Source organism: Pseudohaliea sp., from assembly GCF_040217025.1.
Taxonomy (GTDB): domain Bacteria; phylum Pseudomonadota; class Gammaproteobacteria; order Pseudomonadales; family Halieaceae; genus Pseudohaliea.
Map to the genome: position 1 here is coordinate 1 of NZ_JAVJOA010000008.1, position 57,671 is coordinate 57,671.

Sequence of the window (57,671 nt, forward strand, 5' to 3'; positions counted from 1 at the left end):
GTCGCGGAAAAGCATGACCGTCGTTGATGCAAACGTCATCCTCCGTTACTTGTTGGATGATCACAAAAGCCTGTCTACCAAGGCGCGAAAGATTATCGATCCGGCGGTAGGCGGAGAGCGTGATCTATTTGTCCCGCAAGCGGTCCTCGCGGAGTGCGTTTACGTTCTGGAAAAGCTCTACAAAGTCCCGCGTCTGGAAATCGCTGACAGTCTTGATGCGCTGTTGGCTTTCAAGGGCATTGAGACTCATGACGCAGCCGCATCGCGAATGGCGCTGCAGTGGTACAGCGGCAGTCGCGTAGACTTCGTGGATGCCCTGGTTCTCGCGACTGCTCACGCGCAGGGCGTTGGATACGCAAGCTTCGACAAGGATCTGGGAAAACTTGAGCGGCGCCTGAGTTAGCCCCCTCGCCAACTTGGCTGACTGTGTCGCCCAAAATCGGCGCGATGGCCTCTACTTTAAACTATGGACAAAACGGGTCAGTGGTACCGGAGGCCTGACCCGACCCACTCTTGTGACGCGTTGCGAGCAGTTGTAGGCCAATCGTACTTAAGGATGATTGTGCCTGCTGGCGGTATGGCATAGCTTGAGATCCCTGCGTTGGTCACCTCGGAGCCTTGGAATGGCACTAGCAAAAATCGCAGGCCAACCCTCCCACGGGGTTGATCCGCGGCGAATCGATACTCTTATGGCGCGCGAGGTCGATCAGTTCCGCCGCGAGCATCGCACATCAGCCGAGCTGCATGAAAAGACAAAAGATTTCTTTGTCCACGGCGTCCCGCTGCACTGGATGAGCCAGTGGCCCGGCCCTAATCCGGTATTCGTGGAGAGAGCCAGCGGTACCTCCCTCGTCGATGTCGATGGCAACACCTATGTCGATTTTTGCCTCGGAGACTCAGGCGCATTCTTCGGACATGCCAACCCGCAGGTGTCCGCGGCCATCGCTGAATATGTGCAGCGGAACGGGTCGACGATGATGCTGCCGACGGAGGATGCGCTTTATGTCGGTGAAGAGCTGTCCAGGCGATTCGGGTTGCCAGTGTGGCAGTACGCTACCTCTGCGACGGACGCGAATCGTTTTGCTATTCGCATTGCCCGCATGGTGACTGGTCGAGACAAGATCCTTGTATTCAATGGCAAGTATCATGGGTCCGTAGACGAGACCCAGGTAGAGCTTGAGGACGGTGAGATGGTGCCGCAGCATGGTATCCATCCGAATGCGACGAGGTTTGGTGAAACGACCGTTTGCATCGAATTTAACGATGTTTCTGCGCTGGAGGCGGCTCTTTCAGCGGGAGATATTGCCTGCATACTTGCAGAACCAGTGATGACAAACATCGGAATGGTGCCTGTAGACGACGGGTTTCACGAATCGATGAGGGATCTGAGTAGAAAGTACGGGACCCTGATCGTAATCGATGAAACCCACACGATCTGTTTTGGTCCTGGCGGGTATACGGCAACCCACGGTCTTGAGCCGGATTTTCTCGTTGTCGGAAAAGTTCTGGCCGGCGGAATACCGAGCGCCGTTTACGGGATGTCAAAGGCGATCGCTAATCAGCTCGAGGTGCTCACTGGTGCCCCGGGAATCAATCACTATGGCTTTGGCGGTACGCTTACAGGAAATGCGCTCACGGTTCGGGCGATGCGAGCTACCCTTGAACATGTGGCTACCGATAAGAATTTCGAGCGCGTGTTTCATCTAGCAGAGCAGCTGCGGGTCGGTATCGACAATCAGATTAGGACGAGCAGACTCCCCTGGCACGTGTTGCGGTTCGGGGCGAGGGTGGAGTACCTGTTCCGCCCCGCGCCTGCCAGGAATGGTTCCGAGGCTGCGGCTGCTCGTGACGACTTCATTGAGTCTTATATACACCTCCATGCCCTCAACCGCGGCGTGTTGCTGACGCCATTCCACAATATGGCATTGGTATCTCCGGCCACCTCCGGCGCGGATGTCGAACGCTACTTGGAAGTCTTTGCCGCTTGTCTTGACGAGCTGGCGGCCTGAACTTAGGGAGGGAACTGCTATGCCCCCAGGAGAGACCGGTTTCGTATGGCATGAGCTCTACATGTGGCATAACACGGATGGCCACACCCTGTTCCTGCCATCTGGAATATCGCTGGAGCCCTACCGCCACGTCGAGAATCCTGACGCCAAGCGGCGAGTCAAGAATCTCCTGGACGTTTCGGGCCTGAGTGCAAAGCTGGCGCAGATTTCGCCACGCAAGGCATCCACTCCTGATCTGGCGCGCGCACACGAGGAGGCGCATGTCGCCGATGTCAGGTCGAAGAATGAGCAGGGCCGACGGGATGCGGGCAACCTCGCGCCGCTCGGGGAGGGCAGTTTCGAGATCGCGCGCCTCAGTGCCGGCGGTCTGCTATCGGCTCTTGATGAGCTGCATGCGGGCAAGATCAGCAACGCGTACTGTCTTGTACGGCCCCCGGGGCACCATGCCTGCGCAGCTCTTTCGATGGGCTTCTGCATCTTCAATAACGGAGCTGTCGCTGCCCGCTACGCGCAGTCCGTCCTGGGTTACGAAAAAATTGCCATCGTGGACTGGGATGTCCACCACGGTAACGGCACGCAGGAGATATTCTGGGAAGATCCTTCCGTTCTTACCGTCTCGATCCACCAGGATCGCTGTTTTCCGCCGGACTCGGGTCACCTGCATGAACTCGGGGAGGGCGACGGCCGGGGCTACAACCTGAACATCCCGCTGCCTGCCGGCTCCGGCCGCGGGGCGTATCTCGCTGCCGTTGAGCGCGTGGTCGTCCCGGCACTCGAGCGTTTCCGACCCGATCTGATTTTCGTCGCTTGCGGGTACGATGCCGGCGCCTTTGACCCGATGGCACGGCAAATGCTATCCAGCGAGGCTTTTCGAGCCATGACAGCGGCTATCAAGCAGACCGCGGCGCGTCTGTGTGACGGCCGTTTGCTTGTGTATCACGAGGGCGGATACCACGCAGAAACGGTGCCTTATTTCGCACTACGGGTCCTGGAGGAGCTGGCAGGTGTTGAAACGGGCGTTGAGGATCCCTTCCTGCTTGCCGCGGAAGCGCTTGGAGGACAGGAGCTGAGACCTCATCAATCGGAGATAATCGAACTGGCGAGAGATAACCTGCAAGCGATGGCTTGTTGAGGGGCCGCAATGGATAAGACAGGTAAGACCGTAATCAGTGGCGGGGAAATTATTCTTCAGGATGGCTCGGACGCCACACCCGAGGCTCTGGTCATAGAGAACGGGCGAATTCTAGCTGCGGGCTCGGCGAAGGATATGACAAGCCTCGCTGGGCGCGGTGCCCGCCGTTACGACCTGGAAGGTGCGACGTTGATGCCAGGCATCGTCGATAGCCATCCTCACTTCCTGCACTTTGCTGCTTTTGAGGTTGCCTGCGTCAACATCCTTGATGCGACCGACCACGATGAAATCGTCGATCGTATCGCAGCTAAAGCGCAGGAAACGCCGGAAGGACAGTGGATAATCACAACCCCTATTGGCGAACCCCACTACTTCATTCGCCGCTGGTACCAGGATTTGAAGGAGCGCCGAATGCCGGACCGCAAGGTTCTGGACCGTGCAACAACGAAGCATCCTGTGCTGATCCAGGCCTGGGCGCCGAGAACGCCGAACATCGTGGCGTTCAACTCGATGGGCCTGAGGGAGGCTGGCATTTCTGCCATAACTCCCGACCAGGTCTGCGCTGTGCGGATCGAAAAGGACGACGACGGCGTGCCTACCGGAGTTCTTCGCGGCCCCGTCGTGAATTACTACACGGAAGACCCGTTCTGGTTGCAGATCCTGTCCAAACTGCCGCCACCTCCTGAATGGCTATGGGAGCAGGGCGCCCTTGCAGGGCAGGAACTGGCGGCGAGGCTGGGCGTGACTGCCTGCTATGAAGCCCACGGCATGGACCCGGAGCATATCCTCGCTTATAAGGGGGTGCGCGACAGCGGTCGTTCCACGATGCGCGTGTTGACGGCCATGGAGATCGTAAATGGCCTTTTCGATCCGCACTGGCAGCCGACCGATGATGAGGTCATCGAGAGGCTGGCCCTCGCGGCGTCCATGCAGAGCCTTGACGATGACTTCTTCCGTCACGAGGGAGCGACCCTGGCGAGGGGCGGCCCCTGCTGGCCGGGTTTCCTGCGGATTCACGACGAGATGAGGAACCCGGTCGGAGAGCTTACTCGCGGCAAGACCTTCGTTACTAAGGAAATCGAGCAACTGGTCATTGAGTACTGCCTGAAAAACAACCTTCGCCTGAATATGGTGCAGGGCGGGTATCGTGATCAGGATGACTTTTTTGACTCCCTCTCCGCTTTTGAAGCTGACTACGACATCCCCTCGCGGCGGTGGATATCGCAGCACAATATCCTCATTACCGAAGCCCATTGCGAAAAGCTCGCCAGCCTGAATATGGATATCACCACCAGTATCAGTTTCGTATGGGGCAAGGGAGATATTTACGGTGAGCGTATTGGGCAGAATGCGTGGCGTGACCTGGTGCCCCTCAAGCGAATGGTAGATTCAGGAGCTACAGTCGCCTGTGGGAGCGACTGGGGTCCGAAGAATATCTTCCATCACATCGCGCTCGCCGAAACGCACCAGTTCGCGGGCAGCGGCCATTGTAACGATACGCCTGACCACAAGCTCAGTCGAAGCGAGTCACTGGCAACCTGGACCACAGGCCCTGCCAAGGTGATGCAGTGGCAGGGAATCGGGTCGCTGGCTGAGGGTAACGTCGCTGATCTTGCCATTGTCGACCGAAACCCTTTAACGGCGCCCAACGAGGAGCTTGAGGGCACCCAAGTGTTAAAGACCGTGGTCGGCGGCAAGACCGTTTACGAAACATCGGCACTCGAGAAATGGGAACAGCTGTAACACAATAGGGTGAGGGGCCCCATCGTCAGGGACTTTCATGGCTACACTCCCGATGCCCCCTACACCTACGGCTACTACCCGGGCACGCTGCCTGCGGTGATGCTGGAGAGGGTCCTTGGGCGCCCCGTGCGGCCGCGGGGTGCTTTTCGCTATATAGACCTTGGAAGCGGCTTCGGAGTAACTAGCAGTCTCGTTGCTGCCCTCTACCCTGGTTCCGAGGTGGTCCAGCTCGATCTTAACCCTGCCCATGCTGCCGGCATGAGAAAGTTCAATACTGCAGCCGGTGTCGATAATGCACAGGTCCTTGAGCGGGATCTGGCCTCACTGAAGACGGGGGAACTCGGGGAGTTTGATTACATCGTCTGCCAGGGGCTGCTGAGCTGGATCGGCGATGAGGTCCGAGAGGCGGTACTTTCCTTCATCGCAGATTCTCTGAAACCGCATGGAGTGGCCTATTTCAGTTACCTAACCCCCCGGATGGACGTAAAGCTGATAGCGTTCAGGGAAACACTCTATCGCTCTTTCTGCAGTGCATCTGGTCCCTCGGTTGTTCGCCTGGAAGCAGCACTCGAAGAATGCTGGCAAATGCTGCACGATCGGCGCTGGCCCGGGCTGAGTCGGCACGATGCTTTCGAAATGCTGTCTCATTTCACCACACGCTCACCCAACTACATATTACATGAGTTTTTGAATGACCACTGGTCTCCGATTTCTCCGGACTGGTTGCAGCGCAGACTGAAAACGAAAGGCTTTGGTTCTTTATGGCGTCATGAGGCTGGTGGTGCGGAATCAGGATACTGTGTGGAACTCTTCGTAAGGGGCAAGCTTGACGAGCTCTCACGCCGGCAGGCGAAAAAGTATACTCACTTACTCGAATGCGAGCCCGGTAAGCGACTAGTGCTCCATACGTTTCCGCAGGAACCCGCGCTGTTAGCTACCGCTTCGAGGGAGGGGGTTGTTTATCTAGCTGAGGGTTTCGATCCAGCTGAATCAACCGCGCACCTGGAAAGATATAATCGCGCCATTATCGATTCGAAGCTCTCCGACGAACGAAGTTTTCGCCCGCTTGCGATCCATGGTTGCGGACAGGGGCTTCGCTTGACCCCTGTGCAGCAGGAAGTACTTCGAGCATTGGCGACCGACCGGGGCAGCAGTGAGCCGCTCGATAACCGGCTCAGGCGAAGAGGTCTTTCAGCTGTCGAGTCACGCCGAGTTGCCTCCTCATCGGTGCCTTTCGTTGGCTCGCCGGAGTTCAGCGCGCTCGCGTTCCTGTCGGAACGGATTCCCCTCGGTATTGGCTAGCAGCCCGCTCATACTTTCGGTCGATTGATCGCTACTCCTGCGTGGATAGACTCAAGTCGTGTTCAAACCACTCAGGAGAAAGCATCGTGGGTAACTCAAACAACAGCACGTTCCCTCGTCGGCTCCCAGGGCTTGTCTCTTTTGGCCTCACTGTTCCCACCGTTCTGCTGGTCTCGCATGCTCTGGCCCAGGCAGAGGAATCGGCTAGGCCGTCAGCATCAGGCCGCTTCGCCCTGGAGGAAGTCATCGTCAGCGCGAGGCGCCGGGAGGAGTCGATGCAGGATACCCCGATTTCGATGAGCGCTTATGGTCGTGACGACATTGACAACATGGTGGTAGGGGACATCCGGGATCTTGCGAAGTTTTCGCCGAATGTTCAGCTCGATGCTGCCTCGGCGATCGGCGGCAGCGGAAGCTCTTCGACGATCTTCATTCGTGGTGTCGGCCAGACCGATTTTCTCATTACGACGGACCCCGGTGTCGGGATGTACCTTGACGGCGTGTACATCGCCAGGTCCGTTGGCGGGGTGCTCGATCTCCTCGATGTCGAAAGAGTCGAAGTTCTGCGCGGTCCGCAAGGCACGCTTTTCGGGCGGAATACGATTGGCGGGGCGGTGAACATCACCACCGGTCGCCCCTCCGGAGAACTCGCCGGCTCTGTTCGTGTCCGTGGCGGCAACCGGGACCGTCGGGATCTGCAAGGTTTTCTGGATGTGCCCATTCTGGAGGACGAACTGAACGGTCGGATCTCTGTGTCTTCTAAAACGATCGACGGCTACGCAGAGCAAACATTGACCGGAAGAGAGCTGGGGAATGAGGACAAGCTTATCTTTCGGGGCTCGCTCGACTGGACGCCGCGGGATGATTTCAACCTCTTCCTCTCTGCTGATTACACTGACGTCGAGGAAAGCGGGGCAGCCATTTTCACGCCGGAGATCAATGGGGGAGCGGACCTGGCTGGCTTGTACAACGCATTTGTCGCGGCTCCCCAGGGCCTGGCCTACGACAGTTCATGGCTGGCGACAGAAAAATACGCCACCAATGGCACGGGCCCGGCGATAAGCGAAGTGGAGGTTCTGGGTCTGACCGCGGTCGCCGAGTGGAGTCTGTCGGATACGGTTGTCCTCAAGTCGATAACCGGCTATCGGGAGATGGATGCCCTTTTCGGCAGAGATGCAGACGGCTCGCCGTTGCAGTATGTGGAGACTCTGCAAACGCAGGATCAGGAACAGCTGAGCCAGGAGTTTCATCTCTCGGGCAGCTCCTTCAACGCAGCTCTCGACTGGATGGTGGGCATCTATTACTTCGATGAGAACGCCACAGACTTCAACGAAGTCAGGATTGCTGTCGGACTTTACGACGCGCTGGAGGCGCTCCCCACATCCCTCGACAACCTCGCGATGGGAAATTTCGGCGCACCCCCGACCCCTGGAGTACCCGGTGGGCCTGGCAATCCCGTCAACGATGGCCTGGATATCGATATCGATGCCTATAACGAGGTTAACAACGAGAGTTATGCGGCGTTCGGGCAGGCCGACTATCACCTGAGCCAGGAGCTGTCGGTCTCTCTGGGAGTGAGATACACAAAGGACGACAAGGAATTTATCGTTGAACACCTGCGCAACAATGCCGGAACGTTCGTGGCAGGCCCGGCTACCGTTGATTCGAGCTGGGACGACGTGAATTTCAGGGTTGGCGCCCAGTATCGCCCATCGGACACTGCGCTGTTGTATGCGTCAGTCGCCACGGGCTTCAAAAGCGGCGGTTTCAATGGCAGGCCGCTCGATGGTTTCGCGGTTCAGTCCTTCGATCCGGAGACGGTGACTGCCTACGAAGCGGGCTTCAAGAGTGAATTTCTCGAAAGAACCTTGCGGCTGAACGGCGCGGTGTACTTCAATGATTACGAAGATATCCAGCTAACGATCCTTACGGCGACGCCGGAAGGCAATTTCACGTTCATCACGGAAAATGCTGCCCAGGCAGAGATCTTCGGCTTTGAGCTGGAAACGGTCTGGGTGCCGATACCGTCCTTTCAACTCAACATAGCGCTCGGTTACACCGACGCAGAGTATGTGGATCTTGATCCCGGGGCAACGATAACGACGGACACGCGCTTTCCGAAGACGCCCGAGTGGACAGCAGCCCTGGGTGCCCAGTACCTGTTCGACCTGGGCGATCTTGGGTACCTCCGGGTACGAGCCGATGCGGCTTACCGGGACGATTATTTCAACGACGCGGAGAATGCACCGGAGATTGCGCAGGAGGCATTCACAGTCCTCGACGCGGTTGCTGCGTTCGAGGGCAGAAGCGGCGACTGGGCCCTCGGTGTCTACGGGAAAAACCTTACCGACGAGTACTACATACAGGCCGGTGATTCGGATCTTGGTGCCCTTGGGTACTCGGAGGGCTATGTCGGCCCCCGTCGCGAGTACGGGGTCTTCGTGGACTATAGCTTCTAGGTGACCGGCGAGGGGGGGGTATTGCGATGGAATTTTCAGACAAAGTCGTCCTTGTTACCGGTACCGGGCAGGGTATTGGCCGGGCGATTGCAGAACGATTCTCAGCCCTTGGCGCCAAGGTATTCACGGTCAGCAGGACTGCCTCCAGTGGGCAGCAGACCGTCGACCTGATTCGCCAGGCTGGTGGGGAGGCAGTATTTCATCAGGCGGATCTGCAGCACCGTGAATACGTCGAACAGTCCGTAAAAGCCGCAGTAGCGGAGTACGGTGCCCTCGACGTTGTGGTTCATAACGCGGCCGTCTTTCCTTTCGTCGGTATCGAGGAGCTGTCCGAGGAAGACCTGGAACAGACCCTTGCGGTGAACCTGAAGGCGGCTTTCTGGTTTGCGCAGGTATCGATCCCCTTTCTTCGGCAGTCAGAATACGGAAGACTTCTGTTCACCTCATCGGTTACCGGGCCGCGCGTCTCCATGCCCGGCCTTTCGCATTACGCGGCTTCCAAGGCAGGGCTGAATGGCTTCATCCGTTCGGCTGCCCTCGAATTTGCAAAGTTCGGCGTAACCGTGAATGGCGTCGAACCTGGCCTCATAAAGACACCGGCGATGGCGAACCTTGGTGATGAATCCAACACGGAGAGAATGCGCGCCAACATACCGCTGAAGCGACTGGGAGAGCCAGGTGAGATTGCCGCGGCCATGACCTACCTCGCGACAAGAGAAGCGGGTTTCGTCACTGGCCAAACGATCGTGGTGGACGGGGGGGCGCTGCTGCCGGAAAATCCAGAGGCTCTCGAATGGTAGCTTTACGCTCGGTCACTCCAGCAAAGCGGGCAGCTCGCTCTTGCCGAGATAAAGCTTGGATAACAGGTCGGTTCGGGACCTCACGCCTACCTTGTCGAAGATCTGTGAGATGTGTGTCTTCACAGTAGGTAGAGAGATGTTGAGCTCTGCGCTGACGGCCTTGTTTGTCGCGCCCTTGCGCAAGAGGTGGACGACTTCTATCTGCCTTGGAGAAAGGTTGTACCTGCCGCTGAGGAGTTCGGTCTCGCTATCCTTTTTTGGCAGGATGTACTGCGTCAAGGCGTACTGAATGTAGTCATGGATTGACTCCACCGTAGACCGCTCCTCCGCTGTGAACGGCCCGTACTCCCGGGACCTCAGCAGTGATATGCCCGCCACGATCTGCGGTCCCTCCCGCAAAAACAGCTCCATTTCATAATACACCCCCTGAGGGATCATGAACTCACGAAAGTAGCTGTCGTTGGCTGGGTCCCAGCGGCGTGACACGTCCTCGCCGGTAATCACGATCTTGTCGGTCTGCGCAAAATTCTTGGGGTGGAAGGGGTCTATGTCGGCGAATTCGCAGGTATACCGGGGAATCGTGTCGTCCAGCATGTTCCGGAGCGTGTGGCCGTAGGAACTCCGATCGCTGGCCACGAAATAAAAGCAGCTGGCAGTTGTCTTCACGACTCGCTCACAAAGACCGAGTGTTTTCTGCTTGAACTGACCGACGTAGCCTGCTTCTGTCATAGTTCCGCTCCACCCTTCACCCTGAGAGATAGCACAACCGACGCGTGATGTCATATGTCCAGTTGTTTGCGTTGCCAATAGAGCTGAGCCGCAGAGGCGGTTTCAGGGACAATGTCCCGCTGCGGCGGCTGCTCGCATGGCGCCGCTTAGCAGGAGCGTATCGACACCGGTTGCGATAAAGTCCGCACCGGCCGATATACTCTTCTTTATCAGGGTCTGATTGAGCGTAAGTATTCCCGCCAGCTTGCCGGTACGCTTTACGCGCCGTATGGCATCGATGCACGCATTAATGAGCTCCGGGTCTTCGCCTTGTCCGAGTTTTCCCATGGACGCGGCAAGGTCTGAAGGGCCGATGAACACCCCGTGGACGCCTTCAACCTTCGCTATTCGTTCCAGGTTGGCAAGTGAAGTAGTGCTTTCTGCCTGCACCAGCAGACAGATCTCATCGTTTGCCCCGGCAAGATAATCGTCCACACCGTTCCATCGTGCAGCCCTGGCCAGTGATGTCCCTACCCCGCGCCGGCCCCGCGGTGGGTAATACAGAGCCTCAGCGCAGGCCGCTGCCTGCTCAGGCGTGTCGATCATCGGAATGATGAAGGTTTGGGCGCCCATTTCGAGAAACCGCTTCAGCAGCGATGGTGACGAGTCCACAGGCCTGACGAGCTGGGCGACCGGATAGGGCTCCAGCGCGCGCAGGTGAGCCAGGACATCCGATAGCTCAAAGGGGGCATGCTCGTGATCGATGAGCAGCCAGTCAAAACCCGAAGCCGCAGCAATTTCCGCTACGGTGGGGTCCGGTATGCCAAGCCAGCAACCCCAGGCAGGGCGCCCCTGGCGGATGAGCTCCAGGAATCGATTCTGGGGCATCTGCATGGTATTGCCTCGACTAGCGTTTCTACTGCAGCTTCACGAGAAGCTCACTTCAATTCTGCCAAGCTCGCCGTAATCACAGGTCATGTCGTCACCGGGGCGGGCGCTGATGGGACGTGTGAATGATCCGCTGAGGACGAACTGCCCGGGCTCCAGCCCGATGCCGTGCGAAGCAAACCGCTTGCAGACCCAGCTGATCCCTTTTGCGGGGTGTCCCTGCACGGCGGCAGAGAGGCCGGTCTCCTCGATCTCGCCATTTCGATAGAGAATGGCACCCGACCACTGCCAGTCGATGTCCTCTGGCAAAAACCTCTCGGCACTTACGATATAGCCCGCGTTTGCCGCATTATCAGCGATGGTGTCGAAGACTTTGCGCGTATATCCGGTCTCCGGATCCACCCGATAGCTACGGGCCGCTATCAGCTCCAGAGCAGGTACGACGTAATCGGTAGCATCGATCACCTGCTCGATGGTTACATTGGCACCAAAGAGCGGCTTCTTCATGACGAAGGCCAGTTCGACCTCGATCATGGGGTCGCAATAGTGCCCGGCGGGGACAGTACTCTTGTCTGGAAGATACATACTCTCCAGCAGGATCCCGAAATCCGGCGTGTTGATGTTCATGGCCGCCTGCATCACACGCGAGGTTAGTCCGATCTTGTATCCAGTGATGCGGTCACCCTCGGCGAGCTTTCGATCTACCCAGGCGCGTTGAATCGCGTAAGCGTCTTCCATGTCCATGGATGGGTGTGTCAGTGTTATCGCCCGTATCTGTCTGCGCGCTTTCTCTGCGTGATAGAGGTCAGCGGCAGCTTCCATGATATGCGTTTGTTCTAGTGCCATGGACCTACAGGTTCCTGAAGTTCATCTTGATGTCGTCGAGTTCGCGCATTTCGAAGGAAAGCGCAACCGGTCTTTCGGCCATTACGGGTTTGAGGTGGCTCTTCAGCGCCTCGAAAAGGGTTTTCGCGGCAGATTCACGCTCGCTCTGCGTTCGCCCCCGGCCTACCATCATGCTGACGTGGAGAAATCCGTTCACTGCGTTGCCCGATCCAACTCGGTGGTGCTTGGCGCAGTAGGCGCGAGCGCGAAGCCCGGCGACCTGGAATAGCCCGGTGCCGACCGCGGCGTGGCACAGAGTCTCCAGAAGGTCGGGAATCGCCAGCTTTTCTTCCGGGAGGTTGTCGGAGTACTCGAGTACAAGGTGTGGCACAGTTCGTGACCTAGTTCAGTGGGAATACGGCATTGATCTGCCCGGTGCCGGAGCTGCCGAAGTAAGGTGTCAGAATTTCTGCCTTGCCGCGGTAGTCCTCCCAACCCATCACTCCCAGCAACATCGCTGTGTCATGCATGAAGCCTTCCCCATGGCACTTGTTCGCATACTCGGGAAGCATTTGCACGAACTCCTTCCACTCCCCTTGCTCCCACATGCGCACGACTTCCCGGTCCATGTGTTCAAGCATTGGAGACCAAAGTTTGTGAAGGTATTGCTCTGAGACACCGTTCTGCGCAAACCGGTGGGAGAGAGAGCCGGAGGCGAGGACCGCTACCTTGCCGTCGTAGTCATTCTCCACAGCCTCGCGCAGTGCCGCGCCGAGCTTGCCGCTGTCCGCGTGGCTGTGAACCTGGCAGAGCGCGGCTATCGATACCACTTTGAAATGGCGGTCAGCGTTCATGTAACGCATCGGAACGAGGGTGCCGTACTCCAATGCCAGTGTCGTGTCCCGATGTGCTCTCGCATTGACGCCAGCTTCCACGGCTGAATCTGCAATCAGCTGACCCAGTTCCGGGTTGCCATCGTAATGGTATGGCATGTTTCGGATGAAGTGCGGAAGCTCGTTGCTGGTGTAGACACCCTCGAAGCTCTCGGCGTTATTGATGTGGTATCCCGAATTAACCAACCAATGCGTATCGAAGACGATTATCGTGTCAACACCCAGTTTCCGGCAGCGCCGGGAGATTTCTTTGTGACCGTCGATCGCGGCCTGGCGGCAGCCCTTGTGGGGGCCTTCCAGCTCCGACAGATACATTGAGGGAACGTGAGTAATTTTTGCAGCGAGGGCAATACTTCCCATTGGTCAGTCTCCGTGACTATTGGCCCAGGACGGGAACGCTATGGGTATCGTGGGCGATGCAGATGTTTTTTGTCTCCATGTAGAAATCGAAGCTGTAGTCGCCGCCGTCCCGCCCTATGCCGCTTTGCTTCATGCCGCCGAAGGGGGAGGAGAGATTCCGATTGTTCTCAGAATTGATCCATAGCATCCCTGCGTCCAGCTGTCGCGCCAGTCGCATAGAGCGGCCGGTGTCTCGTGTCCAGAGGTATCCAGACAGTCCATAGGCAGAGTCATTGGCGAGAGTAACAGCCTCACTCTCACTGTCGAAGCCGATGGCCGTCAGCACAGGACCGAAGATCTCCTCGCGCGCAATCCGCATGTCGTTGCTCGCTTCGGTTATCAGTGTCGGCTCAACGTAGTTACCTGTGCCAAGATCTTCTCTGCGGTTGCCGCCCGCTGCAACAATCGCGCCTTCCTCTCTGGCGCCTTCGACGTAAGTCAATACTTTCTGCATGTGTTCGGTGTGAATCAGCGGCCCGATTTCGGTTTCCGGATCCAGGGGATGGCCCACACGAAGCCTTCCGATTCGTGATTTCAGTGCGGAGAGAAATTCTTCCTTTATCGTGTTCTGAATCAGGAGCCTGGAGCTGGAAGTGCAGCGTTGTCCGTTCAGGCTGAAGATCATGTATATGACCGCATCCAGGGCTCGCTGCAGATCTGCATCGTCGAACACCAGTACAGGGTTTTTCCCTCCCAGCTCCAGATGCACCCGCTTCAGGGTATCGGCACCCTGGCGGAGGATATGGCTACCGGTCGTTGTTTCTCCAACGAGTGCGACTGCTCTGATCGCCCGATGCTCGGACAGGCGTCTGCCAACCGTTTCACCATAGCCATGCACGAGATTCCATACTCCCGCAGGGAATCCCGCTTCTTCCGCCAGCTCCGCCAATAGTGTTGCTGACAGGGGGCTGAGCTCTGCCGGCTTATGCACGATCGTGCAGCCCGCAGCGAGCGCCGGTGCGATTTTCCAGGTAGCGAGCATGAAGGGGGTGTTCCATGGGGTAATCACACCGACAGGGCCTATCGGTACTCTCATCGTCATGTTCGTGTGGTGATCCTGCAGCAGGCTGAGACCGTTGCCGGCCTCGGGAGCCTTGTCGGCAAAAAACCGGAAATTACTTGCGCCTCGCAGCGCTGCCTGCTTCATATAGCGGATAGGCTGCCCGCAATCGGAGGACTCGACTAGGGCAATTTCGTCGGCCCGTTTCTCGATAAGGTCAGCAAAATGGTTGAGAAGCTTTTTCCGCTCCGCGCCATTCATCGAAGCCCAGGGGAGAAACGCGGCCTCCGCCGCTTCGCACGCCCTGTCCATCACTTGCTCTGTCCCGAGCGCTACGTTCCCGACTGACTGATTCTCGGCGGGCTCCAGATTCTCAAACGTTGCGCCATCTTCAGGACTCTCCCAGCGGCCATCGATGAAATGGCCGATCGTGCCGGCAGCGTAGCGTGACAGGTATTCTTCGGCGCGGCTGCGGTTTTCTCGGAAGCTGTGGGTCACGCTCATTGACGGCTCTCTTCTTCCCTGGGACTGGCATTCACGAAAAAGAGTAACACGTTACGCAAATATTCGCCAGCTATTTTTGTGCGCTTCAGTTGGGCAGACGGTGCATCGCGCAACGCCTCGCACAGTCCGATGCAGAGATCACCCTCCCGTTGTGTGTCAAACGTCATTGCAGCGACAGGTCAACTTTTTAGTGCTGGACGTTTCCGAATACATCTGCTAAAAAGCGTAACGCGTTACCTAAATAATCAAGAGCTCACCGCCTCGATTGTCGGTGAGGACGGATCGGAGAAGGAATAATGCGCACGGGAAACGAATGGTTTCTTTACAACTGTTGGTATGCCGCAGGCTGGACCAATGAAGTCGAAGAAGGAATGCCGCTGGCCAGGACCTATCTTGAGAAGCCCGTGGTTATCTTCCGGGGAGCGGACGGGCGTTATGTTGCACTGGATGACCGCTGCTGCCACCGCGCCGCGCCATTGTCCATGGGGCGTGTTGAGGGAAACTGCATTCGCTGCATGTACCATGGAATGAAGTACGACCCCTCCGGTCAGTGCGTCGAGATTCCCGGCCAGGCCAAAGTCAGCGATAACCATCGGGTCCACAGTTATCCCATCGTCGACCGTGCGGGCATGCTATGGCTCTGGATGGGCGATCCCGAAAAAGCGGATGTAGACGCTATCCCTCACTTTACTCCTCTCGACGACCCCGAATGGTGCGGCCTGCCGAAGCGCTGCTACCTACATTACGAAGCCAATTGGATGCTCATCGTCGACAATCTTGCCGATTTCTCGCACCTCGCATTTGTGCATACGGGAACGCTGGGTGGCTCTGAAGAGTACGCGACCGAATCCGCCCAAGCAGTGAACAAGCTAGAAAACGGTTTCGAGTTCGAGCGTTGGCATCGGAGCAGCGCACAACCTCCTTATCTCGCGGCAGTGACGCCCTGGGACCGGGAGTTGAAAGTAGATAGACGAAATTTTGTGCGGATGTATACCCCGGGAGTGTTCCTGATGGATACGCAGTTCGGGCCTGTCGGCTGGGATGCAGACGAGCCCCAGCCGGAATTGCTCGAGTTCCGCAACTGCCAGTACATGACGCCGGAAACGCGTCGCACCTCTCATTTTTTCTGGGAGTATCTGCGCAACTTCAGCAAAGACAGCGACGAAGTGGGCGAGACGCTGCGTGAGGCGATGTTCAAGGGCTTCTTCGAGGACAAGGTGATCATCGAAGAGCAGCAGAAATTGCTGGAGCGCTACGGCGATTTCCAGCCGCGTGGTATCGCAAGCGATAACGCCCTGTCGCATTTCAGGCGGGTTTGGTTCGAGGCAATAGCGAAGGAGCGGCAAATGGTCGCCTCCACTCAGCCCTCGATTCAGAATGCGATTCTGTGATGACTATGTCCGGTCTGGTGAGCTTCAGTTGCAACGGCGTTGAGTCCTGGGGCGTGGTAGAGGGAGCGAGTATCACCGATCTCGGGGCCCGCCAGGGTGGCTCCGTGCTGGAACTGCTGCGCGGCGGGATACAGAGCATCGAAACTGCCTGTGAGCTTTCCGCCGGTCTTCCCGTCGATCTCTCTCTAGGCGATGTCGATCTGCTGCCGCCGGTTGTGCGCGGCGAGAAGATCATCTGTGTCGGGGTGAACTACGCCAATCGCAATGACGAGTATCGGGACAACTCGACAGACCCGGTCTGGCCGAGCCTCTTCATGCGCAGCTACGAGTCCTTCACTGGAGCGGGCAGGAATCTCTGGCTCCCTCCAGAGAGCCCTCAGCTCGATTACGAGGGAGAGATCGTCATCGTCATCGGCAGGGAAGGGCACCGAATTCCGCAGTCGAGGGCAATGGAGTACGTGGCGGGCTACACGCTGATGAATGAAGGTACTCTGCGGGATTGGGTTCGTCACGCCAAGTTCAACGTTACCCAGGGTAAGAATTTCTTCCGCAGCGGCAGTATCGGTCCATGCATTGTTCACACCGGAGCCGTCCCCGACCACACAGCGCTGGAACTCTCGACGTGCGTCAATGGCGAGATCCGCCAGCAGGACACGACGGCGAACCTGCTCTTCCCGTTCGATTACCTTATCAGTTACCTCTCTATTTTCTACACCCTGAGGCCCGGCGACCTCATCTCCACTGGGACCCCAAACGGCGCAGGGGCGCGGCTGGACCCGCCTCGGTACCTGGCACCGGGTGACATCGTAGAGGTTGCTTGTCCGGCCATTGGCGTGCTGAGCAACGGCGTTGAAGACGACCCGCAGGCTCGCGGTGACATGACTGTGCAGCTACGCGGAAACGCCAGTCGGCCCGCAGTAACCTTTAGTTGATGGATAGCAGCGAGAAGGCGCTAGACGCGATGGGGGTGGAGCATCGGTCTACGATCTATCCCGGGCTCAGACTTGCGCGAAGAAGGACAGGGATCGCTTTCGCTTTCACGACGGTACATCTGATCATCTTCTCCTCCTTCATCCTGAACTGGACCGGATTTGGCGCAGCGCTGTCGCGACCGGTAGGCGTTGGCCCCATGACGGGCTCCTTGTTGTTGTTTATCACCTTGATCCTAACCCTTGTGTTCCTGGAGGTGCTCTTCCTCCTTGCTTCCCACAAGGGTCGCGGGACTTAGCCGGTGCGTCATCCAACAGTCATCATCAGTGCCTGTGCTGTCACGCTGTGCGCGCTGTTTCCCGGCGTCTCCACTGCGACCGTCGAAGCGGGACAGAGGCAGGCAATGAACCCCGTCGCGAGCGCCATGTTCCTCGTGTTTGTCGCAGTGACCCTATTGATCACTCGTTACGCGGCGCGGATGACAACCAGCAGTGGCAGTTTCTATACCGCCGGGGGCCAGCTTTCGGCAGTTCAGAATGGGGCAGCGATTGCAGGAGACTTCATGTCTGCAGCCTCCTTTCTAGGGATCACCGGCTTTATCTTTGTCGCTGGCTTCGATGGTCTGGTGCTCGCGATAGGCGCCTTCGGCGCCTGGCCTGTGCTGGTGTACCTGGTCGCACAACGCGTGAGAAACCTCGGGAGCTATACGTTCATCGATGTCATTTCAAGGCGCCTGGCGCCGAAGCAGACCCGCCTAGTGGTAGCCATCGCCACCATTGCGATCGTGATTCTCTACCTCATTGCTCAGATGGTGGCTGCAGGGAAGCTGGTTCAGTTGCTCTTCGGCATGCCCTATAAGGTCGCAGTTGTCCTGGTAAGCGTCCTGGTCCTCACCTACGTGACTTTTGGCGGTATGCTCGCCACCACCTGGGTACAGATCGTCAAGGCTTTATTACTGCTGATCGGCGTTACCCTGATGTCGTTTCTGATACTGAGTGAAGTCGGGTTCAGTCTGCCTGCCCTCCTCGAGCAGGCCGCTTCGGCGCATCCGGGCAGCGAGGCCATTCTCACACCCGGCCTGGCCTTCGATGATCCGGTGCAGGTGGCGACCATTATGCTGTCAATGCTCCTCGGCACCCTCGGTCTCCCCCATATTCTCATGCGCTTTTTCACGGTGCCCGATATGAGAGCAGCCAGAATGTCTGCTTTCTATGCCTCACTGTTGATGGGTTACTTCTATCTGCTGCTGATAGTCATCGGCTTCGGCGGCATCGCTGTGCTAAGTGGGCGTGACCAGTTCTTCGACAGCGCAGGAGCTGTGATCGGCGGTTCGAACATGACGGCTCTTCATATTGCGCGGGCTGTCGGGGGGGATGTCCTTGCGGCATTTATGGCTGCCCTTAGTTTTGCCACCATTCTCGCAGTCGTGGCGGGCTTGACGGTTTCCGGTGCAGCCGCCATCTCGCATGATCTTTATGCCGAAGTGCTTGCACATCGCCCGATTGATCCAGGCAGGGAACTCCGCGTCACGCGGGGGGCGGTTGCTCTGATCGGTGTGGCAGCAGCCTCGCTCGGGCTCGTTTTCGAGCATGAGAATGTCGCTTTCATTGCCGTCATGCCGATGGTGCTGGCTGCCTCAGTCACCTTCCCTGTGCTTATCCTGTCGCTTTATTGGCGCGGCTTGACCACCCGCGGCGCCCTCGCAGGGGCAATCTTCGGCCTGCTGCTCTCGATCAGTCTGATTGTGCTCGGCCCGAGGGTCTGGAGTGTCCTCCTAGGCAACAATGCGGCGCTGTTCCCCTACGACTACCCAGGACTCTTCACCGTCCCCCTCGTTTTCCTGGTCATCGTTGTCGTGTCACTGACGGACCGGAGCGAGCGCGGTCATCTGGACCGGCAGAACTACCACAAACTTCTGCTGCAATCGGAATTTGGCATTGCCCCGGCTTCACTGCCAGTCGCCAAGTCTTTGCGCCGCTAGCACCTTTGTCCGGGGCTGGCGGAAAGCAGATAACAAGGAGAGGAAAATGACCGGCTACACGATGCTCATAAACGGAGAAGCCGTTGCAGGTGATGAGAGCTTTGATGTCCTCAACCCTTCCACCGATAAGGTCCTCGCTACCTGCCCCAGCGGCAGCCAGGAAGACTTGGAGAATGCCGTCGCGGCGGCAAAGGGTGCTCTGCCGGACTGGAGCGCCCTGCCGATCGAGGAGAGGAGCGCTTGCCTGCTGAGAATGGCTGACCGGCTGGAGGAGAATCTGGCGGCCCTCGCCGCGTTGCTGAGTGCAGAACAGGGCAAGCCCGTTGAGGGTTATGCGGGACTCGGTGCGAATTTCGAGGTGGGCGGCTGCCTTGCGTGGATTCGCTACACCGCAGGCCTCACGTTACCTGTAGAGGTCGTACAGGACAACGAACAGGCCCGCATTGAAGTGCATCGCAAACCGGTAGGTGTCGTCGGTTCCATCACCCCATGGAACTATCCGTTACTCATCACCTGCTGGCACATTGTTCCGGCACTGCTGGCCGGTTGTTCCGTTGTAGTGAAACCGTCTGAGTACACACCCCTGACCGTCCTCAAGGCGATGCACCTGGTAGCGGACCTGTTCCCGCCCGGTGTGCTGAACGTTATCGCGGGGCCCGGAGCGGTCGGTGCCGCAATGGCAGCGCACGGGGGCATCAACAAGATAGTGTTCACCGGGTCAACGGCCACGGGAAAACGGATCATGGAGGCTGCGGCAGGTAACATCAAGCGCCTGACCCTTGAGCTGGGTGGCAATGACGCCGCGATTGTTCTGCCCGATGTCGACGTCGAAGAGGTTGCGGGGAAGATCTTTGCAACGTCGATGATCAACAACGGGCAGACCTGTGCTGCTTTGAAGCGGCTTTACGTTCACGATGATATCTACGATGAGCTTTGCGAAGCACTGGCCCGCCTGGCTGCTAGCGTCACCACCGGGCCAGCCAACGAGGCGCCGGATTTCGGCCCGTTACAGAACCGACAACAGTTCAACAAAGTCTGTGCTCTTGCAGATGCAGCGGCGCGTGAGGGGGCTGTGTTTCTCAGTGGCGGTCGTCCCCTAGATATGCCCGGCTATTTTTTCCCGGTCACCATCGTCCGAGACATCCAGGATTCCAGTGAACTCGTCACGACAGAGCAGTTTGGCCCGATTCTCCCGGTAATGAGGTTTACGGATATCGATGACGTCATCCGGCGTTCGAATGCGCTCGAACTCGGCCTCGGTGGATCCGTGTGGTCAGCTGACACAGTCCGGGCCACTGAACTTGCCTCGAGACTCGAATGCGGGACCGCCTGGGTCAATGATCATGCGGCAATCCAGCCTGATGCACCGTTCGGCGGCGCGAAGGAATCCGGTCTTGGCGTTGAGTTCGGCGTGCACGGACTGCTGGAGTATACGCAGATCCAGACAGTGCAAATCTGCAAATGCTGAGTACGGCCAGCCCATTGCCAGGGAGCGCCCTACCGGGCGGGTTGTTTTTACTGGCTCGGCACCCGACTGGGGGCGACCGTCAACTGTTCAGAGGTGGTAGACTCTGCCCCCGTGCGGGGGCCTGACCGACGCCGCCTTGCACATGGTGCAGGTATAGGATGCGTGACATGTCGCCTCAGAAAAAGGTTTCTCGTCGAAGGCCCAAGCGGGATGCAAACCCTGACGCCCTGAGGGAAATGCGTCGTTTCGACCGGTCACTGCCCATGAGCCTGCTGAAGGCCCACGAAGCAGTTCTGAGGACGTTCATACCCCACCTGCGAGCGCATCAGCTGTCCCCGCAGCAGTGGCGCGTGATGCGGGCGCTTGCCGAGGTCGACGCATTGGACGTCAGAGAACTTTCCGATGCGTGCTCCCTGTTGCGACCGAGCGTCAGCCGAATCCTGCAGAACCTGGAACAGCGCAGGATCGTGGTCCGGCAGCCCTGTCCGTCAGACAGTCGTAGGTCCCTGATCTCTATTACAGCCAAGGGCCTGAAACTTATTGCTGATATTGCGCCGGAATCAGAAGCCCGCTACGAGTACATTGAAGAGCGCTTCGGTACGGAAAATCTCGCGACTCTTTACGGGCTGCTGGAGTCACTGGTCGAGTCCCTTGAAAGCACACCACCGGCTTTCGGTGACCTCCCCGATGAGGTTGCCAGGCAGTAAGAGTCAGTGAAACCCAGGGACTTCCCCTGGAACTAGGCCTTCGGCCTTAGCGACGGCCGGGTACTGACTCAGTCGCTCGCCAATAAAGGTAACGCGTTACCTAAGGAGACTGAGATCCGTGACCCTTTCTCTTCATGACCCGGCCCTCATCCGACTTTCTGCCTACATCGATGGTCGATGGCTCGAGGGCGATGCAAGGCGGCAACTCCCGGTGATCAATCCCGCTACCGGTGCTGTCGTTGCCAGGGTGGCGACCGTCGGAAACCGGGAGGCGTTGGACGCAATCGAGGCGGCTGAACTGGCGCAGAAAGAGTGGGCGGCGAAACCCGCGAAGGAGCGGGCAGCTGTGCTGCGCGGTTGGTACGAACTGCTGCTTCGTCACCAGAGCGACCTGGCGCGGATCCTTACTGCTGAGCAGGGCAAGCCACTCCGCGAAAGCCTGGCAGAAGTTCTCTACGGGGCATCCTACCTGGAGTGGTTTGCCGAGCAGGCGAAGCGCATCGATGGCGTTGTGATTCCCGGACCCGCAGCGGATAAGCGGATCGTCTGCATCAAGCAGCCCGTTGGGGTCGTGGCCGCTATTACGCCCTGGAACTTCCCCAATGCCATGATTGCAAGGAAAGCGGCGCCGGCACTTGCCGCTGGCTGCGCTATCGTTATAAAACCGGCAGCGGAGACGCCGCTTTCTGCGCTCGCGATGGCGGAACTGGCGCATCGGGCAGGGGTGCCGAGGGGGTTGGTGAACGTACTTGTTGGCGACGCGAGTGAGATTGGCGCTGCGTTAACTGGCAGTCCTGTAGTGCGCAAGCTCACCTTCACGGGAAGTACCCGGGTCGGCAAGCAGCTCCAAGCGGAATGCGCAGCCTCCCTCAAGAGGACTTCCATGGAGCTTGGTGGCAATGCCCCGTTCATCGTTTTTGACGATGCAGATGTCGAGGCGGCCCTCGATGCAGCGATGCTGTCAAAGTTCAGGAACAGCGGCCAGACCTGTGTATGCAGCAATCGTTTTCTCGTCCACGAAAAGGTGCACGACCGGTTCGTCGACGGACTGGTCAATCGGGCAGCCGCACTGCGCCTGGGTGACGGGGTGGATGAGAGTACTGACCTCGGTCCGCTCATTTCCAGCCATGCGGTGAAGAGTGTTTCCGGACTGGTTCAGGGGTCTATCGCGGCGGGAGCCACGGTTGCCCTCGGCGGTGCACCGGCGAGCGAGGGCCCCTGCTTTTTCAGGCCTACCATACTCACCGACGTCACTAGGCAAATGCCTGTTTTCGCAACTGAAATTTTCGGTCCGGTGGTGCCCGTCTGTCGTTTCAGCTCTGAGGAGGAAGCGATAGCACTGGCTAATGAAACGGAACTCGGCCTGGCCGCTTACCTTTTTACCCGTGATGCAGGGAGGATGTGGCGGGTTCCCGAAGCGCTCGAATGCGGCATGGTCGGCGTTAATGACAGCAGTATCTCCAATGAAATGGCGCCTTTCGGTGGAATCAAGGAATCCGGTTCCGGCCGCGAGGGCTCGCAACTCGGTATCGATGAGTATCTCGAGCTTAAGTACATCCTCATGGGTGGGCTTGCGGGTTGATGTGCGCGGCGCTGCTGTCTACTGCGCCCCAGTTTTGTTAGCCGAACTGAAAGCACCCCCTGAAACAGCTCCGTGCATGGTTGCAGTTCTAGGCCCGATCGACGAATTTTTGCGGAGTTACTGGGCGGAGGGAGCTACCGTACAGCAGTGAGTGGAAATCGCGACCCTTTTGGGAGGAACTGTTGGGGGAGCGTCGGCTTAACTCGCTATAAAATATGGATAAAACGAATTAGTGGTACCGGAGACCGGACTCGAACCGGTAAGCCCCTGCGGGCGGGGGATTTTGAGTCCCCTGTGTCTACCAATTCCACCACTCCGGCAGGGAAGGGGGAGGCGCGGGATTATAGCAACGGGGCTCCCCGGCGCAATGACAGGCAGCTTCAATCCCCGCAGAGCGGTGCTTAACCTGCTGCTGCTTTCCCGGTATCCTTCGCGCCCGATCCGAGTAACGCCCCCTGCGTGGGGCTCTGACTGCGAAAGGAGAACACCATGGGCATGAAGCTGATCAAGAAGACCGACGAGTACCGCATCTACCAGCGCCGCGACGACCGCTACGCCGTCGAGAATGCCGAGCTCAAGCCGGTGAACGGCGAAGAAAAGGTCGCCATCCTGCTGGCGGAGGGCCTGATCACCGCACCGGCGCCGAAGCAGCCGGAGCCGGAGGAGCCCGAAGCCGCCGAAGAAGAGGCGGCCGCTGACGAGGGCGCCGAGGCGGCGGCCGAGGAAGCACCCGCCGAAGACGACGCCGAGTAAGCAGCGTCCCGGGGCCTGCGGGCCCCGCCTCCTCGAACGCGCCGGAAGCAACCCGGCACGAGAAACGCGGCAAATGCAACGCGACGACTTCAGCTACCACCTGCCGGAGGAACTCATCGCGCAACGGCCCCTCGCGGACCGCGCGGCGAGTCGTCTGCTTTGCCTCGATGGCGCCAGTGGCGGTATTGACCACCGGCAGTTCCGGGACCTGCCGTCCCTGCTGCAGCCGGGGGACCTCCTGGTCTTCAACAACACCCGCGTGCTGCCGGCCCGGCTCTGGGGTCGCAAGGGCACGGGCGGGCGCGTGGAGGTGCTGGTCGAGCGCCTGCGCGGCGACGACGAGGCGCTCGTCCACCTGCGGGCGAGCAAGCCGTCCGCTGCCGGAACGGTCATCCACCTCGCCGCGGACCGGGATGGCGAGCCCGGCGGCGAGTGCCTCGAGGTGCTCGGCCGGGAGGACGACCTGTACCGGGTGGCCGCCCCCGGCAAGCCGGTGACGCAGCTGCTCGCGGAGCTGGGGCACATGCCCCTGCCGCCCTACATCGAGCGCGCGGACGATGCCGTCGACCGCGAGCGCTACCAGACGGTCTACGCCAGCCGCGACGGCTCCGTGGCGGCGCCGACGGCGGGCCTGCACTTCGACGAGGCGCTGTTCGCGGCGCTGGACGAGCGCGGTATCGCGCGCACGGAGGTGACCCTCCACGTCGGCGCCGGCACCTTCCAGCCGGTGCGCGCCGAGACGATCGAGGACCACGTGATGCACGCGGAGTACCTCGAGGTGGGCGAGGACGCCTGCACCGCCATCGCCGCGGCCCGGGCCCGCGGCGGCCGCGTGGTGGCGGTGGGTACGACGGCGGTGCGCAGCCTGGAAACGGCCGCTGCCGGCGGCGAGCTCGCCCCCTACCGCGGGGACACGCGCCTGTTCATCTACACGGGTTACCGCTTTCGCTGCGTCGACGCCATGGTGACCAACTTCCACCTGCCGGAATCGACGCTGCTCATGCTGGTCAGCGCCTTTGCTGGCCGGGAGGCGGTGCTCGCCGCCTACGAGGTCGCGGTCGCGGAGCGCTACCGCTTCTTCAGCTACGGCGATGCCATGTTTCTCACGCCCTGCGCCGGCGCCCGGGAGGCCGGGTGAGGCCGGCCTGCCACCTGCGCTTCGAGCGCCTGGGGTCTGATGGTGAAGCGCGCCGCGGGCGCCTGCACTTTCCCCGCGGCACGGTGGAAACGCCGGCGTTCATGCCCGTGGGCACCTACGGCACCGTCAAGGGCATGCTGCCGCGGGATGTCGCCGCCACCGGTGCCGAGATCATCCTCGGCAACACCTTCCATCTCTGGCTGCGGCCGGGCACGGAGATCATCGCCGCCCACGGCGACCTGCACGATTTCATGGGCTGGCAGGGCCCGATCCTCACCGACTCCGGCGGCTTCCAGGTGTTCAGCCTCGGCGCCATGCGCCGGATCACCGAGGCCGGGGTGTCCTTCCGCTCGCCGGTGAACGGCGACAAGGTCTTTCTCGACCCGGAGACCTCCATGGCGGTGCAGCGGGCCCTCGGCAGCGACGTGGTGATGATCTTCGACGACTGCACCCCGTACCCGGCGACCCGGGACGAGGCCGCGGCCTCCATGCAGCTGTCCCTGCGCTGGGCGCAGCGCAGCCGCGACGCCCACGGCGACAGCCCCGCGGCGCTCTTCGGCATCGTCCAGGGCGGTATGTACCCGGAGCTGCGCCGCGAGTCCCTCGCCGGCCTCGAGGCCATCGGCTTCGACGGTTACGCCATCGGCGGCCTGTCCGTCGGCGAGCCGAAAGCGGAGATGCTTGCCGTGCTCGAGGAACTGGGCCCGGCGCTGCCGGCAGAAACGCCGCGCTACCTCATGGGCGTGGGTACGCCGGGGGATCTCATCGAGGGGGTGCGCCGCGGCATCGACATGTTCGACTGCGTCATGCCCACCCGGAATGCCCGCAACGGCAACCTGTTCACCTCCGTCGGCCAGGTCAAGATCCGCAACGCGCGCCACCGCGCAGACACGGGCCCGCTGGACCCGAACTGCGACTGCTACACCTGCGAAAACTTCTCCCGCGCCTACCTGCACCACCTGGAGCGCTGCAAGGAGATCCTCGGTGCGCAGCTCAATACGCTGCACAATATCCACTACTACCAGCGCCACATGCAGGGCATCCGCGCCGCTATCGAGCGCGGTGAACTGGATGCCTTTGCCCGCGCGTACTACGCATCGCAGGAGGAGTGACCGTGTACAAGCTCTGTTTCTACGTCCCTGCGTCCCACCTCGAGGCCGTGAAGGAAGCGGTGTTCGCGACCGGCGCCGGGCGCATCGGCGACTACGACAGCTGCTGCTGGCAGGTGGCCGGCCAGGGCCAGTTCCGGCCTCTCGCCGGGAGCCAGCCCTTCATCGGCAGCCAGGGTACGATCGAGCAGGTGGAGGAGTACCGGGTGGAGCTGGTCTGCGCCGACCAGGTCGTGCGCGCGGCCGTGGCCGCCCTGTATGATGCGCACCCCTACGAGGAGCCGGCCTGGGACCTGGTGGCGCTGGCCAACGATGACATCGACGCGCTCTGAGCAGCGAGGAGAGTGACCATGCAGTACCGGCTCGGCGACAGCACGCCCCGGCTTCTCGGCGGCGGCCATTACATCGCCCCGAACGCGGCGGTGATCGGCCGCGTGACCCTGCGCGCCAATGCCAGCGTGTGGTTCTCCTGCGTGCTGCGCGGCGACGTGGAGGCCATCGAGATCGGCGAAGGCAGCAACATCCAGGACGGCACGGTCATCCACGCGGACCCGGGGTACCCGGTGCACGTGGGTGCCAACGTCACCGTCGGCCACAACGCGATGCTGCACGGCTGCCGCGTCGGCGACGGCAGTCTCATCGGCATCGGTGCCGTGGTCCTGAACGGGGCCCGCATCGGTCGCGGCTGCCTCGTGGGTGCCGGCGCACTGGTCACCGAGGGGACGGAAATCCCCGACGGCAGCCTCGTGCTCGGGTCGCCGGCGAAGGTGAAGAAGACGCTGTCGCCGGAGCAGCAGCTGGCCCTCGCGCACAACGCCGACCACTACGTCGGCAATGCAAAACGATTTTCGGAAGACCTGGAGGCCCTGGCATGAGCGACCTCGGCGAGCCCGCGTCCCCCTGCATCTCCGTGTGCGCGCTGGACGCCAACGACATCTGCCTGGGCTGCTATCGCAGCGCCCAGGAAATCACGGACTGGTGGATGGCGAGCGCAAAGGAAAAACAGGACATCCTCGCGCGCTGCGAGGCGCGGCGCCAGGCCGACAGCCCGGTGCGCCTGCTCTAGGTCGCCTGTTTAACGCCGGCTAGGCGGTCTCGGGCCGCGCCCTCACCGTGCGCACGATGTTGCCGCCGAGTTCGAGGATCTCCAGGCGGTAGCGGTCCACGGTCAGGCCCACGGCGCCGTCGGGGAACGACTCCAGGTATTCAAGCACCAGCCCGCTCAGGGTCTTGGGGCCATCCGTGGGCAGCTCCCAGTCCAGGGCCTTGTTGATATCGCGCACGCTCGCCGTGCCGGTGATCAGGTAGCTGCCGTCGCGCTGCGGGAAGATCTCGTCGTCCGTATCCGAGAGGTTCGAGGTGAATTCGCCGACGATCTCCTCGAGGATGTCCGCCAGCGCCACCAGCCCCATCACGTCACCGTACTCGTCCACCACGATGGCCAGCCGGCGCTTCTGTTTCTGGAAGTTGAGCAGCTGCGTGTGCAGGGGCGTGCTCTCGGGAATGTAGTAGGGCTTGTCCATCTCGCGCTCGAGCGCGGCGCGATCGAGGCGCCCGTCCGTGAGCACGCGGCCAGCGTTGCGCAGGTGCAGCACGCCGGTCACGTTATTGATGTCGTCGCGCCAGACCGGCAGCAGCGTGTGCGTGCTGTTCTGGATGGCGGCCAGGATGGTGTCGTCGTCATCGTCGAGGTCGATACCGTAGACCTCGGTACGCGGCACCATGATGTCGTCCACGGTGATCGCCTCGAGGTCGAGGATGTTCACCAGCATGCCCCGGTGCCGCTGCGGGATCAGCGCGCCCGCTTCCGTGACGATGGTACGCAGCTCCTCCGTGGAGACGTGCTCGTCACCGCCCCTGCTCGGGTCGACGCCGAGCAGGCGCAGGAGGCCGTTGGTCACGGTGTTCACCGCCATGACCAGCGGGTACAGCACCTTGAGCAGCGGCAGCAGGACCACGCTCGCGGGGAAGGACACGCCCTCCGGGTGCAGGGCGGCGATGGTCTTGGGGGTGATCTCCGCGAAGATGAGGATCACCAGCGTGAGCAGGAAGGTCGCGATGACGATGCCGGCGTCGCCGTAGAGACGGATGGCGATCACCGTGGCGATGGCCGAGGCGGCGATGTTCACCAGGTTGTTGCCGATGAGGATCAGGCCGATGAGCCGGTCCGGGCGCTCGAGCAGGGCGCTTGCGCGGCGTGCGCCGCGGTGGTCCTGGCTGCGCAGATGCTTCAGGCGGTAGCGGTTCAGGGACATCATGCCCGTCTCCGAACCGGAGAAGAAGCCGGAGAGGAGGATAAGGGCAGCGAGAACAGAGAAGAGGAGACCCAGCGGTGCCTCGTTCAAGAGTAGCGTTGACTCCGGGTGACCATCGAAAAAGTATCTTGAAGAAAAACGGGAGGAGCGGCAACCCGTGCCGCCTGCCTATTCGACCTTGAGGATGAGTTCCAGCACGAGCTTCGAACCGAAGAACGCGAGGATGAGCAACGCAAAACCGGAAAGTGTGAAGCGCACCGCTGTCTGCGCCCGCCAGCCAAGCTGGTAGCGCCCCCAGAGCAGCACGGAAAATACGACCCAGGCGACCATCGAGAGGATGGTCTTGTGCACCAGGTGCTGGGCGAACATGTTCTCCATGAAGATCATGCCGCTGGCGATCGCCACCGTCAGTGCGATCACGCCGATCCAGATCAGCTCGAAGAGCATTCTCTCCATCAGCTGCAGCGGCGGCAGGGAGCGGGCAATCCCGTGCATGTTGCGCTGGCGCAGCTGCCGGTCCTGCAGGGCCACCAGCGCGGCCTGCGCCGCGGCGAGCGTGAGGATGGAGTAGGCGAGAATGGAGCTGCCGATGTGCAGCAGGATGCCGGGAGAGAGCTCGCTGCGGGCATGGGAGGTCTCCGGCCCGAGGGTCGCCACCACGATGGCGAGGGCGGACAGGGGGAACAGGCCGATGAGCAGGTTCTGCAGCGGACGCTTGAGAAGGGCGGCCACGCAGGCGATGTTCACCGCGAGAAAAGACAGCGAGAGTGCCCGGTAGAAGCCGAAGGACACGCCCTGGCCGGTGTTGAGCGCGTCCCAGGTCACGATGGCGTGGCCGACGAGGGCGGCCAGGGCCATGACCATCACCGCCCTCGACAGGCGCTGCCGCCGCTGCGCCATGTGGGTTAACTGCAGGCCGGCTGCCGCCAGGTAGAGGAGGGCGGCGACAACGGCGATAAAGGCGATGGGCATGGAGGTTGGGGCGACAACCCGGGTCACGTATACTCGCGCCTTTGTACCGGGTTGTCCCGGTACAATCAATAGACACCCCGGCAATAGACACCCCGGCGACCAGCGACGGCACGGCCACGGTGCCCACGGATTCCCAGCATGTTCGAGAGCCTTTCAGACCGCCTCACCCAGAGCCTCCGCAGCATTACCGGCAAGTCCCGGCTGACGGAGGACAATATCCAGGGCACGCTGCGCGAGGTGCGCATGGCGCTGCTCGAGGCCGATGTCGCGCTGCCGGTGGTCAAGCAGTTCGTGGAGTCCGTGAAGACGCGGGCCCTAGGCCAGGAGGTCATGGCGAGCCTGAGCCCGGGCCAGGCCTTCCTGAAGATCGTCCAGGCGGAGCTCGAGCAGGTCATGGGCGGCGCCAACGAGGGCCTCGACCTCGCCACGCGGCCGCCGGCGGTCATTCTGCTCGCGGGCCTGCAGGGCGCGGGCAAGACCACCTCGGCGGCGAAGCTCGCGAAGCTGCTCAAGGAGCGCGACAAGAAGAAGGTGATGGTGGTGAGCGCGGACGTCTACCGCCCCGCGGCCATCCGCCAGCTCGAGACCCTCGCCGGCGAGGTCGGGGTGGACTTCTTCCCCAGCGACGAGACGCAGAAGCCCGTGGCCATCGCCCACGCGGCGCTGGAGAAGGCCCGCATCAGCTTCGCCGATGTACTGATCGTCGACACCGCGGGCCGCCTGGCCGTGGACGAGGCGATGATGGCCGAGATCGCCGAGCTGGAGCGGGAGCTCAAGCCGGCGGAGACGCTGTTCGTGGTCGACGCCATGACCGGCCAGGACGCGGCGAACACGGCCAAGGCCTTCGGCGATGCGCTACCGCTCACCGGCGTGATTCTCACCAAGGTGGACGCCGACACCCGCGGCGGCGCGGCCCTGTCCGTGCGCACCGTGACCGGCAAGCCGATCAAGTTCCTCGGCGTCGGCGAGAAGACGGCGGCGCTGGATCCGTTCCACCCGGACCGCCTCGCCTCGCGCATCCTCGGCATGGGCGACATCCTGTCGCTCATCGAGGAGGCGGAGCAGAAGGTCGACAAGGCCAAGGCCGAGAAGCTCGCGAAGAAGGTCAAGAAGGGCAAGAAGTTCGACCTCGAGGACTTCCGCGACCAGCTCGAGCAAATGAACAACATGGGCGGCATGGCGGCCATGCTCGACAAGATGCCGGGCATGGGCAACATGGCCCAGGCCGCGCAGCAGGCCATCGACCCGAAGCTCTTCGCCCGCATGGAGGCCATGATCAATTCCATGACGCCGAGGGAACGGCGCAACCCGGACCTCATCCAGGGCAGCCGCAAGCGCCGCATCACCCGCGGTTCCGGCACCCAGGTGCAGGACCTGAACCGCCTGCTCAAGCAGCACAAGCAGATGCAGAAGATGATGAAGAAGATGAAGGGCGGCGGCATGCAGAAGATGATGCGCGGCCTTGGCGGCATGATGGGGCCCGGGGGCGGCGGTCCCGGCGGCCCGGGCGGGGTCGGCGGCGGGGGCATGCCGTTCCGCTAGCGGCGGAGCGGACGCTTTCCTAACACCGCGCCAGTGTTGAAAAATCCCGCCCGGGGGGCTTTTCAGGGGCGGGTGATTTCCGTATGATACGCGACCTTTCCGGCAGCGGGCTGGCCCGCGCTGTCGAGTAGCTGTGGGCCCGCCGGCTAAGATCCCGGTGTTACCGCGACGATCAAGGGATATTCAAGCAGATGGTAACAATTCGACTTTCCAGGTCGGGCGCCAAGAAGCGCCCGTTCTACCACGTGACGGTCACCGACCGCCGCAATGCCCGCGACGGCCGCTTCATCGAGCGCGTGGGCTTCTACAACCCCGTGGCCCGCGGCCAGGAAGAGCGCCTGCGCATCGACCGCGAGCGCATCGCCTACTGGCAGGGGCAGGGCGCTCAGCTCTCCGAGCGTGTGGCCAAGCTCCTCGCGGAAAAGCCGGCCGATGACGCCGCGGACAGCGCTGCCGCCTGAGGGCCTCATGACAGCTGGGCGTATCACCGGCTGCTACGGAATCAAGGGTTGGGTGCGGGTTCATCCGTACACCGACCAGGCAGAAAGCCTGCTCGACTTCCCCGCCTGGTGGCTGGAAGGCAGGGACGGGCCGGAGCCGGTGGTCATCGACGCCGGGCGCCGCCAGGGCCGCGGGCTCCTGGTGCACTTCGCGGGGGTCGATGACCGCACAGCGGCGGAAGCGCTGCGGGGACGTGACATCCTCGTGCGCGAGGCCGCCCTGCCGCCCCTCGGGGACGGCGAGTATTACTGGCACCAGCTCGAGGGTCTCGAGGTGTGGTGCCAGGACCGGGAGGGCGATGCGGAAGGCGGCCAGAAAGGCGAAAAGCTGCTCGGCCGCGTCGCCTACCTGATCGAGACCGGGGCCAACGATGTGCTCGTGGTCCGCGCAAGCCCCGGCAGCATCGACGACCGGGAGCGCCTGGTGCCGTACCTGCCGGGCGACGTGGTCAAGGCTGTCGACCTGGCCGCTGGGCGCCTGACCGTGGACTGGTTCCCGGAGGTCTGAGTTCCCGGGGCCCGCAGGGCCCCGGTGCCCCAGGGAGGAAGCGGTGCACATCGCGGTGGTGACCCTGTTCCCGGGGATGTTCGAGGCGGTCACCGCTTACGGTGTGACCGGCCGCGCGGTGGCCCAGGGTGGCCTCGCGGTGACGACGGTGGATCCGCGGGATTTCACCCAGGATCGGCACCGCACCGTGGACGACCGCCCCTACGGCGGCGGCCCCGGGATGCTGATGAATATCGACCCGCTGCGGCAGGCCTTGCGCGCCGCACGGGAGCAGGCGGCGGCCGCGGGCGCGCCGCCGCGCGTGGTCTACCTGTCGCCCCAGGGGCGGCGCCTGGACCACGCCCGGGTCAAGGCGCTGGCGGCGGAGCCGTCGCTGGTGCTGCTGGCCGGCCGCTACGAGGGGGTGGACGAACGCCTCCTCGAGAGCGAGGTGGACGAAGAGCTGTCCATCGGCGACTACGTGCTGAGCGGCGGCGAGCTGCCGGCCATGGTCGTGATCGACGCCGTGGCGCGGCTGCTGCCGGGAACGCTCGGCCACGCGGATTCGGCGGCGGAGGACTCCTTCGCGGCGGGGCTGCTGGACTATCCGCAGTACACGCGGCCCGAGGAGTTCGAGGGCCGGCGGGTGCCGGAGATACTGCTCAGCGGGGATCACGAGCGGATCCGCCGCTGGCGCCTGAAGCAGGCCCTGGGCCGGACGCGGGAGCGTCGCCCCGACCTGCTCGAGGGCAGGGCCCTGGGCCCGGAAGAGGAACAGCTGCTCGCGGAGTACTGCCGCGAGCACGGGATCGACAACTGACAGGGCGGCAATGCCCTGGAACGACTTGAGGAGTGCCCCATGAGCACCAATTCCATTATCTCCCAGCTCGACGCCGAGCAGATGGACAAGGACCTGCCGGAGTTCAACCCCGGCGACACGGTCGTGGTCCAGGTCAAGGTGAAAGAGGGCAACCGCGAGCGCCTGCAGGCCTTCGAGGGCGTGGTCATCGGCAAGCGCAACCGCGGTCTCAACTCCGCGTTCACGGTGCGCAAGGTCTCCCACGGCGTCGGCGTCGAGCGGACCTTCCAGACCTACAGCAAGCTGCTCGACAGCATCGCCGTGAAGCGTCGCGGTGACGTGCGCCAGGCCAAGCTGTACTACCTGCGCGAGCGCTCCGGCAAGTCCGCGCGGATCAAGGAGAAGCTATCCTCCTGAGGGACGGCTTCCGCCCTGCGCGGTAGCGGTTTAAGCTGCCGCGCATGGCCCTCCGGAACACGTCCGCGGACACCCATCCCGAGATCGAGCGCTACGTCGACGCGCTCTGGATCGAGAAGGGGCTGTCCGATCACACCCTCGATGCCTACCGCCGGGACCTGCGCCAGTTCGATGCCTTCCTGGGCAAGGAGCTTGGCGGTACCCTGCTCAAGGCCACCCGGGAACAGCTCCAGCGCTACCTGGGTGCCCGCCTGGCCGCCGGCCAGTCGCCCCGGTCCACCGCCCGGGTCATGTCCTGCCTGCGCGGCTTCTACCGCTACCAGCTCCGCGAGGGGCGGCTGACCGTCGACCCCACGCTCGACGTGGAGAGCCCGCGCCTGGGCCGGCCGCTCCCCAAATCCCTCTCCGAGGCCGATGTCGAGAAGCTGCTGGCGGCGCCGGACCTCGACGACCCCCTGGGCTTCCGCGACCGCACCATGCTCGAGCTGCTCTACGCCTGCGGCCTGCGGGTGTCCGAGCTCACGGCCCTGCAGCTTTCACAGGTCAGTCTCAACCAGGGCGTGTTACGCGTGTTCGGCAAGGGCAGCAAGGAGCGCCTGGTGCCCATGGGTGAGCCCGCCCTGCGCATGCTGCAGCGCTACCTCGCCGGGCCGCGGGCGGAACTGACGCGGGGCGTGCCGAGCGACGTGGTTTTCCCCAGCCGCCGCGGCCGGCAGATGACTCGCCAGACCTTCTGGTATCGTATTAAAATGCACGCGCGCAACGCGGGCATCGGCAAACCGCTTTCACCGCATACGCTGCGGCACGCCTTCGCAACGCACCTGCTGAACCACGGGGCCGACCTGCGGGTCGTGCAGATGCTGCTAGGCCACAGCGACCTGACCACCACGCAGATCTATACCCACGTGGCCCGGCAGCGCATGCAGGACCTGCACGCAGAGCACCACCCGCGTGGCTGAGCCGGCTGCCCGTTGAACCCGGGGCGCGGCGCGCGGTCAACCGGAGGAGGGCGCTGAACCGGCGCCGACACAGACCGCCCACGAATACAAGGTACCGTCCATGACAGCTTTCCTTCGCAGCTCCACACCCCTGCTTGCCCTGGTGCTCGCCCCGATGTTCGCCCTCTGCATGCTCGCCGGCCCGGCGCAGGCGGAGGAAGCGGTGACCGGTGAGGCGCTCAAGCGGCTGCGCGCCACTCTCGAGGCCCCTGGGGGGCTCAGCGTCGAGTCGGCACGGCAGTCCCCGCTACCGGGCCTGCTCGAGGTCAAGCTCGCCGACGGCCCCACGGTCTATGCCACGCCCGACGGTACCTTCTTCGTGCTCGGCGACCTCTACTCCGTGGGCGCCGCGGGTTACGTGAACCTGGCCGAGCAGCGTCGCAACGGCGAGCGGCAGGAAGCGATCGCCGCCGTCGACACCGACGACATGATCGTCTTTCCCGCCGAGGGCGAGACCCGCGGCCACATTACCGTGTTCACGGACGTCACCTGCTTCTACTGCCAGAAGCTGCACAAGGAAGTCCCCGAGCTGAATCGCCGCGGCATCGAGGTGCGCTACCTGGCCTACCCCCGCGCGGGCGTCGGCTCCGAGGGCTTCACGTTGCTGGCCACGGCCTGGTGCGCGAAGGACCGGCAGGAGACGCTCACGCGCCTGAAGGCGCGGGAAGAGGTCAAACCGTCCGTCTGCCCCGGCAACCCGGTCGCCGAGGAGTACGCCCTCGGCCAGGAAGTCGGCGTGCGCGGTACCCCCGCGATCATCCTCCCGGACGGGCAGATGGTGCCGGGCTACCGCCCCGTGGATGACCTCGTCGCCGCCCTCGGCCTGGATTAGTCGCGTGGAAGAACAGTTCCAGCGCATCCAGCGCCTGCCGCCCTATGTCTTCTCGATCATCGGCGACTTGAAGCATCAGGCCCGCGCCCGGGGCGAGGACATCATCGACTTCGGCATGGGCAACCCGGACCAGCCCACGCCGGAGCACATCGTGCAGAAGCTGGTGGAGACGGCCCGCCGCGGCGATACCCATCGCTACTCCCAGAGCCGCGGCATCCCGCGGCTGCGCAAGGCCATCTGCGACTGGTACGCACGCCGCTACGACGTGACCCTGGACCCGGAGAGCGAGGCCATCGTCACCCTGGGCTCGAAGGAGGGCCTCGCCCACCTGGCCCTCGCCACCACCGGCCCCGGTGATGCGATCCTCGTGCCCAACCCGTCCTACCCGATCCATCCCTACGGCTTCGTGATCTCCGGCGCGGACATCCGCCACGTGCCCATGGCGGACGAGGCGGCCTTCTTCGATGAACTCGAGAACGCCATCCGCAACAGCTGGCCGCGCCCGAAGATGCTGGTGCTGAATTTCCCGTCGAACCCGACCACGCACTGCGTCGAGCTCGACTTCTTCGAGAAGGTCATCGCCGTCGCCCGGGAGCACGGCATCTGGGTCGTGCAGGACCTCGCCTACGCGGACCTCGTGTTCGACGGCTACGAGGCGCCGTCCATCCTGCAGGTGCCCCAGGCGCGGGAAGTGGCCGTGGAGTTCTTCTCCATGTCCAAGAGCTACAACATGCCCGGCTGGCGCGTGGGCTTCTGCTGCGGCAACAAGACCCTGGTCGGGGCGCTGGCGCGCATGAAGTCCTACCTCGACTACGGTATGTTTACGCCCGTGCAGGTGGCCGCCATCGCCGCCCTCGAGGGCGACCAGGGCTGCGTCGGCGAGATCCGCGCTATGTACCAGGCGCGGCGCGATGTGCTTTGCGCCGGGCTCAACGCCGCCGGCTGGCCCGTGGAGCCGCCGAAGGCGACCATGTTCGTCTGGGCCCGCATCCCCGAGCCCTACCAGGCGATGGGCTCGCTGGAGTTCAGCAAGAAGCTCCTCGAGGAGGCGCAGGTGGCGGTATCGCCGGGCGTCGGCTTCGGCGAGTACGGGGAAGGCTACGTGCGCTTCGGCCTGATCGAGAATGAGCACCGCACGCGGCAGGCCCTCCGCAACATCAAGCGCATGATGCGCGCGGACCAGGGAGTGACCGAGGGAGTGACCCAGGGAGTGAAGAAGTGACGGCAATTCGACTCGGCCTTTGCGGTATCGGCACCGTCGGTGGTGGCGTGCTGGACCTCCTGCGGCGCAACGGCGAGGCCCTCGCCGGCCGCGCCGGCGCCCCCCTCGAGATCGTCCACGTGGGTGCCCGGCGGGACCGTGACGGCGTCGACCCCGGCAGCGCTACCGTCAGCCGCGAGGTTCTCGCCGTTGCGGAGGACCCGGCCGTGGACATCCTGGTCGAGGCCATCGGCGGCACCGACGACGCTCACGAGCTGGTGCGCCGTGCCCTCGAGGCCGGCAAGCACGTGGTCACTGCGAACAAGGCGCTCATCGCCGAGTATGGCAACGACCTGCTCGCGCTCGCCGAGGAGAAGGGCGTCAGCCTGCGCTTCGAGGCCGCCGTGGCCGGCGGCATCCCGATCATCAAGGCCCTGCGCGAGGGGCTCGCGGCGAACCGGGTGTCCTGGCTCGCCGGCATCATCAACGGCACCGGCAACTTCATCCTCACGGAGATGGCCGAGGAGGAGCGCGAGTTCGCCGACGTTCTCGCCGAGGCCCAGGCCCTCGGCTATGCCGAGGCGGACCCGACCTTCGATATCGAGGGCATCGACGCGGCGCACAAGCTGGTGATCCTCGCCGCCATCGCCTTCAACACGCCGCTGCGTTTCGACGCGGTCTACACCGAGGGCATCAGCGCCCTCACGCCCGAGGACCTCGCCTATGCCGACGAGCTCGGCTACGTGGTCAAGCACCTGGGCGTGGCCCGGGAAACCGGCGCGGGCCTCGAGCTGCGTGTTCACCCGACGCTGCTGCCGAAGGACCTGCTGCTGGCCAAGGTCGCCGGGGTCAAGAATGCCGTCCTCGTCGAGGGCGATGCCGTGGGCCCGACCATGTACTACGGCGCCGGGGCCGGCGGCGGTGCCACGGCGTCGGCGGTCATGGCCGACGTCATCGATCTCGCCCGGGAGCTCTCCCGGGGCCAGCGCTGCCCGCTGCCGTCTCTGGGCCTGCCCATGGACCAGCTCCGGGAACTGCCGATCCTGCCCATGGGCGAGGTGCGCACGGCCTGGTACCTGCGCCTGGAGGCCGAGGACCGGCCCGGCGTCATGTCCCAGGTCTCGCGGATCCTCGGCGACCAGGGCATCAGTATCGAGGCGCTGATCCAGAAGGCGCCGCAGCGGGGCCAGAGCCGGGTGCCGGTGGTCGTGGTCACGAACGTCGCCAGCCAGGCCAACCTGGAGCGCGCGGTCATGGCCATCGAGGCCCTGGACAGCATCGCCGGCCCGGTCACGCGGATCCGCGTCGAGTCCCTGGACGGCTAGCCATGCGCTATATCAGCACCCGCGGCGCGGCGCCGGCCCTGTCCTTCGAGGAGGTACTGCTCGCGGGCCTGGCGAGCGACGGCGGTCTCTACGTCCCCGAGACCCTGCCGCAGTTCTCCCGCGAGGAGATCACCGCGCTGCGGGGCCTGTCCTACCCGGCGCTGGCGCAGCGGGTGATTGCGCCCTTTGTCGCCGACGCGGTGCCCGAGGATGACCTGCGCGCGATCCTCGAGGACTGCTACGCCGTGTTCCGTCACGGCGCCGTGGCGCCGCTCGTGCAGCTGGGCCCGAACCAGTGGATCATGGAGCTGTTCCACGGCCCCACGCTGGCCTTCAAGGACTTCGCCCTGCAGCTCCTCGGCCGGCTCCTCGACTACGTGCTCGAGCGCCGCGGCGAGAAGGTCGTGATCATGGGGGCGACCTCCGGCGATACCGGGTCTGCCGCCATCGAGGGCTGCCGCCGCTGCGAGAACGTCGACATCTTCATCCTGCACCCGCACGGGCGCGTGTCCGAGGTACAGCGCCGGCAGATGACCACCGTGCCCGGCGAGGGCATCCACAACCTCGCCGTGGAGGGCAATTTCGACGATTGCCAGGCCATGGTGAAGGCCAGTTTCGGCGCCCAGGGCTTCCTGCCCGAGGGCCGGCGCCTGGTGGCCGTGAACTCCATCAACTGGGCGCGGATCATGGCCCAGGTGGTGTATTACTTCCACGCGGCCCTGGCCCTCGGCGGGCCGGACCGGCCGCTGGCGTTTTCCGTGCCCACGGGCAACTTCGGCGATATTTTCGCCGGCTACCTCGCGCGGGGCATGGGCCTGCCGGTCTCGCAGCTGGTGATCGCCACCAACCGCAACGATGTGCTGCACCGGGTGCTGACCAGCGGCCTCTACGACCGCCAGCCGCTCGAGCCCAGCCTGTCGCCGAGCATGGACATCACCGTCTCGAGCAACTTCGAGCGCCTGCTCTTTGACCTCTACGGCCGCGACGGCGACGCCGTGGCCGGGCTCATGCGTGCCTTTGACGGGGGCGAGCTCCGCCTGTCTCCGGAGGCCCTCGCCGATGCGCGCACGCTCTTCGCCAGCCACCGGGTCGACGACGAGGACACCTGCGCCGAGATCGCGGGGACCTGGGAAGCCAGCGAGTACCTGCTCGATCCGCACAGCGCCATCGGGGTCGTCGCCGCCCGCGCCGCGCAGCGGGACCCGGCGGTGCCCATGGTCACCCTGGCGACGGCGCACCCGGCCAAGTTCCCCGACGCGGTGCGCCGCGCCGGGGTCGAGCGGGCGCCGGCGCTGCCCGCGCACCTCGCCGACCTCTACGACCGCGAGGAGCGCTACACGGTGCTGCCGAACGACCTCGCCGCCGTGCAGGCCTTCATGGCGGACAACCTGCGGGCCTGAGGCGGGCCCGTGCGCGCTGCCGAGAAACAGCTCCGTCGCCGGCCCGCCGCCGGCGGTGAGATGCTGGCAGCGGCCGGCCTGCACCCGGTGCTCGCCCGCGCCTACGCCGCCCGGGGCATCCGCGACGCCGGCGACCTCGACCTGTCCCTGGGCCGGCTGCTCCCCCCCGACGCGCTTGCCGGTGCCTCCAGCGCCGCGGCGCGCCTCGCCGCGGCGCTGGCGGCGGGCGAGCGCATCCTCTTCGTCGGTGACTTCGACGCGGACGGCGCCACCAGCTGCGCCCTCGGCGTGCGCGCGCTGCGCGCCTTCGGGGCCGGTCACGTGGACTTCCTCGTCCCCAACCGCTTCGAGTTCGGCTACGGGCTCTCTCCCGAGATCGTCGCCCTCGCCGAGGAACGGCGGCCCGACCTCCTGGTCACCGTCGACAACGGGATCGCCAGCATCGCCGGTGTGGCCGCGGCCCGGGCGCGCGGCATGGACGTCATCGTCACCGATCACCACCTGCCCGGCGAGGAGCTCCCGGACGCCACGGTGATCGTCAATCCGAACCAGCCCGCCTGCGCCTTTCCCAGCAAGCACCTGGCCGGCGTCGGCGTGGTGTTCTACCTGTTGCTGGCGCTGCGCCGGCAGCTGCGCGACAGCGGCTGGTTTGCGGCGCGGGGTCTCGAGGAGCCGCGGCTGGCCGATTTTCTCGACCTCGTCGCCCTCGGCACCGTGGCCGACGTGGTACCCCTGGACCGCAACAACCGCATTCTCGTGCAGGGCGGCCTCGCCCGCATCCGCGCCGGGCGCGCCTCGGCGGGAGTGGCCGCGCTCCTCGCCGTGGCCGGCCGTGACCCGCGCCGCGCCGTGGCCTCGGACCTCGGTTTCGCCGTGGGGCCGCGGCTGAATGCCGCCGGGCGCCTCGACGACATGACCGTCGGTATTACCTGCCTGCTCAGCGACGACCCCGCCCAGGCCCATGGCCTGGCCGCGCAGCTGGACCAGCTCAACCGCGACCGGCGGCTCATCGAGCGCGACATGCAGGCGGAAGCCCTGGCGCTGCTCGCGGCCCGCGAGGGCGACCTCGCCGAGCCGCCGCTGGCCCTGGCGATCTACGAGCCCGGCTGGCACCAGGGGGTGATCGGTATTCTCGCCTCGCGCATCAAGGACCGGGTACACCGGCCCGTGATCGCCTTCGCCGATGCGGAGGAGGGCGGGGCGATTCTGAAGGGCTCGGCGCGCTCGATCCCCGGCGTGCATATTCGCGATGTGCTCGCCAACCTCGACAACCGCCATCCCGGACTCATCGACCGCTTCGGCGGGCACGCGATGGCCGCTGGCCTGAGCCTGCCCCGGGAGCACCTCGACGCCTTTGCGACGGCGCTGGTGGGGGAGGTCGCCCGGCTCGCGGCCGACGTGGAACTCGAGGCCGTGCTCGAAAGCGACGGCGAACTGGCGCCCGCGGACCTGGAGCTCGGCCTCGCCCGGTCCCTGCGCGATGCCGGGCCCTGGGGCCAGCACTTCCCGGAGCCGCTCTTCGACGGCCGCTTCGCCGTCAACAGCCAGCGCATCGTCGGCGAGCGGCACCTGAAGCTTTCCCTCGCGCCCCTCGCAGAGCCCGGTCGCGCGGTCGAGGCAATCGCCTTCAACATCGATCCCGGCGCCTGGCCGGACCCGGCCGTGCAGGTCGTCGATATCGCCTACCGGCTGGACGTCAACGCTTGGCGCGGCGAGGAGCGTGTGCAACTGGTGGTGGAACACCTCCTTCCCGTCGCTTGACGCGGCCTTTGCCGCGGGGAGTATCCTAGGGTTATGACTGATTGTCACAGTACGGCCGTGGCCGGGTGCCACGGCAGCGCCACGCAACAGGCTGCGCAGGAAGACAGCTGCGGGGCGAGCTGCGGTCCTGCGCGAGGCCGGCCGGACTGGTTCCTCTGGACCTGCCTGGCCGGCGTCGTGCTGGCCTATGGCTGGGGTGTGCTGATGGTGGGCGCGGCCGACGATGGCGCCGTGGCGCAGTTCACCGGCGGCGTGGTCGAGCTCATGAACCGCATGTGGTGGGGCCTCGCCATTGGCGTAATCTTCGTGGGCATCCTCGGCACCGTACCGCGCGACCTGGTCATGGCGCTTCTCGGCCGCCAGGCGGGCCTCGGCGGCATGTTCCGGGCCACGTTGGCCGGTGTGCTCCTCGACCTGTGCAGCCACGGCATCCTGGCCGTCGGCATGCGCCTTTACGAGCGCGGGGCCAGCGTGGGGCAGGTGATGGCCTTCCTGCTCGCCAGCCCCTGGAACTCGCTGTCGCTCACGCTCATCCTCATTGCCCTCATCGGCCTCGGCTGGACGCTGCTGTTCATCGGGCTGTCGCTGGTGATCGGTATCACCACGGGTCTCCTGTTCGACGCCTTCGTGCGCCGCGGAACGCTGCCACAGAACCCGCACCGCGACCTGGACGGCGAAGCCGTACCGCTGCGCCAGCAGCTCCGTGACTACCGCCGCTCCCTCCAGCCCTCCGTCGCCGGCGCCGGCCGCCTGCTCGTGGATGGCGTGCGCGGCTCGAAGGTGGTGATCCGCTGGGCGCTGTTCGGCCTGTTGCTGGCGGCGGCGATCCGCGGCCTGGTGCCGGCAGACATCTATGGCAACTGGTTCGGCGCCTCGGTGGTCGGCCTCTGGCTGACGCTGGCCGCCGCGACGATCATCGAGGTCTGCTCCGAGGGCGCCACGCCCATCGCCGCTGACTTGTTGAACCGCGCGAACGCGCCGGGCAATGCCTTCACCTTCCTGATGGCCGGCGTGTCGACGGACTACACGGAGATCATGTCCATCAAGGACACCAGCGGTTCCTGGCGCCTGGCGCTGTTCCTGCCGCTGCTCACGGTGCCGCAGGTCATGATCCTGGGGTATCTTCTCAACCAGTTTGCATGACGGGGTGCGGGCGTCGCCGGCGTTTCTGTCACGGTTCATGACGCAGGGAGGGGCTGACAGCAATGGCTGAGGTGAAGGGTGGTGGTGTCAAGAAGGTGCTGTACACCCTGGACACGGTGCGCCGCATCGGCGTCGCCAACTCCGCGAAGGCCCTCACCGGGAAGAACGCCTGCAAGGCCTGCGGGCTGGGGATGGGTGGCCAGCTGGGCGGCATGACCAACGAGCTCGGCGAGTTTCCCTCGGTCTGTAACAAGAGCGTGCAGGCGCAATCCACGGATATCCAGCCCGGCATACCCGCGGAAGTTTTCGAACACAGCCTCGATGAATTGCGTGAGCTCTCGCCCCACGAACTGGAGCACGCCGGGCGGCTGGCCAAGCCCATCTACAAGGCGGCTGGAGAGAAGGGCTTCCGCGAGCTCAGCTGGGATTCGGCGATGGCCCTTGCCGCGGAGCGCTTCTCCGCCGTCGAACCGGAGCGCGCTTTCTTTTACGCCTCTGGCCGCTCCTCCAACGAGGCGGGTTTCCTGCTGCAGCTGCTCGCCCGCTGCTGGGGCACCAACAACGTCAATAACTGCTCCTACTACTGCCACCAGGCCACCAGCGTCGGGCTGTCGTCGACGGTGGGCACGGGGACGGCGACGGTGGAGCTGGCGGACCTCGGCGGCGCGGATCTCATCTTCGTCATCGGTGCCAACCCCGCCTCCAATCATCCCCGCTTCATCCACCAGCTCCTCGCCTGCCGCGAACGCGGCGGGGAGGTGATCGTGATCAACCCGGCGAAGGAGCCGGGGCTGGTCCGCTTCGCGGTACCGAAGAGTACGAAATCCATGCTCGCCGGGGGGAGCAGTATCGCCTCGCTGTACCTGCAGCCGCGGATCGGCAGCGACCTCGCGCTGTTCAAGGCGCTGGCGAAAGCACTGCTCGAAGGCGGGCACATCGACGAGGCCTTCATCGACCGCCACTGCCGCGACTGGGCGGCTTTCCGTGCCGATATCGAGGCCGCGAGCTGGGCATCGCTCCTCGATGCCTGCGGCCTCGACCGCGCAGAGATCGACGAGGCGGCGCGCCGTTACGGCGCCTCCCGGGCCACCGTGTTCGCCTGGGGCATGGGCATGACCCACCACCGGCACGGCAGCGAGAACGTCGAGTACATCGCCAACCTCGCGCTGCTGCGCGGCATGGTCGGCCGGCGTCATGCCGGTCTCCTGCCGCTCCGCGGGCACAGCAACGTGCAGGGCATCGGCACGATCGGGGTCAAGCCCGTGCTCGCGTCGGAGGTGATTGCGCGCCTCGAGCAGGAACTGGGCGTGGCAATGCCGGCGAGCGCCGGCTTTGACACGCTGGCGGCGCTGGAAGCGGCGCACGCCGGTGCGATCGATGCCGCCTGCCTCATGGGCGGCAACCTCTACGCGGCGACACCCAATTCGGCCTGGGCTTCAGAGGCGCTGGACCGGATTCCCTTCAAGCTCTACCTGACGACGACGTTGAACCAGGGGCACCTGCACGGCATCGACAGCGGCGACGCACTGATCCTGCCGGTGACCGCCCGGGACGAGGAGCCGCAGCCGACGACCCAGGAGTCCATGTTCAACTACGTCCGCCTGAGCGACGGCGGTATCACGCGGCTGCCCAGCGTGCGCTCCGAGGTGGCCATCCTGTCCGAGCTCGGCGCCCGCCTGCTGCCCGGCCACCCGGTGGATTTTTCGGCCTACGGCGATCACGAGCGCATCCGGCAGACCATTGCCCGGACGGTGCCGGGCATGGAGGCGCTGGCGGATATCGCCGTCGCGCGCCGGGAGTTCCATGTCCGCGGCCGCACCCTGCACGAGCCCAGCTTCCGCACGGAGGATGGCCGGGCCCGGTTCCGCGTGCGTCCCCTGCCGGATGAGTCGGCCGGACACACGACGTCCGCCGGGGAAGGGGACGCTGCCTGGCCGCTGATGCTGGCGTCGGTGCGCAGCGAGGGGCAGTTCAACAGCATCATCTACGAGGAGACGGACAGCTATCGCTACGATGCGGAGCGCCGCGCCGTGCTCCTGTGTCCCGACGACATGCACGCGCTCGGGCTGGAAGCCGGCAGTCTCGTCGACATCCGGTCCCGGGACGGCATCATGCGCAACGCGGTCGTCCGCCCCTTCGACCTGCCCCCGGGTAACGCGCTGGCCTATTACCCGGAGGCGAACTGCCTCACCTCCCTCGAGCGCGATCCGCGGAGCCGCACGCCGGGGTTCAAGTCGGTGCGCGTGCGCCTGGAGCGCGACGGCGCTCCCCTCCACGAGGTGGAGCGCGCGGCGGGCGCATCCTGAAGTAAATCATCGCGGCCGGCGTGAGCTCCGGCGTGCGAGGGCACGTCCGCCTGTGGCAAGATCCGGGGAGCATCGAGGAGAACCCTCCCGTGAAAGTCATCCTGCTCATCGCTGCCTGGCTGACGCCGGCTCTCATCGCCGGCGCCCTGGGCTGGACGGGTATCTGGGGAACGGGCAGTGCGCTGGTCGAGTTTCTCATTCCCGTGCCGGTTGCCGGTGGGGTTCTTCATGTGCCGAGCTTCCTCGTACTGCTCGTAACCGTGCTCTTCCTGGGGCGGCGCCCGGCCGGTGCCGCCCCCCTGGTCGCCGTGGTCGCCTTTGCGGCCTGCCTCGCTGCCGTGGCGGCGCAGGTGGACGCAGAGCGCCTCGGCGGCTGGCTGTTCACCGATTACCAGCCCCATGGCTCGCCGCTGCGCCTCGACGGCAACCCGCTGCTGCTGTTCATCGCCACGGATGCGTTCTGGGCCGGTGTGTATGCACTGGCGGTAGCGCCGTTGCCGCCGCGCGCGGCCTGGCTCGCCGTGCCCCTGGCGCCGCTGCTGGTGACGGGCGTTGCCGTGATGGACTACGGCACCGGCGCGCCGGTTTTCACCATCGGCGGAAGCTTCCAGGGGTCTTCCCGGGGGCGGGTTACCGAGGTGGTGTATACCAGCGCTGCCTACGATGAGTCCCTCCTGCGCGATTGGCTGGCCTCGACACCCGGCTTCGCGCGCCCCTGGCTCAGCCCCAATGCCGAGCATGTAGCGCTGGTGTTCTCGAACAGCCTCGATGCGGTCAAGAGCCGCCGCGTCGAGGCCCTCACCGGCGCCGACACCGTGGGTACGCTGTGCCTCTACGAGGAGGACCAGCGCATCGAGGCCCACCCCGGTTTCCACGACTGTTTCTCGGGCCACGAGACGACTGTGGAAGCCCTGCAGCGGCTCACGGCAGCACAGCAGACCGGGCTCGGGGACGATATCGACCGCTGGGCCGCGCAGCTGGCGCTGTGCGAGGGGGTGGAACCGCCCGAGGAGCGTCACTTCGATATGGAGCGGGCAACACTCTGCAGCACCCTGGCGCGCAGCTACCAGCGGGCGCTGCAGCTGGCCATCGGCCGTTACGGCGAGGACTCGGCACAGGTCGCCTACCTGCGGTCCACGGCCGAGGATATCGCGCCGTCCCGCTGATCTTCCCCCCTGCACGGAGCGGGCCCGCTGCGCTAGAATGGCGCGTTTTTCCAAGGACGTTCATCGCCATGCTGGAGATCAATCCTCTCGTCAGCCGCCTCAAGGACATGCAAGCACGTACGGACGTGCTGAGGGGGTATCTTTGACTTCGACCAGCGCAAGGAACGGCTGGCGGAAGTAGAGCTCGAGCTCGCCGAGCCCTCGGTCTGGGACGACCCGGAGCGGGCGCAGGAGCTGGGCCGGGAGCGCTCGACGCTCGAGGCCATCGTCAGCACCATCGAGGCGCTCGACGCGGGGACCCGCGATGCCCTCGATCTCCTCGAGATGGCGGCGGAGGAGGACGACGCCGACACGGTCGCGGCCGTGGAGGGCGACCTCGGCGAGCTGGAGGGCCGGCTGGAGAAGCTGGAATTCCGCCGCATGTTCAGCGGCGAGATGGACCCGAACAACGCCTTTCTCGATATCCAGGCGGGCTCCGGCGGCACCGAGGCCCAGGACTGGGGCGAGATGCTGCTGCGCATGTACCTGCGCTGGGGTGAGGCCCACGGCTTCGACACGGAGCTGATCGAGGTCTCCGCCGGCGAGGTCGCCGGCATCAAGAGCGCGACCATCAAGTTCAGCGGCGACTATGCCTTCGGCTGGCTGCGCACAGAGACCGGCGTGCACCGGCTCGTGCGCAAGTCGCCCTTCGACTCGGGTAACCGCCGGCACACCTCCTTTGCCTCCGTCTTCGTCTCGCCGGAGATCGACGACAACATCGAGATCGAGATCAACCCGGCGGACCTGCGCGTGGATACCTACCGCGCCTCCGGTGCCGGCGGCCAGCACGTGAACAAGACGGACTCCGCCGTGCGCCTCACGCACAACCCGTCGGGAATCGTGGTGCAGTGCCAGACGGAGCGCTCGCAGCACCAGAACCGGGACCAGGCCATGAAGCTGCTCCGGGCCAAGCTCTACGAGCTGGAGGTGCTCAAGCGCAGCGAGGAGAAGCAGGCCATGGAGGACAACAAGGCGGACATAGGCTGGGGCAGCCAGATCCGCTCCTACGTGCTGGACCAGTCCCGCATCAAGGACCTGCGCACGAGCGTCGAGACCAGTAACACGCAGGCGGTACTCGACGGCGACATCGACCTTTTCATCGAGGCCTCCCTGAAGAAGGGCCTCTGACGGACTTGACCATGAGTGACAACGAGCCGACGGCTGCGGACGAGAACAAGCTGATTGCGGAGCGCCGGGCCAAGCTCGTCGCCCTGCGCGAGGCGGGCAATCCCTTCCCCAACGACTTCCGCCGCACAGCGGAGGCCGGCTGGCTGCAGGCCGAGTACAGCGACTGCAGCAAGGAGGAGCTGGAAGAGAAGAACGCCGAGTACGCGGTCGCCGGGCGCCTCATCCGCAACCGCGGTGCCTTCCTGCTCATCCAGGACGGCAGCGGCCAGGTGCAGCTGTACATCAACCGCAAGGGCCTGGACGCGGACACCCTGGAGGCCATCAAGCACTGGGATCTCGGTGACATCGTCGCGGCCCGCGGGCCGATCCACAAGTCCGGCAAGGGCGACCTGTACATCAACATGGCCGAGGCCCGGCTGCTGACCAAGGCGTTGCGCCCGCTGCCGGACAAGTACCACGGCCTCGCCGACCAGGAGCTGCGCTACCGCCAGCGCTACGTCGACCTCATCGTCAACGAGGACTCCCGCCGGGTGTTCCAGCGCCGCTCGCAGATCGTGACCTTCATCCGCGACTACATGAACCGCCGCGGCTTCATGGAGGTGGAAACGCCGATGATGCAGCCGATCCCCGGCGGCGCCGCGGCGAAGCCCTTTGTCACGCACCACAATGCGCTCGACCTCGACATGTACCTGCGCATCGCGCCGGAGCTCTACCTGAAGCGGCTCACCGTGGGCGGCTTCGAACGCGTCTACGAGATCAACCGCAACTTCCGCAACGAGGGGCTGTCCACCCGGCACAACCCCGAGTTCACCATGCTCGAGTACTACTGGGCTTACGCCGACTACCGGGACGCCATGGATCTCACCGAGGACCTCATGCGCTCGCTCGCGGCGACGGTCCTCGGCAGCACCACGGTGCACTACCAGGGCACGGACTACGACTTCGGCCGGCCCTTCGCGCGCATGACCGTGGTCGAGGCCATCCTCGCCCACAATCCCGGGGTAACGGCCGCGCAGCTGGCCGACGAGGCCCCGGCCCGGGCGCTCGCCACCGAGCTGGGTATCCCTCTCAAGGACGGCTGGGGTCTCGGCAAGGTGCAGCTGGAGATCTTCGAGCACACGGCGGAAGAGAAGCTGGACCAGCCCACCTTCATCACGGCCTACCCGACGGAGGTGTCACCGCTGGCGCGGCGCAACGACGCCGACCCCTTCGTCACCGACCGCTTCGAGTTCTTCGTGGCCGGGCGGGAGCTGGCCAACGGCTTCTCCGAGCTCAACGACGCCGAGGACCAGGCCGAGCGCTTCCGCGCCCAGGTGGCGGAGAAGGAGGCCGGCGACGAGGAGGCCATGCACTACGACCACGACTACGTGCGCGCGCTGGAGTACGGCATGCCGCCGACGGTGGGAGAGGGCATCGGCATCGACCGGCTGGTGATGCTGCTGACGGACTCGCCGTCGATCCGTGACGTGCTTCTCTTTCCGCACCTCCGGCCCGAGTGAGCCGCGGTTGTCATGCTAGACTCCGCCCAATACGCACCGCGGAGACGCCCGTGCAGGTACTGACACCCCGGGCCCTGGGCGCCGCCCTGGCCCTGACCCTCATCGCCGGCTGCGCCGGCCAGCCGCCGGCCCCGGCCGACGACGGCGCGCCGGCGGAAGAGCGGGAGGTGGAGCTGACCCTCAACCTCCCCGAGCCGCCGGCCTGCGACTGCCCCGACCCCGGGGCCGACTACACCTTCCTCGAGCGCGGTTTCCGGGCCCTGGCAGCCGGCGAGAGCATCGAGGCGGTGCAGTACTTCCAGCGCTACCGGCGCCTGGAGAAGAACGCGACGGCGGCCTGGGAGGCCGACGTTGCCATCGCTTACGCCAGCATCCTGCCGAACAGCCCTTTCTATGACCTGGAAGCGGCCACCGCCGCCAGCGCCGAGCTGCAGGACCGGCGGCCGTCGGATCCCGCGCCGCACGACACCGCCGTGCTGCTGGCCCGCGCCCTCGAGGCCCTGGTGGAGCTGGCGCGGCATCTCGACGACGTGGAGGGAAGCAACGCGATGCTGCGCCAGGATCTAGAGAAACGCGAGCAGGCTATCAGGCGGCTGCGCGAGCTGACCCTGGGTCAGCCGGCAACTCCACAGTAAAGGTCGAACCTCGCCCAGGGGCGCTGGTCACGCTGATGCGCCCGCCCATGAGCTCGCAGAAATCCCGGCAGATCGCCAGGCCGAGCCCGGTGCCGCCGTAGGCCGCGCTGGTGTTCGGCTCTGCCTGCACGAAGGCCTCGAAGACCCGTGCCTGCTGCGCCTCGCTCATGCCGATACCGGTGTCCGTCACCGCCACGGACAGGGCGTAGGGCGCTTCCGCGCGCCGGGCTCGCACGGTGATCGCGCCGCCGTCCGTGAATTTGCTCGCGTTGCTGAGCAGGTTCACCAGCACCTGGCGGAACTTGGTGGCGTCGGAGTTCAGGGCCGGCAGGCCCGGCGCGAGGTCCAGCTCCAGCCGGTTCTGCTTCTCGCGCACGAGCGGGGCGAGGCCCTCGCAGACCTGCCGCAGGACCTCCTCCGGGCGGAAGCGCTCGCAGTGCAGGTCCATTTTGCCGGTCTCGATCTTGGAGAGATCGAGGATGTCGTCGATGAGGGCGAGCAGCTGCCGGCCGGAGAGGGTGATCTTGTCCAGGTCCGCCCGGTGGCTCTCACGGTCCACCGCGCCCGGGTCGCCGAGCTCGTCGTGCAGCATCTCGCTGTAGCCGATGATGGCGTTCAGCGGCGTGCGCAGCTCGTGGCTCACGTTGGCCAGGAAGATGCTCTTGGCGGCATTGGCCTCGTCGGCCTCCCGCTTGGCCTGCTGCTCGTCCTCGATGGCGACGCGCAGCTTGTCGGCCATGGTATTGAAGGCCTTGGCCAGGTCGCCGAGCTCGCCCTGGTCCTCGATATCGTTGATGCGGTAGTCGAGGTCGCCCGCGCCGATGCGCTCCGTGCCGCGCTTGAGCCGCTTGAGGGAGGCATTGGTGTAGCGCAGCAGGACCAGGCCCAGGGTCGCCGTGAGGAAGATCGAGGTGAGGAAGCCGATCACCGTGATCCGGTCCGTGAGCAGGATCGTGCGGTCGATGACGTTGGCGCGCTGCACGGCGATGAAGGCCTGGCGCTGCTCCAGCTCCTTGAGGCGCTGGCTGGTGGCGAAGTAGGCGCTCGGGTCTTCCACATCGGCTTCGTACGCCGGTTCGTTGTAGCGCTCGTAGAAAGCCTGCCACTTGCCGAGGAGCCGGTCCGCCGCCTCCTGGAGCCGCTCGTACTGCAGCTGGGTGACGTCTCGGCTCACGGCGCCGAGATCCTCGATGCGCTGGCGGATAGCGGCGAGGTCCGCGCTCTCCTGGCTCTTCTCGGCGTCGCCCAGGCGGTCATCGGTGGTCTCGCGCAGTGTCGCCAGCACCAGGATCTGCTGCTGCTGGTCCTCGAGCATCTGCTCGAGGTCCGTCGACAGCTGCGCCGCCTCCACCGCCTGCCGGTAGGCGACCATGCTCTCGCTCCGCGCGTAGCTGCCCCAGAAGTGGGTGCCCACGTTGATGGCGAACAGCACCAGGATGGCCAGCAGCGACAGGGTGAGGCGGCGTCTCAGGCTCATGCGGGACTCATGGCGGGTTCATGCCGGGCTCATGCCGGGCAGAGAGCCTCGATCTTGGCGAGCAGGGCCGGGAAGTCGATGGGCTTGGTGGCGTAGTCGTCGCAGCCGGCGCCGAGGGCGTTCTGGCGGTCGGCCTCCATCGCATGCGCCGTGAGGGCGATAATCGGTATCCCCTGGGTAGCCGGGTTGGCGCGTGCCTCCCGGCAGGCGCTCCAGCCGTCGAGCACGGGCAGGTTCATGTCCATGAGCACCAGGGCGGGCTGCTCCGTTGCCATGCGCTCCAGGGCCTCGCGGCCGTCGCCGGCGGTGAGCACGGCGAAGCCGGCGCGGGTGAGGCGCCGGCGCAGCATGTCCCGGTTCAGCTCGTTGTCCTCGACGAGGAGGACGGGGCCGCGGCCGCTCACGGCGTGTAGCCCGTGATCAGGTGCACCCGCAGCGCCTCGTCGATACCCCGGGCCTGCAGCGCCCGGCTCTCCGCCACCGTTGCCCGGCCGGCCAGGGCGGCGACGGTGCTGTCCGCCGCGAGCACTTCCTCCGGCCCCGTGGCGTCCTCGATGCGCGAGGTCACGTTCATCGGGTGGCCGACGAAACCGTACTTGCTGCGTCGCTCCGAGCCGATGTTGCCGGCGATCACCGTGCCCGTGTTCAGGGCGATGGCTGTGCGCAGCGCCGGCAGCCCCTCGGCGGCGTTGGCCGCGTTGACGTCAGCCATGGCCGCCTGCATGGCCAGGGCGCACTGCACGGCGCGGTCGGCGTCGTCGTCGCGGCGCTGCGGGGCGCCGAACACGGCGAGGATGGCGTCGCCGAGAAACTCGTCGATGGTGCCGTTCCAGGCCAGGATGATGTCCGTCATGGCGCCCAGGTAGCGGTTGAGCATGGTCACCACCTGGGTCGGCTCCAGCTGCTCGCAGAGCGTGGTGAAGCCGCGGATGTCGGACATGAGGATAGTCACCTCGCGCAGGTCGCCGCCGAGGTCCAGCCCCTCGGGCCGCTCGAGGATGTCGGTCACGATCTCGTCGGAGAGGTAGCGGCCGAAGGTGGCGCGGATGAACTGCTCGCTGCGCTCGAGCTGCTGCCGGTACTGGTCCTCGCGATCGTGCCAGCGCTTGCGCTCGATGCCGGCCTTGATGCGGGCCTGCAGCAGCACCGGGTTGAAGGGCTTGAACAGGTAGTCGTCGGCGCCGGCCTCGATGCAGTCGATGATGCGCTGCATGTCCTGGTGGCCGGAGATCACGATCACCGGCGTGGCGTGCCACTCCGGGTGTGCCTTGATGCGCGCCAGCACCTCGCGGCCGTCCATGCCGGGCATGACCAGGTCCAGCAGCACCACGTCGACGTCCGATTCCTCGAGCGTGGCCAGGGCCTGCTCGCCGTCCGCGGCGGTGACCACGAAGTGACCGCAGCGCGACAGGTAGCGCGCGACCAGCTCCCGGTTCTCGCGCCGGTCATCCACGGCGAGGATGAAGCCGGGCTCGCTGGCGATGGTGACGCTGCCCTGGCCGGGCTGGCTGTCGAGGGTGAGGTCGCCGGCGCTGTGCGTGGCCTGCACCAGGCGCAGGAGGCAGTCGCCGAGTTCCGCCTGCGCGTCGCCCTCGACCTGTTCGAGGAGCATCTCGGCGTAGCCGCGCAGGGCGCCGAGGCGGTTGCGCAGCTCGTGCCGGTCCGCGCCGGCCGCGTCGCCGAGGTCCTGCTCCAGCGCGCTGGCCGCATTGAGGACGCCGGTGAGGTCTTCGCGGGCGTCGGGCGTGAGCGCTGTTTCCGCCCCCGGTGCGATGCTGCGCACCTCGGCAATGGCGCGCAGGAGCACGTCACTGAAGGGAAATGGCTGTGCCTCGCCGGTCACCGTGTCGCCTGTCCTCGCTGGCGCCGCGCGCCCCTGTGATGGCGCCGAGTATAGCGACGCGCCGGCGCGGGGGGAAAGGCCGGCGCCGGGTGGTGCGCCGCCCGTAGGGCTGCGGTACTATGGCGCGGACGCAGCAGCCCGTGGAACAGTGCAGCCATGTTGGAGCAGGTGGAGATATTCAAGGGCCTCTCGACCGAGGAGCTCGAGGCGCTGGAAGAGACCAGCACCCGCCGGACCTTCCCCAAGAACACGGTGGTGATCCACGAGAACGATCCGGCCGATTCCCTCTTCGTGATCGATAGCGGCAAGGTGAAGGTCTACTGCAGCGACAAGAACGGCAAGGAGTTCATCATGAACACCCAGGGCGCCGGGGACTACTTCGGCGAACTGGCGCTGCTCGACGACAGCACGCGCTCCGCCTCCGTGCGCACGGTGGAGAAGTCCACCTTCTGCATCGTCTACAAGGACGACTTCAGCCGGGTGCTCGAGGAGCACCCGAACATCACCCGCACCCTCATCGGCAACCTCGCGGCGCGCGTGCGCAAGCTCACGGCGGACGTCAAAAGCCTCGCCCTGCAGGACGTCTACGGCCGGGTGGCCAACGTGCTCATGGACCTCGCCGAGGAGCGCGAGGACGGCTCCCTGTTCATCCCGGAAAAGCTGACGCAGCAAGATATCGCCGACCGCGTCGGCGCCTCCCGCGAGATGGTCGCGCGCATCCTCAAGGACCTGACCATCGGCGAATACATCCGCTTCGAGGGCCGGCACATCATCATCAATACGCGGCTGCCGGCGAAGTACTGAGCGGCGCCCGGGCGGCCGCCCTCAGCGGTCGTCTTTCTCCACGGACTCCACCCGCAGCCCCAGCCGGCCCTCGGCCAGCCGCGCACTCACCGCATCGCCCACCGCGGTGTCCTTCGCCCGGCGCAGGATGGCACCGCCCTCATCACTGAGAATCGCATAGCCCCGGCCCAGGGTGGCCAGGGGGCTCAGGGAGTCGAGGAGGGCGGCCAGGCGCGACAGCCGGTCCCGCCGTCGCGCCAGGCCATGGCTCATGGCCTGGCGCAGGCGGCGCTCGGCGTCGTCGAGGCGGTCGCCGAGGCGGGCGAGCCGCGGTCGCGGATCGCGGCGCAGGAGCCGTTCCGTCAGCCGGTCGAGCCGCCGGCGTTCCCGCTGGAACGCAGCGGCCTGCGCCCGGGACAGCCGGCCCTCGAGATCGTCGAGGCGCTGGGCGCGCTCGCGCAGGAGGGTGCCGGGGTGCTTGAGGCGCGCCCGCAGGTGGGCGAGCTCGCGGCCGGCATCGCGCAGCTGCCGGCCGATGCTGCGGGCCAGCGCCTCGTCCAGCTGCGCCAGGCGCAGCCGCCAGTCGGCCTGGTCCGGGCTCAAAAGCTCCGCGGCCGCCGAGGGCGTGGGCGCGCGCTGGTCCGCCACCAGGTCGGCGACGGTGATGTCCGTCTCGTGCCCCACCGCGCTCACCACCGGCAGCGCGCTGCCGGCGATGGCGCGGGCCACGCTCTCCTCATTGAAGGCCCACAGGTCTTCCAGGGAGCCGCCGCCGCGGCCGACGATCAGCGCGTCGAAGGGAACGGCGCCGCTGTCGTGCCAGCGGTTGGCCCGGGCGATGGCGGCGCAGATCGCCGGCGCCGCCTCCACGCCCTGCACCGGCACCGGCAGCACCGAGACCCGGATCAGCGGGCAGCGGCGCCGGAGCACCGTGAGCATGTCGTGCAGGGCCGCGCCGCTGGCGGAGGTGATGATGCCGAGGTGGGCGGGCGCGGTCGGCAGCGGACGCTTGCGCTCGGCGGCGAACAGGCCCTCGGCCTCGAGCTTCGCCCGCAGGGCCTCGAAGCGCGCCTGCAGGGCGCCGGCGCCCGCCGGCTCCAGGTACTCCACGATGAGCTGGAAATCGCCCCGCGCCTCGTACAGCGAGACCCGGGCGCGCAGGCGCACGGCGTCGCCGTTCTCCGGGGTGAAGCGCAGCCGCTGGTTGGCGCGGCGGAACATGGCGCAGCGCACCTGGGCGCTGTCGTCCTTCAGAGAGAAGTACCAGTGCCCGGACGCGGGGCAGGCGAGGTTGGAGATCTCGCCCTCGACCCAGACGAAGTCGAAGTGGCTCTCGAGGAGGGTCTTTACCTCGCGCGCGAGAACACTGACGGTGATGGCGGGGGGTGTGCTGGCGGTGGGCTGCACTGGCGTTGGCCTGTACCTTTACCTGAAATCCTGACCTGAACCTGACCTGAAAAAGGAGGCTGGTTTACCTGGGGAGAGGCGAGGAATTATAATTGCACGTTTACCACCTCCCCGCCAACGGAGACCCCGGCCATGCTTCGCATCGACGAGGAAGCCCTCACTTTTGATGACGTTCTGCTGCTGCCCGGGTACTCGGAGGTCGTGGCCACGGACGTGTCCCTGCGGACCCGCCTCACCCGGGAGATCGCCCTCAACATCCCGCTGATCTCCTCGGCCATGGACACGGTGACCGAGTCCCGCCTCGCCATCGCCCTCGCCCAGGAGGGCGGCGTCGGCATCGTGCACAAGAGCATGAGTATCGCCGAACAGGCCGACCACGTGCGCCGCGTGAAGAAGTTCGAGAGCGGCGTGGTGAAGGACCCGATCACCATCCAGCAGTCCGCGACCATCGCCGAACTCATCGATCTCACCCGCGCCAACGGCATCTCCGGTGTGCCCGTGCTCGACGGCGAAGACCTGGTCGGCATCGTCACCCGCCGCGACCTGCGCTTCGAGACGTCCATGGACAGGACCGTCGCCAGTATCATGACGCCGAAGGACAAGCTGGTCACGGTACGCGAGGGTGCCAGCGCGGAGGAGGTGCAGCGGCTCCTGCACCAGCATCGCATCGAGAAGATCCTCGTGGTCAACGACGCCTTCGACCTGGTCGGCATGATCACGGTGAAGGACTTCGACAAGGCCGAGAGCTTCCCGCACGCCTGCAAGGACGAGCACGGCCGCCTGCGCGTGGGCGCCTCCGTGGGCACCAGCGCGGACACGGACGAACGCGTCGCCGCGCTGGTCCGCGCCGGGGTGGACGTGATCGTCGTCGATACGGCCCACGGTCACTCGCGCAACGTGCTGAACCGCGTCAGGTGGATCAAGGAGCACTTCCCCGAGGTGCAGGTGATCGGCGGCAATATCGCCACCGCCGAGGCGGCGAAGGCGCTGGCCGAGGCCGGGGCTGACGCGGTCAAGGTCGGCATCGGGCCGGGCTCCATCTGCACCACCCGCGTGGTCACCGGCATCGGCGTGCCGCAGATGACGGCCATCGCCAATGTCACCGCCGCGCTCGAGGGCACGGATATCCCGGTCATCGCCGACGGCGGCATCCGCTTCTCCGGCGACATCGCCAAGGCCATTGCGGCGGGCGCCCACTCGGTGATGATGGGCTCCATGTTCGCGGGGACGGAGGAGGCCCCGGGCGAGGTCGAGCTCTACCAGGGCCGCACCTACAAGGCCTACCGGGGGATGGGGTCGCTCGGCGCCATGTCGTCGAACCAGGGCTCTTCCGACCGCTACTTCCAGGACGCCAGCAAGGGCACCGAGAAGCTGGTCCCGGAAGGCATCGAGGGCCGTGTGCCCTACAAGGGCCCTGCCTCGGCGATTATCCACCAGCTCATGGGCGGGGTGCGCTCGGCCATGGGTTACACGGGGTCGCAGGATATCGACACGATGCGCACGCGGCCGCGCCTCGTGCGCGTGAGCGCGGCGGGCATGACCGAATCCCACGTCCACGACGTCTCCATCACCAAGGAAGCGCCCAACTACCCCGTCAGCTGAGGCGCCCGGCGCCGGACCCCCGCCCATGACCGACATCCACGCCGAGAAGATCCTGATCCTGGACTTCGGCTCGCAGTACACCCAGCTCATCGCCCGACGGGTCAGGGAAAGCGGCGTGTACAGCGAGATCCGCCCCTGGGATCTCGACGAAGACGCCATCCGCGCCTTCGACCCGCGCGGCATCATTCTCTCCGGAGGCCCCGAGTCCGTTCCCGAGGCCGGCTCACCGCGCGCCCCGGCCGTCGTCTTCGAGCTCGGCGTGCCGGTGCTCGGCATCTGCTACGGGATGCAGACCATGGCCGCCCAGTTCGGCGGCGAGGTCGAGGGCTCGCCGACCAGCGAGTTCGGCTACGCGCAGATCCGCCTCACCGCCAACAGCGGCCTGCTGCGGGACATCCGCGATCACCTCGACAGCGACGGCACGCCGCTGCTCGACGTGTGGATGAGCCACGGCGACAAGGTGAGCCGTGCGCCGGAAAGTTTTGACGTGACCGCCGCGACGCCGAGTTGCCCGATTGCGGCCATGGCCCACCGCGACAAGCCCTTCTTCGGCATCCAGTTCCACCCGGAAGTCACGCACACCCTGCAGGGCAAGCGCATCTTCGAGCACTTCGTGCACGACCTCTGCGGCTGCCAGGCGCTGTGGACGCCGGCCAACATCGTCGAGGACGCCATCGCCCGCGTGCGCGAGACGGTCGGCAGCGACAGGGTACTGCTGGGCCTCTCCGGCGGGGTGGACTCCTCCGTGGTCGCGGCGCTGCTGCACCGGGCCATCGGCGACCAGCTCACCTGCGTGTTCGTCGACAATGGCCTTCTGCGCCTGCAGGAGGGCGACCAGGTCATGGAGATGTTCGCCAGCCACATGGGCGTGCGCGTGATCCGCGTCGACGCGGAGGACCTGTTCCTGGGCCGCCTCGCCGGCGTCGACGACCCGGAGGCCAAGCGCAAGCTTATCGGCAACACCTTTATCGAGGTCTTCGACGACGAGGCGGCGAAGCTGGAGGACGTGCGCTGGCTCGCCCAGGGCACCATCTACCCGGACGTGATCGAGTCCGCCGGGGCCAACACGGGCAAGGCCCACGTCATCAAGTCGCATCACAACGTCGGCGGTCTGCCCGAGGACATGGCGCTCGAGCTCGTCGAGCCGCTGCGCGAGCTGTTCAAGGACGAGGTGCGCAAGATCGGCCTCGAGCTGGGTCTGCCCTGGGACATGGTCTACCGCCACCCCTTCCCGGGGCCGGGCCTCGGCGTGCGCATCCTCGGCGAGGTGAAGAAAGAGTATGCCGACCTGTTGCGCCGCGCCGACGCCATCTTCATCGAGGAACTGCGTGCCAGCGGCTGGTACGACAAGACCAGCCAGGCCTTCGCCGTGTTCCTGCCCGTGAAGTCCGTGGGCGTGGTCGGCGACGGCCGCCGCTACGAGTACGTCATCGCCCTGCGCGCCGTCGAGACCGTGGACTTTATGACCGCGCGCTGGGCGCAGCTGCCCTATGAACTGCTGGAGACCGTCTCCAACCGCATCATTAACGAGATCAGCGGCGTCTCCCGGGTCACCTACGACATCAGCTCGAAGCCGCCGGCGACGATCGAGTGGGAATGACTTACGGTCCGGGGCTCACTGCCTGGACATGCCCGGCCCACGTCGCACCCGGTGACTTCCCGCCGCATGGGGAGGCCTGTGAGCTGCGGCTGGTCGCAGAAAACGCTCACTTCGTCGCGTCATGCCGCCCGGTGCTTTGTCGTTTCGGGAGCCGTTTCCTACGCTGAGAAGGTCGTCGAGAGGGAGCGAACATGGCCGTTTTCCTGCAGAGACTCAGCGTAGGCTTGCTGTTCGCGCTATGCGTTGCTTCGACCGTGCGCGCCGAGCCACGAATTGTCCTCACGGATGCTGTATCCGGCCCGGCTCCCGCTGTCCTTGGCGGTTTGCAACGGCAGGCCGCGCTCGGTTTCCGTTACGCCGAGGAGGACGGCCGCGTTGTCGTTCGAAGCGTGGCAGAGAGCAGTAACGCCGCCAAAGCGGGCCTGGCAGCGGGCGATACCATCGTTGCCGTTTCCGGGCGGCGTTTCAGGCTGCCGGTGGTGTTGGCCGATGCGCTCGGCAAACTCCGCGGCGATCGGGAGGTGGAACTGACCGTCGTGCGCGAGGCCGAGGAGCTAACAATCGCCTTCACGCCCCCCACCCGGCCCTGGGAGACGGCCAGCGGGCTTGAGGCGGAGTGGAGCGTACTCGATACACCGGATGGTGCTCGCCTGCGGACGATTGTCACCCGCCCAGCGGGAGAAACGGCACCCCTGCCGGCTCTGTTCGTGGTGCAGTGGGTGGGTTGCGACTCGATCGAGTTTCGCCACGACGGTCCCTGGCTTATGCTGTTTCGCCGGCTCGCGGAGCAGTCGGGCATGGCCATGATCCGCATCGAGCGCTCGGCGAGTGGG

At 64.8% G+C, this 57,671-nt stretch carries 52 protein-coding genes and 1 tRNA gene (1 of these 53 running past the window's edge); 40 read left to right on the top strand and 13 right to left on the bottom strand.

Annotation, left to right across the window (positions count from 1 at the left end; all coding sequences use genetic code 11):
- From RKE50_RS04270 to RKE50_RS04300, 7 genes are all read left to right on the top strand, one after another.
- On the top strand, positions 1 to 403 hold a 403-nt coding region (locus RKE50_RS04270; RefSeq protein ID WP_350034683.1), incomplete at its 5' end, for a type II toxin-antitoxin system VapC family toxin.
- Between the two features lie 220 nt (positions 404 to 623).
- Positions 624 to 2,009, top strand: coding sequence for an aspartate aminotransferase family protein (locus RKE50_RS04275; protein WP_350034685.1), 1,386 nt, complete (start codon positions 624 to 626; stop codon positions 2,007 to 2,009).
- Positions 2,010 to 2,028: 19 nt separating this feature from the next.
- Positions 2,029 to 3,141, top strand: coding sequence for a histone deacetylase-like amidohydrolase (locus tag RKE50_RS04280; RefSeq protein WP_502937869.1), 1,113 nt, complete (start codon positions 2,029 to 2,031; stop codon positions 3,139 to 3,141).
- Between the two features lie 9 nt (positions 3,142 to 3,150).
- Positions 3,151 to 4,884 (top strand): amidohydrolase, encoded by a 1,734-nt coding sequence (locus tag RKE50_RS04285; RefSeq protein ID WP_350034687.1) that lies wholly within the window; start codon positions 3,151 to 3,153, stop codon positions 4,882 to 4,884.
- Between the two features lie 99 nt (positions 4,885 to 4,983).
- Positions 4,984 to 6,186, top strand: coding sequence for a class I SAM-dependent methyltransferase (locus RKE50_RS04290; protein WP_350036476.1), 1,203 nt, complete (start codon positions 4,984 to 4,986; stop codon positions 6,184 to 6,186).
- Positions 6,187 to 6,272: 86 nt separating this feature from the next.
- Complete coding sequence (locus RKE50_RS04295) at positions 6,273 to 8,645, top strand: TonB-dependent receptor (RefSeq protein WP_350034688.1); 2,373 nt, start codon at positions 6,273 to 6,275, stop codon at positions 8,643 to 8,645.
- Between the two features lie 26 nt (positions 8,646 to 8,671).
- On the top strand, positions 8,672 to 9,445 hold the full coding sequence (locus RKE50_RS04300) for an SDR family oxidoreductase (protein ID WP_350034690.1): 774 nt from the start codon (positions 8,672 to 8,674) through the stop codon (positions 9,443 to 9,445).
- A gap of 12 nt (positions 9,446 to 9,457) precedes the next feature.
- On the opposite strand, the gene RKE50_RS04305 is transcribed toward RKE50_RS04300, so the two are convergent.
- From RKE50_RS04305 to hpaE, 6 genes are all read right to left on the bottom strand, one after another.
- Entirely contained in the window at positions 9,458 to 10,174 is a 717-nt protein-coding gene (locus RKE50_RS04305) for a helix-turn-helix transcriptional regulator (RefSeq protein ID WP_350034692.1), read from the bottom strand.
- 102 nt (positions 10,175 to 10,276) lie between these two features.
- Positions 10,277 to 11,047 (bottom strand): HpcH/HpaI aldolase family protein, encoded by a 771-nt coding sequence (locus tag RKE50_RS04310; RefSeq protein WP_350034693.1) that lies wholly within the window; start codon positions 11,045 to 11,047, stop codon positions 10,277 to 10,279.
- Between the two features lie 33 nt (positions 11,048 to 11,080).
- On the bottom strand, positions 11,081 to 11,887 hold the full coding sequence (hpaH, locus tag RKE50_RS04315; protein ID WP_350034694.1) for a 2-oxo-hept-4-ene-1,7-dioate hydratase: 807 nt from the start codon (positions 11,885 to 11,887) through the stop codon (positions 11,081 to 11,083).
- Positions 11,888 to 11,891: 4 nt separating this feature from the next.
- Positions 11,892 to 12,257, bottom strand: a complete 366-nt coding sequence (locus RKE50_RS04320) for a 5-carboxymethyl-2-hydroxymuconate isomerase (RefSeq protein ID WP_350034695.1) — start codon at positions 12,255 to 12,257, stop codon at positions 11,892 to 11,894.
- 10 nt (positions 12,258 to 12,267) lie between these two features.
- Complete coding sequence (gene hpaD / locus RKE50_RS04325) at positions 12,268 to 13,119, bottom strand: 3,4-dihydroxyphenylacetate 2,3-dioxygenase (RefSeq protein ID WP_350034696.1); 852 nt, start codon at positions 13,117 to 13,119, stop codon at positions 12,268 to 12,270.
- Positions 13,120 to 13,135: 16 nt separating this feature from the next.
- On the bottom strand, positions 13,136 to 14,662 hold the full coding sequence (hpaE, locus tag RKE50_RS04330; protein ID WP_350034697.1) for a 5-carboxymethyl-2-hydroxymuconate semialdehyde dehydrogenase: 1,527 nt from the start codon (positions 14,660 to 14,662) through the stop codon (positions 13,136 to 13,138).
- A gap of 296 nt (positions 14,663 to 14,958) precedes the next feature.
- On the opposite strand from hpaE, the gene RKE50_RS04335 reads away from it, so the two are divergent.
- The 6 genes from RKE50_RS04335 (at position 14,959) to RKE50_RS04360 (ending at position 22,721) form a co-directional block, all read left to right on the top strand.
- Positions 14,959 to 16,053, top strand: coding sequence for an aromatic ring-hydroxylating dioxygenase subunit alpha (locus RKE50_RS04335; RefSeq protein WP_350034699.1), 1,095 nt, complete (start codon positions 14,959 to 14,961; stop codon positions 16,051 to 16,053).
- A 104-nt stretch (positions 16,054 to 16,157) separates the two neighbouring features.
- Positions 16,158 to 16,985: a fumarylacetoacetate hydrolase family protein gene (locus RKE50_RS04340; RefSeq protein WP_350034701.1), complete on the top strand. Its 828-nt coding sequence runs from the start codon at positions 16,158 to 16,160 to the stop codon at positions 16,983 to 16,985.
- 299 nt (positions 16,986 to 17,284) lie between these two features.
- On the top strand, positions 17,285 to 18,964 hold the full coding sequence (locus tag RKE50_RS04345) for a sodium:solute symporter family transporter (RefSeq protein ID WP_350034702.1): 1,680 nt from the start codon (positions 17,285 to 17,287) through the stop codon (positions 18,962 to 18,964).
- A gap of 46 nt (positions 18,965 to 19,010) precedes the next feature.
- Positions 19,011 to 20,432: an aldehyde dehydrogenase family protein gene (locus RKE50_RS04350; protein WP_350034703.1), complete on the top strand. Its 1,422-nt coding sequence runs from the start codon at positions 19,011 to 19,013 to the stop codon at positions 20,430 to 20,432.
- A 263-nt stretch (positions 20,433 to 20,695) separates the two neighbouring features.
- On the top strand, positions 20,696 to 21,139 hold the full coding sequence (gene hpaR, locus RKE50_RS04355; RefSeq protein ID WP_350034705.1) for a homoprotocatechuate degradation operon regulator HpaR: 444 nt from the start codon (positions 20,696 to 20,698) through the stop codon (positions 21,137 to 21,139).
- Positions 21,140 to 21,257: 118 nt separating this feature from the next.
- Complete coding sequence (locus tag RKE50_RS04360) at positions 21,258 to 22,721, top strand: NAD-dependent succinate-semialdehyde dehydrogenase (protein ID WP_350034707.1); 1,464 nt, start codon at positions 21,258 to 21,260, stop codon at positions 22,719 to 22,721.
- Between the two features lie 233 nt (positions 22,722 to 22,954).
- Here RKE50_RS04360 and RKE50_RS04365 read toward each other — a convergent pair.
- Positions 22,955 to 23,041: transfer RNA gene (locus RKE50_RS04365), tRNA-Leu, on the bottom strand.
- A 169-nt stretch (positions 23,042 to 23,210) separates the two neighbouring features.
- Here RKE50_RS04365 and RKE50_RS04370 point away from each other — a divergent pair.
- The 6 genes from RKE50_RS04370 to RKE50_RS04395 all read left to right on the top strand — a co-directional run bounded on the left by RKE50_RS04370 (position 23,211) and on the right by RKE50_RS04395 (position 26,787).
- The gene (locus RKE50_RS04370) at positions 23,211 to 23,474 is read left to right on the top strand and encodes a hypothetical protein (protein ID WP_350034708.1); all 264 of its coding nucleotides are present in this window, start codon (positions 23,211 to 23,213) and stop codon (positions 23,472 to 23,474) included.
- Between the two features lie 73 nt (positions 23,475 to 23,547).
- Entirely contained in the window at positions 23,548 to 24,612 is a 1,065-nt protein-coding gene (gene queA, locus RKE50_RS04375) for a tRNA preQ1(34) S-adenosylmethionine ribosyltransferase-isomerase QueA (protein WP_350034710.1), read from the top strand.
- Between the two features lie 14 nt (positions 24,613 to 24,626).
- Positions 24,627 to 25,724, top strand: a complete 1,098-nt coding sequence (gene tgt / locus RKE50_RS04380) for a tRNA guanosine(34) transglycosylase Tgt (protein WP_350036477.1) — start codon at positions 24,627 to 24,629, stop codon at positions 25,722 to 25,724.
- A 2-nt stretch (positions 25,725 to 25,726) separates the two neighbouring features.
- Positions 25,727 to 26,053, top strand: a complete 327-nt coding sequence (locus RKE50_RS04385) for a YqfO family protein (RefSeq protein WP_350034712.1) — start codon at positions 25,727 to 25,729, stop codon at positions 26,051 to 26,053.
- An 18-nt stretch (positions 26,054 to 26,071) separates the two neighbouring features.
- Positions 26,072 to 26,596 (top strand): gamma carbonic anhydrase family protein, encoded by a 525-nt coding sequence (locus tag RKE50_RS04390; RefSeq protein ID WP_350034713.1) that lies wholly within the window; start codon positions 26,072 to 26,074, stop codon positions 26,594 to 26,596.
- Positions 26,593 to 26,787 carry a DUF1289 domain-containing protein gene (locus RKE50_RS04395; RefSeq protein WP_350034714.1) on the top strand — a complete coding sequence of 65 codons (195 nt, stop codon included), beginning with the start codon at positions 26,593 to 26,595 and terminating at the stop codon, positions 26,785 to 26,787. The genes RKE50_RS04390 and RKE50_RS04395 overlap by 4 nt, the downstream gene beginning before the upstream one ends.
- A gap of 19 nt (positions 26,788 to 26,806) precedes the next feature.
- Here RKE50_RS04395 and RKE50_RS04400 read toward each other — a convergent pair whose 3' ends face one another.
- Together RKE50_RS04400 and RKE50_RS04405 are read right to left on the bottom strand one after the other, a co-directional pair.
- Positions 26,807 to 28,066, bottom strand: coding sequence for an HlyC/CorC family transporter (locus tag RKE50_RS04400; RefSeq protein ID WP_350034715.1), 1,260 nt, complete (start codon positions 28,064 to 28,066; stop codon positions 26,807 to 26,809).
- Positions 28,067 to 28,144: 78 nt separating this feature from the next.
- Positions 28,145 to 28,975 carry a cytochrome C assembly family protein gene (locus RKE50_RS04405; protein WP_350034716.1) on the bottom strand — a complete coding sequence of 277 codons (831 nt, stop codon included), beginning with the start codon at positions 28,973 to 28,975 and terminating at the stop codon, positions 28,145 to 28,147.
- Positions 28,976 to 29,086: 111 nt separating this feature from the next.
- Here RKE50_RS04405 and ffh point away from each other — a divergent pair, with 111 nt between their 5' ends.
- The 17 genes from ffh to RKE50_RS04490 all read left to right on the top strand — a co-directional run bounded on the left by ffh (position 29,087) and on the right by RKE50_RS04490 (position 48,126).
- The gene (gene ffh, locus RKE50_RS04410) at positions 29,087 to 30,490 is read left to right on the top strand and encodes a signal recognition particle protein (RefSeq protein WP_350034717.1); all 1,404 of its coding nucleotides are present in this window, start codon (positions 29,087 to 29,089) and stop codon (positions 30,488 to 30,490) included.
- A gap of 191 nt (positions 30,491 to 30,681) precedes the next feature.
- Positions 30,682 to 30,951 carry a 30S ribosomal protein S16 gene (gene rpsP, locus RKE50_RS04415; protein WP_350034718.1) on the top strand — a complete coding sequence of 90 codons (270 nt, stop codon included), beginning with the start codon at positions 30,682 to 30,684 and terminating at the stop codon, positions 30,949 to 30,951.
- Positions 30,952 to 30,958: 7 nt separating this feature from the next.
- A complete protein-coding gene (gene rimM / locus RKE50_RS04420; RefSeq protein ID WP_350034719.1) occupies positions 30,959 to 31,498 on the top strand; it encodes a ribosome maturation factor RimM in 540 nt (179 codons plus the stop codon).
- 43 nt (positions 31,499 to 31,541) lie between these two features.
- Complete coding sequence (trmD, locus tag RKE50_RS04425) at positions 31,542 to 32,297, top strand: tRNA (guanosine(37)-N1)-methyltransferase TrmD (protein WP_350034721.1); 756 nt, start codon at positions 31,542 to 31,544, stop codon at positions 32,295 to 32,297.
- A 39-nt stretch (positions 32,298 to 32,336) separates the two neighbouring features.
- Positions 32,337 to 32,693 (top strand): 50S ribosomal protein L19, encoded by a 357-nt coding sequence (gene rplS / locus RKE50_RS04430; protein WP_350034722.1) that lies wholly within the window; start codon positions 32,337 to 32,339, stop codon positions 32,691 to 32,693.
- Positions 32,694 to 32,737: 44 nt separating this feature from the next.
- On the top strand, positions 32,738 to 33,652 hold the full coding sequence (xerD, locus tag RKE50_RS04435) for a site-specific tyrosine recombinase XerD (protein WP_350034723.1): 915 nt from the start codon (positions 32,738 to 32,740) through the stop codon (positions 33,650 to 33,652).
- Between the two features lie 100 nt (positions 33,653 to 33,752).
- A complete protein-coding gene (locus RKE50_RS04440) occupies positions 33,753 to 34,523 on the top strand; it encodes a thioredoxin fold domain-containing protein (RefSeq protein WP_350034724.1) in 771 nt (256 codons plus the stop codon).
- A 4-nt stretch (positions 34,524 to 34,527) separates the two neighbouring features.
- Complete coding sequence (gene alaC, locus RKE50_RS04445; RefSeq protein WP_350034725.1) at positions 34,528 to 35,745, top strand: alanine transaminase; 1,218 nt, start codon at positions 34,528 to 34,530, stop codon at positions 35,743 to 35,745.
- Positions 35,742 to 37,049 carry a homoserine dehydrogenase gene (locus RKE50_RS04450; protein WP_350034726.1) on the top strand — a complete coding sequence of 436 codons (1,308 nt, stop codon included), beginning with the start codon at positions 35,742 to 35,744 and terminating at the stop codon, positions 37,047 to 37,049. Before alaC ends, RKE50_RS04450 begins: the two co-directional genes overlap by 4 nt.
- A 2-nt stretch (positions 37,050 to 37,051) precedes the next feature.
- On the top strand, positions 37,052 to 38,449 hold the full coding sequence (gene thrC, locus RKE50_RS04455) for a threonine synthase (protein ID WP_350034728.1): 1,398 nt from the start codon (positions 37,052 to 37,054) through the stop codon (positions 38,447 to 38,449).
- 9 nt (positions 38,450 to 38,458) lie between these two features.
- Positions 38,459 to 40,210, top strand: a complete 1,752-nt coding sequence (gene recJ / locus RKE50_RS04460; protein ID WP_350034729.1) for a single-stranded-DNA-specific exonuclease RecJ — start codon at positions 38,459 to 38,461, stop codon at positions 40,208 to 40,210.
- Positions 40,211 to 40,243: 33 nt separating this feature from the next.
- Positions 40,244 to 41,353, top strand: coding sequence for a permease (locus tag RKE50_RS04465; RefSeq protein ID WP_350034730.1), 1,110 nt, complete (start codon positions 40,244 to 40,246; stop codon positions 41,351 to 41,353).
- Positions 41,354 to 41,415: 62 nt separating this feature from the next.
- Entirely contained in the window at positions 41,416 to 43,659 is a 2,244-nt protein-coding gene (locus tag RKE50_RS04470) for an FdhF/YdeP family oxidoreductase (protein ID WP_350034732.1), read from the top strand.
- 89 nt (positions 43,660 to 43,748) lie between these two features.
- Entirely contained in the window at positions 43,749 to 44,825 is a 1,077-nt protein-coding gene (locus tag RKE50_RS04475; RefSeq protein ID WP_350034734.1) for a hypothetical protein, read from the top strand.
- Between the two features lie 68 nt (positions 44,826 to 44,893).
- Positions 44,894 to 45,992, top strand: a protein-coding gene (prfB, locus tag RKE50_RS04480) for a peptide chain release factor 2 (protein ID WP_350034735.1) whose coding sequence is annotated in 2 segments (ribosomal slippage) — positions 44,894 to 44,968 and positions 44,970 to 45,992 — 1,098 coding nt in all. Because the reading frame shifts where the segments join, the coding sequence is not laid out codon by codon here.
- 11 nt (positions 45,993 to 46,003) lie between these two features.
- Positions 46,004 to 47,491 (top strand): lysine--tRNA ligase, encoded by a 1,488-nt coding sequence (lysS, locus tag RKE50_RS04485; RefSeq protein WP_350034737.1) that lies wholly within the window; start codon positions 46,004 to 46,006, stop codon positions 47,489 to 47,491.
- A 50-nt stretch (positions 47,492 to 47,541) separates the two neighbouring features.
- Entirely contained in the window at positions 47,542 to 48,126 is a 585-nt protein-coding gene (locus RKE50_RS04490) for a hypothetical protein (RefSeq protein ID WP_350034738.1), read from the top strand.
- Here the strand turns inward: RKE50_RS04490 and RKE50_RS04495 are convergent.
- From RKE50_RS04495 to RKE50_RS04505, 3 genes are read right to left on the bottom strand one after another with little or no spacing between them, the layout of a single operon-like run.
- Positions 48,077 to 49,603: a sensor histidine kinase gene (locus RKE50_RS04495; protein WP_350034739.1), complete on the bottom strand. Its 1,527-nt coding sequence runs from the start codon at positions 49,601 to 49,603 to the stop codon at positions 48,077 to 48,079. The two genes, RKE50_RS04490 and RKE50_RS04495, sit on opposite strands and share 50 nt — an antisense overlap.
- 29 nt (positions 49,604 to 49,632) lie before the next feature.
- Positions 49,633 to 50,007 carry a response regulator gene (locus RKE50_RS04500; RefSeq protein ID WP_350034740.1) on the bottom strand — a complete coding sequence of 125 codons (375 nt, stop codon included), beginning with the start codon at positions 50,005 to 50,007 and terminating at the stop codon, positions 49,633 to 49,635.
- Positions 50,004 to 51,446, bottom strand: a complete 1,443-nt coding sequence (locus RKE50_RS04505) for an adenylate/guanylate cyclase domain-containing protein (RefSeq protein ID WP_350034741.1) — start codon at positions 51,444 to 51,446, stop codon at positions 50,004 to 50,006. Before RKE50_RS04505 ends, RKE50_RS04500 begins: the two co-directional genes overlap by 4 nt.
- A 156-nt stretch (positions 51,447 to 51,602) precedes the next feature.
- Between RKE50_RS04505 and RKE50_RS04510 the strand changes: the two genes are divergently transcribed.
- A complete protein-coding gene (locus tag RKE50_RS04510) occupies positions 51,603 to 52,250 on the top strand; it encodes a Crp/Fnr family transcriptional regulator (protein WP_350034743.1) in 648 nt (215 codons plus the stop codon).
- 21 nt (positions 52,251 to 52,271) lie between these two features.
- Here RKE50_RS04510 and xseA read toward each other — a convergent pair whose 3' ends face one another.
- Positions 52,272 to 53,636, bottom strand: a complete 1,365-nt coding sequence (gene xseA, locus RKE50_RS04515; protein WP_350034745.1) for an exodeoxyribonuclease VII large subunit — start codon at positions 53,634 to 53,636, stop codon at positions 52,272 to 52,274.
- 132 nt (positions 53,637 to 53,768) lie between these two features.
- Here xseA and guaB point away from each other — a divergent pair, with 132 nt between their 5' ends.
- From guaB to RKE50_RS04530, 3 genes are all read left to right on the top strand, one after another.
- Positions 53,769 to 55,238, top strand: a complete 1,470-nt coding sequence (gene guaB / locus RKE50_RS04520; protein ID WP_350034747.1) for an IMP dehydrogenase — start codon at positions 53,769 to 53,771, stop codon at positions 55,236 to 55,238.
- A 25-nt stretch (positions 55,239 to 55,263) separates the two neighbouring features.
- Positions 55,264 to 56,838 carry a glutamine-hydrolyzing GMP synthase gene (gene guaA / locus RKE50_RS04525; RefSeq protein WP_350034748.1) on the top strand — a complete coding sequence of 525 codons (1,575 nt, stop codon included), beginning with the start codon at positions 55,264 to 55,266 and terminating at the stop codon, positions 56,836 to 56,838.
- A 191-nt stretch (positions 56,839 to 57,029) separates the two neighbouring features.
- A protein-coding gene (locus tag RKE50_RS04530; protein ID WP_350034750.1) for an alpha/beta hydrolase family protein crosses the window boundary here: on the top strand, positions 57,030 to 57,671 show its 5' portion. 765 nt of this gene lie beyond the right edge of the window; 642 of the gene's 1,407 nt are visible here — the first part of the coding sequence; it begins with the start codon at positions 57,030 to 57,032; the stop codon falls past the right edge of the window.

What these genes read in the sequence shown, in the direction of transcription:
- RKE50_RS04335 (WP_350034699.1), top strand. Translation starts at nt 14,959, where the DNA reads ATGCGCACGGGAAACGAATGGTTTCTTTACAACTGTTGGTATGCCGCA.
- xerD (WP_350034723.1), top strand. Translation starts at nt 32,738, where the DNA reads ATGGCCCTCCGGAACACGTCCGCGGACACCCATCCCGAGATCGAGCGC.
- RKE50_RS04510 (WP_350034743.1), top strand. Translation starts at nt 51,603, where the DNA reads ATGTTGGAGCAGGTGGAGATATTCAAGGGCCTCTCGACCGAGGAGCTC.
- hpaE (WP_350034697.1), bottom strand. Translation starts at nt 14,662, where the DNA reads ATGAGCGTGACCCACAGCTTCCGAGAAAACCGCAGCCGCGCCGAAGAA.
- rplS (WP_350034722.1), top strand. Translation starts at nt 32,337, where the DNA reads ATGAGCACCAATTCCATTATCTCCCAGCTCGACGCCGAGCAGATGGAC.
- RKE50_RS04305 (WP_350034692.1), bottom strand. Translation starts at nt 10,174, where the DNA reads ATGACAGAAGCAGGCTACGTCGGTCAGTTCAAGCAGAAAACACTCGGT.
- guaB (WP_350034747.1), top strand. Translation starts at nt 53,769, where the DNA reads ATGCTTCGCATCGACGAGGAAGCCCTCACTTTTGATGACGTTCTGCTG.
- hpaR (WP_350034705.1), top strand. Translation starts at nt 20,696, where the DNA reads ATGAGCCTGCTGAAGGCCCACGAAGCAGTTCTGAGGACGTTCATACCC.
- RKE50_RS04350 (WP_350034703.1), top strand. Translation starts at nt 19,011, where the DNA reads ATGACCGGCTACACGATGCTCATAAACGGAGAAGCCGTTGCAGGTGAT.
- RKE50_RS04300 (WP_350034690.1), top strand. Translation starts at nt 8,672, where the DNA reads ATGGAATTTTCAGACAAAGTCGTCCTTGTTACCGGTACCGGGCAGGGT.
- guaA (WP_350034748.1), top strand. Translation starts at nt 55,264, where the DNA reads ATGACCGACATCCACGCCGAGAAGATCCTGATCCTGGACTTCGGCTCG.
- RKE50_RS04275 (WP_350034685.1), top strand. Translation starts at nt 624, where the DNA reads ATGGCACTAGCAAAAATCGCAGGCCAACCCTCCCACGGGGTTGATCCG.
- RKE50_RS04310 (WP_350034693.1), bottom strand. Translation starts at nt 11,047, where the DNA reads ATGCAGATGCCCCAGAATCGATTCCTGGAGCTCATCCGCCAGGGGCGC.
- RKE50_RS04370 (WP_350034708.1), top strand. Translation starts at nt 23,211, where the DNA reads ATGGGCATGAAGCTGATCAAGAAGACCGACGAGTACCGCATCTACCAG.
- thrC (WP_350034728.1), top strand. Translation starts at nt 37,052, where the DNA reads ATGCGCTATATCAGCACCCGCGGCGCGGCGCCGGCCCTGTCCTTCGAG.
- queA (WP_350034710.1), top strand. Translation starts at nt 23,548, where the DNA reads ATGCAACGCGACGACTTCAGCTACCACCTGCCGGAGGAACTCATCGCG.
- RKE50_RS04395 (WP_350034714.1), top strand. Translation starts at nt 26,593, where the DNA reads ATGAGCGACCTCGGCGAGCCCGCGTCCCCCTGCATCTCCGTGTGCGCG.
- ffh (WP_350034717.1), top strand. Translation starts at nt 29,087, where the DNA reads ATGTTCGAGAGCCTTTCAGACCGCCTCACCCAGAGCCTCCGCAGCATT.
- RKE50_RS04290 (WP_350036476.1), top strand. Translation starts at nt 4,984, where the DNA reads ATGCTGGAGAGGGTCCTTGGGCGCCCCGTGCGGCCGCGGGGTGCTTTT.
- hpaD (WP_350034696.1), bottom strand. Translation starts at nt 13,119, where the DNA reads ATGGGAAGTATTGCCCTCGCTGCAAAAATTACTCACGTTCCCTCAATG.
- RKE50_RS04495 (WP_350034739.1), bottom strand. Translation starts at nt 49,603, where the DNA reads ATGAGCCTGAGACGCCGCCTCACCCTGTCGCTGCTGGCCATCCTGGTG.
- rpsP (WP_350034718.1), top strand. Translation starts at nt 30,682, where the DNA reads ATGGTAACAATTCGACTTTCCAGGTCGGGCGCCAAGAAGCGCCCGTTC.
- RKE50_RS04280 (WP_502937869.1), top strand. Translation starts at nt 2,029, where the DNA reads ATGCCCCCAGGAGAGACCGGTTTCGTATGGCATGAGCTCTACATGTGG.
- rimM (WP_350034719.1), top strand. Translation starts at nt 30,959, where the DNA reads ATGACAGCTGGGCGTATCACCGGCTGCTACGGAATCAAGGGTTGGGTG.
- hpaH (WP_350034694.1), bottom strand. Translation starts at nt 11,887, where the DNA reads ATGGCACTAGAACAAACGCATATCATGGAAGCTGCCGCTGACCTCTAT.
- RKE50_RS04390 (WP_350034713.1), top strand. Translation starts at nt 26,072, where the DNA reads ATGCAGTACCGGCTCGGCGACAGCACGCCCCGGCTTCTCGGCGGCGGC.
- RKE50_RS04470 (WP_350034732.1), top strand. Translation starts at nt 41,416, where the DNA reads ATGGCTGAGGTGAAGGGTGGTGGTGTCAAGAAGGTGCTGTACACCCTG.
- RKE50_RS04285 (WP_350034687.1), top strand. Translation starts at nt 3,151, where the DNA reads ATGGATAAGACAGGTAAGACCGTAATCAGTGGCGGGGAAATTATTCTT.
- lysS (WP_350034737.1), top strand. Translation starts at nt 46,004, where the DNA reads ATGAGTGACAACGAGCCGACGGCTGCGGACGAGAACAAGCTGATTGCG.
- RKE50_RS04440 (WP_350034724.1), top strand. Translation starts at nt 33,753, where the DNA reads ATGACAGCTTTCCTTCGCAGCTCCACACCCCTGCTTGCCCTGGTGCTC.
- RKE50_RS04465 (WP_350034730.1), top strand. Translation starts at nt 40,244, where the DNA reads ATGACTGATTGTCACAGTACGGCCGTGGCCGGGTGCCACGGCAGCGCC.